Annotated in this window: 54 protein-coding genes and 1 pseudogene (1 of these 55 only partly in view); 34 read left to right on the forward strand and 21 right to left on the reverse strand. The window is 62.2% G+C overall.

Annotated elements, in window-relative coordinates:
* Positions 1–311: 311 nt before the first annotated feature.
* Positions 312–1,550 (reverse strand): polyhydroxyalkanoate depolymerase, encoded by a 1,239-nt coding sequence (locus tag ACSMXM_RS03265; protein ID WP_460313912.1) that lies wholly within the window; start codon positions 1,548–1,550, stop codon positions 312–314.
* A 331-nt stretch (positions 1,551–1,881) separates the two neighbouring features.
* Between ACSMXM_RS03265 and ACSMXM_RS03270 the strand changes: the two genes are divergently transcribed.
* The 6 genes from ACSMXM_RS03270 (at position 1,882) to ACSMXM_RS03295 (ending at position 5,709) form a co-directional block, all read left to right on the forward strand.
* Complete coding sequence (locus ACSMXM_RS03270; protein ID WP_460313914.1) at positions 1,882–2,235, forward strand: AtpZ/AtpI family protein; 354 nt, start codon at positions 1,882–1,884, stop codon at positions 2,233–2,235.
* Entirely contained in the window at positions 2,207–2,983 is a 777-nt protein-coding gene (locus tag ACSMXM_RS03275) for a F0F1 ATP synthase subunit A (RefSeq protein ID WP_460316346.1), read from the forward strand. Before ACSMXM_RS03270 ends, ACSMXM_RS03275 begins: the two co-directional genes overlap by 29 nt.
* A gap of 22 nt (positions 2,984–3,005) precedes the next feature.
* A complete protein-coding gene (locus ACSMXM_RS03280; RefSeq protein ID WP_460313916.1) occupies positions 3,006–3,233 on the forward strand; it encodes a F0F1 ATP synthase subunit C in 228 nt (75 codons plus the stop codon).
* Positions 3,234–3,259: 26 nt separating this feature from the next.
* Entirely contained in the window at positions 3,260–3,742 is a 483-nt protein-coding gene (locus ACSMXM_RS03285; RefSeq protein WP_460313918.1) for a F0F1 ATP synthase subunit B family protein, read from the forward strand.
* A gap of 4 nt (positions 3,743–3,746) precedes the next feature.
* Complete coding sequence (locus ACSMXM_RS03290) at positions 3,747–4,391, forward strand: F0F1 ATP synthase subunit B family protein (protein WP_460313920.1); 645 nt, start codon at positions 3,747–3,749, stop codon at positions 4,389–4,391.
* Between the two features lie 121 nt (positions 4,392–4,512).
* Positions 4,513–5,709, forward strand: coding sequence for a serine hydrolase domain-containing protein (locus ACSMXM_RS03295; RefSeq protein ID WP_460313922.1), 1,197 nt, complete (start codon positions 4,513–4,515; stop codon positions 5,707–5,709).
* Between the two features lie 18 nt (positions 5,710–5,727).
* Here ACSMXM_RS03295 and ACSMXM_RS03300 read toward each other — a convergent pair whose 3' ends face one another.
* From ACSMXM_RS03300 to ACSMXM_RS03320, 5 genes are all read right to left on the reverse strand, one after another.
* On the reverse strand, positions 5,728–6,369 hold the full coding sequence (locus ACSMXM_RS03300) for a glutathione S-transferase family protein (protein WP_460313924.1): 642 nt from the start codon (positions 6,367–6,369) through the stop codon (positions 5,728–5,730).
* A gap of 76 nt (positions 6,370–6,445) precedes the next feature.
* The gene (locus ACSMXM_RS03305; RefSeq protein ID WP_460313926.1) at positions 6,446–8,452 is read right to left on the reverse strand and encodes a hypothetical protein; all 2,007 of its coding nucleotides are present in this window, start codon (positions 8,450–8,452) and stop codon (positions 6,446–6,448) included.
* Positions 8,449–11,019: a DUF4159 domain-containing protein gene (locus tag ACSMXM_RS03310; protein WP_460313927.1), complete on the reverse strand. Its 2,571-nt coding sequence runs from the start codon at positions 11,017–11,019 to the stop codon at positions 8,449–8,451. Before ACSMXM_RS03310 ends, ACSMXM_RS03305 begins: the two co-directional genes overlap by 4 nt.
* The gene (locus ACSMXM_RS03315) at positions 11,007–11,867 is read right to left on the reverse strand and encodes a DUF58 domain-containing protein (RefSeq protein ID WP_460313929.1); all 861 of its coding nucleotides are present in this window, start codon (positions 11,865–11,867) and stop codon (positions 11,007–11,009) included. The genes ACSMXM_RS03310 and ACSMXM_RS03315 overlap by 13 nt, the downstream gene beginning before the upstream one ends.
* Positions 11,864–12,850, reverse strand: a complete 987-nt coding sequence (locus ACSMXM_RS03320) for an AAA family ATPase (protein ID WP_460313931.1) — start codon at positions 12,848–12,850, stop codon at positions 11,864–11,866. The genes ACSMXM_RS03315 and ACSMXM_RS03320 overlap by 4 nt, the downstream gene beginning before the upstream one ends.
* Positions 12,851–12,913: 63 nt before the next feature.
* On the opposite strand from ACSMXM_RS03320, the gene ACSMXM_RS03325 reads away from it, so the two are divergent.
* The 11 genes from ACSMXM_RS03325 to ACSMXM_RS03375 all read left to right on the forward strand — a co-directional run bounded on the left by ACSMXM_RS03325 (position 12,914) and on the right by ACSMXM_RS03375 (position 23,691).
* The gene (locus ACSMXM_RS03325; RefSeq protein WP_460313933.1) at positions 12,914–13,453 is read left to right on the forward strand and encodes a DUF1285 domain-containing protein; all 540 of its coding nucleotides are present in this window, start codon (positions 12,914–12,916) and stop codon (positions 13,451–13,453) included.
* Positions 13,450–14,052 (forward strand): CoA pyrophosphatase, encoded by a 603-nt coding sequence (locus ACSMXM_RS03330; protein ID WP_460313934.1) that lies wholly within the window; start codon positions 13,450–13,452, stop codon positions 14,050–14,052. The genes ACSMXM_RS03325 and ACSMXM_RS03330 overlap by 4 nt, the downstream gene beginning before the upstream one ends.
* Positions 14,049–15,242: a CCA tRNA nucleotidyltransferase gene (locus tag ACSMXM_RS03335; RefSeq protein ID WP_460313936.1), complete on the forward strand. Its 1,194-nt coding sequence runs from the start codon at positions 14,049–14,051 to the stop codon at positions 15,240–15,242. The genes ACSMXM_RS03330 and ACSMXM_RS03335 overlap by 4 nt, the downstream gene beginning before the upstream one ends.
* Before the next feature lie 32 nt (positions 15,243–15,274).
* Positions 15,275–15,592 (forward strand): hypothetical protein, encoded by a 318-nt coding sequence (locus ACSMXM_RS03340; protein WP_460313938.1) that lies wholly within the window; start codon positions 15,275–15,277, stop codon positions 15,590–15,592.
* A complete protein-coding gene (gene ribD / locus ACSMXM_RS03345) occupies positions 15,589–16,590 on the forward strand; it encodes a bifunctional diaminohydroxyphosphoribosylaminopyrimidine deaminase/5-amino-6-(5-phosphoribosylamino)uracil reductase RibD (protein WP_460313939.1) in 1,002 nt (333 codons plus the stop codon). The genes ACSMXM_RS03340 and ribD overlap by 4 nt, the downstream gene beginning before the upstream one ends.
* An 18-nt stretch (positions 16,591–16,608) precedes the next feature.
* Positions 16,609–17,235 carry a riboflavin synthase gene (locus tag ACSMXM_RS03350; RefSeq protein WP_460313941.1) on the forward strand — a complete coding sequence of 209 codons (627 nt, stop codon included), beginning with the start codon at positions 16,609–16,611 and terminating at the stop codon, positions 17,233–17,235.
* Positions 17,235–17,657, forward strand: coding sequence for a 6,7-dimethyl-8-ribityllumazine synthase (gene ribH, locus ACSMXM_RS03355; protein ID WP_460313943.1), 423 nt, complete (start codon positions 17,235–17,237; stop codon positions 17,655–17,657). Before ACSMXM_RS03350 ends, ribH begins: the two co-directional genes overlap by 1 nt.
* A gap of 88 nt (positions 17,658–17,745) precedes the next feature.
* Complete coding sequence (gene nusB, locus ACSMXM_RS03360) at positions 17,746–18,216, forward strand: transcription antitermination factor NusB (RefSeq protein ID WP_460313945.1); 471 nt, start codon at positions 17,746–17,748, stop codon at positions 18,214–18,216.
* Between the two features lie 19 nt (positions 18,217–18,235).
* Entirely contained in the window at positions 18,236–19,198 is a 963-nt protein-coding gene (gene thiL, locus ACSMXM_RS03365; protein WP_460313947.1) for a thiamine-phosphate kinase, read from the forward strand.
* A 103-nt stretch (positions 19,199–19,301) separates the two neighbouring features.
* On the forward strand, positions 19,302–21,482 hold the full coding sequence (locus ACSMXM_RS03370; RefSeq protein WP_460313949.1) for a sodium-translocating pyrophosphatase: 2,181 nt from the start codon (positions 19,302–19,304) through the stop codon (positions 21,480–21,482).
* 130 nt (positions 21,483–21,612) lie between these two features.
* A complete protein-coding gene (locus tag ACSMXM_RS03375; RefSeq protein ID WP_460313951.1) occupies positions 21,613–23,691 on the forward strand; it encodes a transglycosylase domain-containing protein in 2,079 nt (692 codons plus the stop codon).
* Positions 23,692–23,706: 15 nt separating this feature from the next.
* Here ACSMXM_RS03375 and ACSMXM_RS03380 read toward each other — a convergent pair whose 3' ends face one another.
* Positions 23,707–24,183 carry an outer membrane protein assembly factor BamE gene (locus ACSMXM_RS03380; RefSeq protein ID WP_460313952.1) on the reverse strand — a complete coding sequence of 159 codons (477 nt, stop codon included), beginning with the start codon at positions 24,181–24,183 and terminating at the stop codon, positions 23,707–23,709.
* Positions 24,184–24,258: 75 nt separating this feature from the next.
* Between ACSMXM_RS03380 and ACSMXM_RS03385 the strand changes: the two genes are divergently transcribed.
* Both ACSMXM_RS03385 and ACSMXM_RS03390 read left to right on the forward strand, forming a co-directional pair.
* Positions 24,259–24,759 (forward strand): ubiquinol-cytochrome C chaperone family protein, encoded by a 501-nt coding sequence (locus tag ACSMXM_RS03385; RefSeq protein ID WP_460313954.1) that lies wholly within the window; start codon positions 24,259–24,261, stop codon positions 24,757–24,759.
* Entirely contained in the window at positions 24,756–25,292 is a 537-nt protein-coding gene (locus ACSMXM_RS03390) for a YceD family protein (RefSeq protein WP_460313956.1), read from the forward strand. Before ACSMXM_RS03385 ends, ACSMXM_RS03390 begins: the two co-directional genes overlap by 4 nt.
* An 88-nt stretch (positions 25,293–25,380) precedes the next feature.
* Here ACSMXM_RS03390 and ssb read toward each other — a convergent pair whose 3' ends face one another.
* The 7 genes from ssb to ACSMXM_RS03425 form a co-directional block, all read right to left on the reverse strand.
* The gene (ssb, locus tag ACSMXM_RS03395; protein WP_460313958.1) at positions 25,381–25,914 is read right to left on the reverse strand and encodes a single-stranded DNA-binding protein; all 534 of its coding nucleotides are present in this window, start codon (positions 25,912–25,914) and stop codon (positions 25,381–25,383) included.
* A gap of 104 nt (positions 25,915–26,018) precedes the next feature.
* Positions 26,019–27,872, reverse strand: a complete 1,854-nt coding sequence (gene feoB, locus ACSMXM_RS03400) for a ferrous iron transporter B (RefSeq protein ID WP_460313960.1) — start codon at positions 27,870–27,872, stop codon at positions 26,019–26,021.
* On the reverse strand, positions 27,869–28,129 hold the full coding sequence (locus ACSMXM_RS03405) for a FeoA family protein (protein WP_460313962.1): 261 nt from the start codon (positions 28,127–28,129) through the stop codon (positions 27,869–27,871). The genes feoB and ACSMXM_RS03405 overlap by 4 nt, the downstream gene beginning before the upstream one ends.
* Positions 28,130–28,216: 87 nt before the next feature.
* On the reverse strand, positions 28,217–28,564 hold the full coding sequence (locus ACSMXM_RS03410) for a DUF2794 domain-containing protein (protein WP_460313964.1): 348 nt from the start codon (positions 28,562–28,564) through the stop codon (positions 28,217–28,219).
* A complete protein-coding gene (epsC, locus tag ACSMXM_RS03415) occupies positions 28,565–29,257 on the reverse strand; it encodes a serine O-acetyltransferase EpsC (RefSeq protein WP_460313966.1) in 693 nt (230 codons plus the stop codon). It lies immediately after the preceding gene.
* A 78-nt stretch (positions 29,258–29,335) separates the two neighbouring features.
* Complete coding sequence (locus tag ACSMXM_RS03420; RefSeq protein ID WP_460313968.1) at positions 29,336–29,854, reverse strand: carboxymuconolactone decarboxylase family protein; 519 nt, start codon at positions 29,852–29,854, stop codon at positions 29,336–29,338.
* Positions 29,855–29,936: 82 nt separating this feature from the next.
* Positions 29,937–30,479: a peroxiredoxin gene (locus ACSMXM_RS03425; RefSeq protein ID WP_460313970.1), complete on the reverse strand. Its 543-nt coding sequence runs from the start codon at positions 30,477–30,479 to the stop codon at positions 29,937–29,939.
* Between the two features lie 181 nt (positions 30,480–30,660).
* Here ACSMXM_RS03425 and ACSMXM_RS03430 point away from each other — a divergent pair, with 181 nt between their 5' ends.
* The 3 genes from ACSMXM_RS03430 to lysM all read left to right on the forward strand — a co-directional run bounded on the left by ACSMXM_RS03430 (position 30,661) and on the right by lysM (position 33,128).
* Positions 30,661–31,566, forward strand: a complete 906-nt coding sequence (locus ACSMXM_RS03430; RefSeq protein ID WP_460316347.1) for a LysR substrate-binding domain-containing protein — start codon at positions 30,661–30,663, stop codon at positions 31,564–31,566.
* A gap of 29 nt (positions 31,567–31,595) precedes the next feature.
* Positions 31,596–32,570 (forward strand): NADPH:quinone oxidoreductase family protein, encoded by a 975-nt coding sequence (locus ACSMXM_RS03435; protein WP_460313972.1) that lies wholly within the window; start codon positions 31,596–31,598, stop codon positions 32,568–32,570.
* An 87-nt stretch (positions 32,571–32,657) separates the two neighbouring features.
* The gene (gene lysM / locus ACSMXM_RS03440; protein WP_460313974.1) at positions 32,658–33,128 is read left to right on the forward strand and encodes a peptidoglycan-binding protein LysM; all 471 of its coding nucleotides are present in this window, start codon (positions 32,658–32,660) and stop codon (positions 33,126–33,128) included.
* Positions 33,129–33,515: 387 nt separating this feature from the next.
* Here lysM and purN read toward each other — a convergent pair.
* Together purN and purM are read right to left on the reverse strand one after the other, a co-directional pair.
* Positions 33,516–34,091 (reverse strand): annotated as a pseudogene (purN, locus tag ACSMXM_RS03445) (phosphoribosylglycinamide formyltransferase); the annotation flags it as partial.
* Positions 34,084–35,175 carry a phosphoribosylformylglycinamidine cyclo-ligase gene (purM, locus tag ACSMXM_RS03450; protein ID WP_460313976.1) on the reverse strand — a complete coding sequence of 364 codons (1,092 nt, stop codon included), beginning with the start codon at positions 35,173–35,175 and terminating at the stop codon, positions 34,084–34,086. The pseudogene purN and the gene purM, both read right to left, overlap by 8 nt.
* Before the next feature lie 77 nt (positions 35,176–35,252).
* On the opposite strand from purM, the gene ACSMXM_RS03455 reads away from it, so the two are divergent.
* The 4 genes from ACSMXM_RS03455 to ACSMXM_RS03470 are packed head-to-tail and all read left to right on the forward strand — an operon-like array spanning position 35,253 to position 40,981.
* On the forward strand, positions 35,253–36,650 hold the full coding sequence (locus tag ACSMXM_RS03455) for a heavy-metal-associated domain-containing protein (RefSeq protein ID WP_460313978.1): 1,398 nt from the start codon (positions 35,253–35,255) through the stop codon (positions 36,648–36,650).
* 48 nt (positions 36,651–36,698) lie between these two features.
* A complete protein-coding gene (locus tag ACSMXM_RS03460) occupies positions 36,699–37,307 on the forward strand; it encodes an HdaA/DnaA family protein (RefSeq protein WP_460313979.1) in 609 nt (202 codons plus the stop codon).
* Between the two features lie 9 nt (positions 37,308–37,316).
* A complete protein-coding gene (locus ACSMXM_RS03465; protein WP_460316348.1) occupies positions 37,317–39,458 on the forward strand; it encodes an RNA degradosome polyphosphate kinase in 2,142 nt (713 codons plus the stop codon).
* A complete protein-coding gene (locus ACSMXM_RS03470) occupies positions 39,458–40,981 on the forward strand; it encodes a Ppx/GppA phosphatase family protein (RefSeq protein WP_460313981.1) in 1,524 nt (507 codons plus the stop codon). Before ACSMXM_RS03465 ends, ACSMXM_RS03470 begins: the two co-directional genes overlap by 1 nt.
* 42 nt (positions 40,982–41,023) lie before the next feature.
* Here the strand turns inward: ACSMXM_RS03470 and rnd are convergent, their stop codons facing one another.
* On the reverse strand, positions 41,024–42,181 hold the full coding sequence (gene rnd / locus ACSMXM_RS03475; protein ID WP_460313982.1) for a ribonuclease D: 1,158 nt from the start codon (positions 42,179–42,181) through the stop codon (positions 41,024–41,026).
* A gap of 71 nt (positions 42,182–42,252) precedes the next feature.
* On the opposite strand from rnd, the gene aspS reads away from it, so the two are divergent.
* From aspS to ACSMXM_RS03490, 3 genes are all read left to right on the forward strand, one after another.
* A complete protein-coding gene (gene aspS, locus ACSMXM_RS03480; protein WP_460313984.1) occupies positions 42,253–44,085 on the forward strand; it encodes an aspartate--tRNA ligase in 1,833 nt (610 codons plus the stop codon).
* The gene (locus ACSMXM_RS03485; protein ID WP_460313986.1) at positions 44,072–44,830 is read left to right on the forward strand and encodes a polyphosphate kinase 2 family protein; all 759 of its coding nucleotides are present in this window, start codon (positions 44,072–44,074) and stop codon (positions 44,828–44,830) included. The genes aspS and ACSMXM_RS03485 overlap by 14 nt, the downstream gene beginning before the upstream one ends.
* Positions 44,831–44,897: 67 nt before the next feature.
* On the forward strand, positions 44,898–45,635 hold the full coding sequence (locus ACSMXM_RS03490) for a hypothetical protein (RefSeq protein ID WP_460313988.1): 738 nt from the start codon (positions 44,898–44,900) through the stop codon (positions 45,633–45,635).
* Positions 45,636–45,686: 51 nt separating this feature from the next.
* Here ACSMXM_RS03490 and ACSMXM_RS03495 read toward each other — a convergent pair whose 3' ends face one another.
* Positions 45,687–47,720: a lytic transglycosylase domain-containing protein gene (locus ACSMXM_RS03495; RefSeq protein ID WP_460313989.1), complete on the reverse strand. Its 2,034-nt coding sequence runs from the start codon at positions 47,718–47,720 to the stop codon at positions 45,687–45,689.
* A gap of 159 nt (positions 47,721–47,879) precedes the next feature.
* Here ACSMXM_RS03495 and dapA point away from each other — a divergent pair, with 159 nt between their 5' ends.
* From dapA to ACSMXM_RS03515, 4 genes are all read left to right on the forward strand, one after another.
* A complete protein-coding gene (dapA, locus tag ACSMXM_RS03500; protein WP_460316349.1) occupies positions 47,880–48,740 on the forward strand; it encodes a 4-hydroxy-tetrahydrodipicolinate synthase in 861 nt (286 codons plus the stop codon).
* The gene (gene smpB, locus ACSMXM_RS03505) at positions 48,740–49,210 is read left to right on the forward strand and encodes an SsrA-binding protein SmpB (protein WP_460313991.1); all 471 of its coding nucleotides are present in this window, start codon (positions 48,740–48,742) and stop codon (positions 49,208–49,210) included. The genes dapA and smpB overlap by 1 nt, the downstream gene beginning before the upstream one ends.
* A 122-nt stretch (positions 49,211–49,332) precedes the next feature.
* Positions 49,333–49,863 (forward strand): DUF2062 domain-containing protein, encoded by a 531-nt coding sequence (locus ACSMXM_RS03510; protein ID WP_460313993.1) that lies wholly within the window; start codon positions 49,333–49,335, stop codon positions 49,861–49,863.
* A 10-nt stretch (positions 49,864–49,873) separates the two neighbouring features.
* On the forward strand, positions 49,874–50,533 hold the full coding sequence (locus tag ACSMXM_RS03515) for a sulfite oxidase-like oxidoreductase (RefSeq protein ID WP_460313995.1): 660 nt from the start codon (positions 49,874–49,876) through the stop codon (positions 50,531–50,533).
* 10 nt (positions 50,534–50,543) lie between these two features.
* On the opposite strand, the gene ACSMXM_RS03520 is transcribed toward ACSMXM_RS03515, so the two are convergent.
* Both ACSMXM_RS03520 and ACSMXM_RS03525 read right to left on the reverse strand, forming a co-directional pair.
* The gene (locus ACSMXM_RS03520) at positions 50,544–51,314 is read right to left on the reverse strand and encodes an anti-sigma factor (protein ID WP_460313997.1); all 771 of its coding nucleotides are present in this window, start codon (positions 51,312–51,314) and stop codon (positions 50,544–50,546) included.
* Entirely contained in the window at positions 51,307–51,867 is a 561-nt protein-coding gene (locus tag ACSMXM_RS03525; RefSeq protein WP_460313999.1) for a sigma-70 family RNA polymerase sigma factor, read from the reverse strand. Before ACSMXM_RS03525 ends, ACSMXM_RS03520 begins: the two co-directional genes overlap by 8 nt.
* 511 nt (positions 51,868–52,378) lie before the next feature.
* Here ACSMXM_RS03525 and ACSMXM_RS03530 point away from each other — a divergent pair.
* Complete coding sequence (locus ACSMXM_RS03530; RefSeq protein WP_460314001.1) at positions 52,379–54,277, forward strand: YadA-like family protein; 1,899 nt, start codon at positions 52,379–52,381, stop codon at positions 54,275–54,277.
* A 74-nt stretch (positions 54,278–54,351) separates the two neighbouring features.
* Here the strand turns inward: ACSMXM_RS03530 and ACSMXM_RS03535 are convergent, their stop codons facing one another.
* Positions 54,352–55,602, reverse strand: the 3' portion of a protein-coding gene (locus ACSMXM_RS03535; protein ID WP_460314003.1) for a TrkH family potassium uptake protein. Its footprint extends 144 nt past the window's final position; 1,251 of the gene's 1,395 nt are visible here — the last part of the coding sequence; its start codon lies beyond the right edge, outside the window; its stop codon occupies positions 54,352–54,354.

The raw sequence follows: 55,602 nt of genomic DNA on the forward strand, positions 1-55,602 counted from the left end.
CAAGAAGAGGCGGTCCTGTACGGGCCGCCTTTTGTTATGGCTGACGTTTCCGCGCGCTTCGGGAAACATCTTTCCGGGTTGCGCGCGGGCAACGGGTGCTGTCCTGCAGGCATGGCGACCGCGATGATCGCGGATTAACCTTATTACGATGCTGACCTTATGGATACCTTCACCAGGTTAGTTCCGGCGACGGCAGTCGTCTCTGGCCGCATCCGCACGGACAGCCCGACCCTTGGGGCATTACACCGGCGCGCGTGACGCGAATACCATCCAGCCGGTGATGAGGCCAATTCCGCCTAGGTCGTCATCTGCTAGCCGTCATGCTGTTTGATGAACTCTTCCAGCACCGGAGCGATGCGGCTCCTCCATTTGCTGCCGTTGAATATGCCGTAATGACCGACGCCCTTCGCCAGCAAATAGCGCTTCTTCTCGTCCGACAAGTTTGTCGCCAGCGAGAGGGCCGCCTTCGTCTGGCCAAGGCCGGAGATGTCGTCGCGCTCTCCTTCGATGGCCAGTAGGGCGACGTCGGTGATTTGCCCAGGATCCACCGGTTCACCCCGGCGCGTCATCTGGCCCGTCGGTAACAGGTGGCTTTGGAACACGGTGTCGACCGTTTGCAGGTAGAATTCGGCCGTCATGTCGCACACCGCGCGATATTCGTCATAGAAGCTCTTGGTCGATTCGGCGCTCTCGCCATCGCCCGCCACCATATGTTTGAACATCTCCCAATGGCTCATCATGTGTCCGGCCAGGTTCATCGACATGAACCCAGCCAACTGCATAAAGCCGGGATAAACCCGCCGCATTGCCCCGGGATAAAATGGCGGCACGGTAGCGATGGCGTTCTGTTCGAACCAGGCGTGCGGCTTGTTGGTCGCCATGCCGTTCACGGCGGTCGGCGCTTCGCGTGTGTCGATAGGCCCGCCCATCATCGTCAGGGTGGCGGGCAGGGCGGGGCTCTTTTCGGCGGACATCAAGGCCACGGCCGCATAGACGGGCACACTCGGTTGGCAGACGGCAAGTACGTGGCTGCCGCCCCCAATATGCTCCAGATATGCCTGAACATAATCGATATAATCGTCTAGATCGAAGGTCCCGTCGCTCATTGGCACCATCTTCGCGTCACGCCAGTCGGTGATCCAGACATCATGATTCGGGATCATGCGCTCGACCGTGCCGCGCAGCAGCGTGGCATAATGGCCGGACATGGGGGCGACAATCAACAGGCGCGGCTGGGCCTTACCGTCGGCATCCACATTCCCGCCCTCTTTGACGAAGTGCTTTAACTGGCCAAAGGCAAGCCGCTTTTCGATTTTTTCCGTTACATGATAGGCTTTGCCCTCGAGCTCGACCGTCTCCAGACCGAAATCTGGCTTCCCACGCGGCTCCACCGCGTGCGCGAAAACGTCGAGGGCTGACGCGACGACGGGGCCGGCGGGGGTATAGGCCAGCGGGTTCGTCGCGTTGGACAGCAGATTGGCGCCCGCCTGCGCGGCCGCGCCGACTCCTGCCAGCATGGCTCTCTGCATCTCATAAGCTTGGTAAAGCATAAGCACTCCCGGTTAGATGCTGTATGTTGCACTGCAGCATTAACATTTCAAGAAGGCATGTGGTTGCATGCCTCTTATCGACGGGGGCAGGGCGGGTCTTGACGGAAAAGCAACGCGACCCTGCCGGGAAGTGCGGGCGGGCGCATGGGCCGGACGAAATTTTCTGATTTGTACACCGTTCCCTACTTTCCACGTGCAGCAAACCGTTGACTCGGGGCCCATGACTTTCTAGTGCAGGCCTCGCTTCGGCAGGGGTTCTACACTTCGCGCCGGCGCTTTGCCGTATCCGTGGCGCCCATCGCATCCAGCGTGGCGCGGGAGAACTCTGGTCTTGACCGATTCCCGCTCTTCCGAGTCTCTTGAGGCCCGGCTTGCTGCTGCAAAGGCTCGCGCCAATCCGGAGGCTGATCCCCGCTCCGTTGCGGGGAATGCCTTTGCGCAAGGGACGCGGTTGGCGCTGGAGCTTGTGGCGGGCATTCTGGTCGGGGCGGCACTGGGGTATTTTCTTGATCGCTGGCTGGGCTCTTCGCCCTTCGGTATGATTGGGGGATTTCTTCTCGGGCTGGTCGCCGGGTTCATGAACCTGATGCGCGCCGTAAACCGGGAGGCTGCCAAAGTGACTGACGCTGAACTGGCGGCTTTGCCGCGTGTCGAAGATGACGACGACGAAGAAAGATTATTCTGACGTGGCCGGACCGCTCGAACAGTTTGAAATCAAGCCGCTTTATCCGATTGAGATCGGCGGCTACGACCTTAGTTTCACGAACGCTTCGGCGTGGATGATCGGCATTCTTGTCGTCATCTGGGCCTTCATGTTCTTTGGCATGCGAAAGGCTGAGCTGGTCCCTGGGCGCTGGCAGTCTGCGGTGGAGGGACTGCACGAATTCGTCGTCGGGATGGTGGACGAAAATATCGGGCCGAATGGACGCGCCTATGTGCCGTTCATTTTCAGCCTCTTTATCTTCATTCTTGTTGCGAACATGGCGGGCCTCCTGCCTTATGCCTTTACCGTGACCAGCCATATCGCGGTTACCTTCGCTTTCGCTGCGTTCATTTTCCTGATGTGCATCCTGATCGGTCTCGCGCGGCACGGTTTGGCATGGTTCGGCTTCTTCATGCCCCCGGGCACGCCTTGGTATCTGATGCCGCTGATCATCCCCATCGAGATTATCAGCTTCCTGGCACGTCCTATCACGCTCAGCGTTCGTCTGTTCGCGAACATGACGGCCGGGCATATCCTGCTCAAGATTTTCGCCGGCTTCGTGATCTCATTGGGTCTCGCCGGCGGTATCTGGGCCGCGGTTGGCGTGCTTCCCTTTGCGATGAACGTCGCTCTCTACGCGCTCGAACTGATCGTCGCGGTCGTACAGGCGTATGTTTTTGCCCTTCTCACCACTGTCTATCTTAACGACAGCATCAATCTCGAACATTAAGTCCCTCGAAAGGTTAAATATCATGGACGCAGTAGCAGCAAAGCTCCTCGGTGCAGGTTTCGCGGCAATGGGCCTCGGCATGGCCGCAATCGGTGTGGGCCTGATTTTCGGCCTCTTCCTCCTCGGCGCGCTTCGCAACCCGGCCGCAGCCAACTCGCAGCGCCCGAACCTGCTTTTCGGCTTCGCCGTGACCGAGGCTCTGGGCATCTTCGCCTTCCTCGTCGCGCTGATCCTGCTCTTCGTCGTCTGATTTTAAAGACGGTCCAGGAGTAAGACATGCCTCAGTTTGACATTGCCCGTGTGGCACTGCCCCAGATCGTGTGGCTGCTCATCAGTTTTGGAATCCTGTTCCTGCTGATGCGCTCCATGCTGCCAAAGGTCGTGGGCGTCGCAGAGCGGCGCTCCGGCACTATCGGTGGTGATCTGGATGCGGCGGACAAGGCGCGCCTCGATGCAGAGGCACGCCGGGAGGCCTATGAGGCGTCGATCGCAAAAACCCGCGCCGAAGCGCAGGACGTGATCAACGCCGCAAAGGCCGATGCCGCTCGCGAGAACGAGGCAAAGATGAAAGCGGCCGATGCGGCTGCTTCTGAAAAGATGACGGCGGCCGAGGCAGAGCTTCGTGCCGCCAAGGATTCCGCCCTTCAGAAACTGGAGGCGATTGCCGCCGATGCGACACAGGACATTGTCGAGCGTCTGACCGGCAACCGTCCGCCCGAAACAGAAGCAGCGACAGCAGTCGCCGCGGCGAGAGGCTGAGGCCATGCAGGATACCGTTCGCTCCGTCGATGTACCGGCAAGCAGCGCCCGCGATGCAACCGACCAGAACGAAGTCGTTTTGGACTCGGTCGGCGCTGGCACGGAAGTCGCCCAGTCGGAAGAAGTCGTCGCTGCCGAAGATGGCGAGAACCACGAATATTTCCTTGGGCTGGACAGCTATGGCTGGGTCGGGGCGAGCTTTTTCCTTTTCGTTGCGATCCTTCTTTATCTGAAGGTTCCGGCCAAGATTGCCGATGCGCTCGACTCGCGCGGAACACGAATCCGCTCGGAGCTGGACGAGGCCAAGGCCTTGCGGGCAGAGGCGGAAGCGCTTTTGGCAGAGCAACAAGCACGCGCCGCCCAGAGCGCGCAGGATGCGGAAACGATCCTCGCCAATGCGCGGGCCGAAGCCGGCACGATCATAGAAGATGCCGAAACGACAGCCACGGCGATGGTGGCACGGCGCCAGCAGGCGGCCGAAGGCAAGATCGCTGCGGCCGAACGCGCAGCAGAGGCCGATATCAAGGCGCGCGTTGCGTCCCTCGCAACCGCTGCCGCCGCCACGCTGATCGAGCGCCAAACCGACGCCGCAGCCCAGCGTGATCTGACCGACCGCGCCATTGCGGACCTCGGAACGCGTCTCAACTAATTACTCGCCTCAATAAAATTCGTTTGCGCGGGAGGGTGGCGATGCGCACCCTCTGGCCCTTCCCCTCTCGACCGGTTAGGGCGTGACCCTCACTTGCAGGCATTGATGGGGGGAACCATAAATGAATAAAGCCGACGTATTTCGTCCGAGCAGGCGCTCTGTTTTGGGGGTCGGCGCCGCCGGCCTGTTGGCCTCCGTGCTCCCAACGGCAGCACGCGCTGGCGAATGGGACCAGATCGACTCCACATTGGAAAATCTGGTGTGGGACCGCCATACGCCCAGTATCGCGGTCGCGATCGCCAAAAACGGTGTCATCGTCCATTCGCGCTATATCGGCACTGCAAATCTCGAAACCGGTACGCCCTGTAGTGCGGCGAGCATCTACCGTATCGGGTCGGTGTCGAAGCAATTCACCGCCGCCGGGCTCCTCCTGTTGCAGGAGGATGGCAAGCTTTCGCTCGACGATTCCCTGTCTCGCTACATGCCGGAGTTCCCGCGTGCGAACGAAATAACCCTGCGGCAGATGGCGACGCATACGAGCGGTCTGGGAAATTACACCGATACTGAAACGCCGCAGGAATTTCTGCAGCGCAGCCGCATGGACCTCGACGATCCGGCCCTCTTGGAGTGGCTCGGCGAATCCGATCCGCTCTACACCTCCGAGCCGGGCACGGAGTGGGCCTATAGCAATACCGCCTATGTCCTCCTTGGAATGGTCATGACGCAGGTCAGCGGCATGGAATATGGCGACTTTCTGAACAGCCGTCTGTTTGCACCGTACGATTTGCGCCAGACGAGCGTCGACAATGCGGGAATGGTCGTGCGCGATCGCGTGAACGGTTACACACCGGCCCCATCCTCGCCCACGGGCTTTGCCAACGCATCCTTCATCAGCATGATGATTCCCGGCGCTGCGGGGGCGATGACGTCGAGCGTTACCGACCTCTGCCATTGGCACCAGCTTTTGATGGCGGGAAAGATATTGAAGCCGCAAAGCTTTCAGCAGTTCACGACTCCTGGCCGCCTGTCCAACGGCGCCTTGCCCATGCGGGGCAGCGGCGCGGACGCCACGCCCATCAATTACGGCCTCGGCGTCAATGTCGGCGAGGGTGACTATGGGCGCACCATATCCCATGGCGGCGGCATTCAGGGTTTCATATCCCGCTTGGCCAGCTACCCGGATGCGGGCCTGACGATTGCGATGACGACGAATTGCGACCCAGGCATCGTAGACCCCAATCTTCGCCTGCCAGAGGGAATGTCCGCTGCGCAAACCAGCTTCGAGGAACGGGTGAAAGCGATCCGCTCAGCCGCCTAGGGCTGCGTCTGCATTAGTTCAGGCCTTTGCGCTGGGGCGTTGCATCATGGCGGCGTTCCAGCGCTGCAGGTTCGGCGCGTCATCTGGAATGCCTACCTCGACCCAGCGGGCGAAACCGATTGTACAAAACAGCGTGATATCGGCGACGGAATAATTCCCGCCGGCGACATATTCCTGATCTGCCAATTGCGATTCGACCATCTGGAAGAAACCGGGCAGCAGCGCTCTGCTTCGTTCCGCCAATTCGGGTATCTGCTTCATGTCCGGGGCGGCGCCGGGGGCGGCACGTTCCGCAAGGTGCGGAGCGGTATTCCTGAAAACCCCGGCGACATTATAGAGGCCGTCCAATTCGATACGGCGCTGCCATTGTTCCACCCTTGCCTGCTCCAGCGGGTTGCGGCCGAACAAGGGCGGATCCGGATGACGGGCTTCGAAATACCGGCAAATGGCGATCGATTCGTCGATCAGCGTGCCATCATCCAGTTGCAGCACCGGCAGGGTGCCTCTGGGGTTCGTCGCCAGAAACTCAGGCGCGCGGTTTTCACCGCTAACGATGTCGACCTCGACCATCGGCACCTCGATGCCCTTTTCGGCCAGAAAGATTCGCACGCGGCGCGGGTTCGGCGCCCGCTTCATATCGTAAAGTTTCATGGCGGCCATGGTGCCCCGTTATCGTGGCCGCTGCAATGCCTGTCGCGGCAATCCCCCTTCTGAAAGGGGGGAGGAGCCCGTGGGATCATCTGCGCTCCCGCCACCAGCTAAACGCCAGAAGCGAAGCAAGCGCGATCAAGGCTGCCCATGCCGGGATCAATGATCTGGTTTCGACGGCGACCAATGCGCCGCCTCCGCGCCTGACGACCCCGGCCCAATCGTTGCCGGCGGCATCGTCCCCCGCATCGACACGGCGAATGCCCGGCAGGCCTTCGTCAAGCCAGTAGACGCCGCCGCCGCTTGCGGTCGCGCTGGCCTCCAGCGGTTTGGCGCGTGGGCGGATCTCTGCCAGTTCCTCGACACCGCCGACCAGGGCAAAGCGCCGCCGCTCGCCGCTAATGACTTCGTAAAGACCGGGCTGTGCGGCGGGAACGGTGGTGCTGCTGCCCGATTGCCCCGCGTTCAGGGGCACACTATCCTCTCCGCCATCCGGTCCGCGCACGACTGCCTCGGAAATATTGCCCATGCTTTGGCTATCGATCGTCAGGCTTTGTTCGCCGCCGCTTACGGCCAGTTGTTCTTCCTCCAGATCAGGTTCCTGCATCAACCAATGCGCTGTGCGGCGCAGCAGTTCGTCACGCGGCCCAGCGCCATCGACGGCGCGCGCCCACCACCATATGTCGGTGGAGCCGATCAAGCCCACGCGGCCATCGCCGACGCGGTTCAAAATCAGGAGGGGGCGCTCCTCCGGCCCCTCCATCAGCACGTTGCCCTCGACCGACGCCAGTTCGGCAATCATACTCCAGCGGCCCCAATCTGTGCCGCCCCAGCTTTCCGGCAGGGAGCGCGTGACCGGGTGACGCCGTCCCGTTTCCGTCAGGGCTGGCCGGAAGGGCGTGCGGTTGCCGGCACCGGCAGGCACCGCCGGCAGGATACGGCGCAAATCCGTGAACGCGACGCTCGACCGCTCGGCATATTCAGGTCCTGCGACCACCAGCAGTCCGCCGCCCTGTCGCACACGATCCGCCAGATTCTGGAAATATAGCGGCGACATTAATTGGGTCAGCGTGAACCGATCAAAGATGATCAGGTCGAAATCACCCAACCGCTCCTGAAACAGTTCTTCCACCGGAAAGGGAATAAGCGCCAGTTGGTCCGGCGGCGTCTGATCGAAGCTGGAGGGAAGGCGCAGAATGGTGAAATGCACCAGATCGACATTCGGGTCCGACTTGAACAGGTCGCGCCACACCCGCCCGCCCGGATAGGGGACGCCGGAAACCAGCAGAACGGACAGACGGTCGGTGACGCCGTTCAGACGTGCCAGCGCGCGGTTGTTGACCAGGTTCGTCTCGCCCTCTGCGGCGCCGACGGACAGCGCGACGTCCAGCGGCCCGCGTCGTTCGATGGGGATATTTACCGTCACCGATTCGTTGGTGGCGACGATCCGCTGCTGATCCGTGCCCGCACTCGTCCTGATATCGACCTCGACCCGCTCCGCCGAGGAATCCTCGATGCGAATGGTCAGCTCGGCGGTTTCGCCGGTGACGGAGTAGGGCGGAACACGCTCGACGATCAGGCGCCGGTCGATCAGGTCGCGGTCGCCCGCCAGCAACAGATGCAGCGGTACGTCGGCGGGCAGCAGTCCGGCGGGCGGTTCGTCCGAACTAATGCCATCGCTGACGACGAACACCGCGCCCAGCCGTCCCGACGGAATGCTCGCCATGGCGTCGTTCAGGGCAGCACCGAGGGCGGTTGCCTCGCCCGCTTCTCCGGGTACGTCCACGACCTGCCATTCAATGCCTTCCCGTTCCGCCTGCAGGGCCGTGACGGCGCGCTCCGCCACCTCTTGGCGGTCGTCGACCGACATGCTGTCCGTTCGATCTCTCAACAGCAGGGCGACATCGTCGCTCGCTTCCCTGACTTCTTCTCTCGTCACGGGATTCAGGGCGACAACCGACAGGATTAGTGCCACCACCAGACGCGGCCACAATGTGCGCGCCGACCGAAACGCTGTGAAGAGAAGCGCGAGGAGGATGGCCCCGCCACCCAGCAACAGCGCCCATCCCGGCAGTAGCGGCGCAAATCCGATCACTCGCCAATGCGCCCCAGCAGGGTCTTGGTATGCACCTGGTCCGCCTTATAGGTGCCCGTCAGGGCGTACATGACGGCATTGATGCCAAAGCGCAGGGCCGATTCGCGCTGGGAGGGAGAAGCACCCGCCGTGCCCGCCCACAGCGCGGCCCAGTCGCCGCCGCCGATCAGGGTGCCGGACACGCGACCGCTCTGGCCGTCGGTTCCGGATTCGACCCACAGTGCGCCGCCGCCCGCCTCGCGCAGCAGATAGTAACTGCGAAACAGCACATGTTCGTCATCGGCCTGCTGCAGCGATGGCAGGCCCAGCGGCGACAGCAGCGCGCGCGCACCGCTGCCCGAACCCAGGGGCGCGCCAAAATCGAACAGGATCATGCCGCCCCGGGCCAGATAGCCACGCAGGTTGGCCGCCTCTGCCGCCGACATGCGCGGTTTGCTGGCGGCGGGCCAATAAACCAGGGGGTAGCGGCCAATGCCCTCTGCTGCCGGATCGACACGCGCGACCGGCCCGGGATCGACGGAGGTCCGCCGCCGCAGGGCGAGGGACAGGCTTTCCAGACCGCGCGCGATCTCGGTATCGGCAGAGGTGCCGCCGACATAGGCGAGCTGTAATTTGCCCTGTTCCTCCGCCTGGGCGTGGCCCGGGGATGCCAGGAACAGGGTCGCCATTACTGCAACCGCTGCGGTCGCGGTCGGAGCGCCGACGGTAAAGCGTCGCAAATTGCCGCGCAGGGCGAGCGCGACCAGAATATCCACCGCGAACAACAGCCCCGCCGCCAGCAACAGCCAGCGGCCTAGTTCGACCGGCGGCACTGCCTTGCTCGCGGGGCGCAGGCCCTCGGTTGCTAGCGGTTCAAAGGTATAACGTGGCCCAATCAGGCTGGTCAGGTTCAGTGCGCGGCGCACGTCGCCGCTCCGCCATATGCCGGGTGGGGTTTCCGGGCCAGCCACGGCCTCTTCCCACGCGTCCGCCTCGATGGTCGCGGGCGATGGCGCCGGTGCCAACGTGCCTGCGGCGGACAGACCTCGCTCCAGCCGCCAGGGTTCCTGCGCGGCAATGTCGATCGCGGCGGGATTTCCGGCCAGCGGCAGCATCCGCACCAGCATGGCCTCGAACAGTCCGGACAATGGCAGGTCCGACCAGCCGGGGTCCGCGCTCGTGTGAACCAGAATCAGCAATCCGGCGCCATGACGACGGGCACTCACCAGCGGCGTACCGTCGGCCAGCGTCGCCCATGCCTGCACCTCGTCATCGACTCCGCGCGCCAGCAATTGCTTCGCTATGGTTGCGTCCTCCGGCGTGGGCAGGCCTGCCAGCGGTGTTCCCTCGCTAAAATCGGCCACTTGCTGCGGCTCCTGCCAGGACATGACGCCGCCCAGGGCGCGGGCGCCGCTGCGCAGGGCGACGGGTGACAGGGCAGAGCCGTTTTCTGCCAGGCGGGGCCCAGCGAAACTTATCGCAACAGCGCCCTTTTCCACCCTGTCCAGCAGGGGTTCTGCCGCCGTGCCGCTAATGCCGACATCGGGCAGGAAGAACATGTTCGCCTCCGCCTCTGCCGCATCGGCCAGACTTGCCGATATGATCTTTGCATGGGGGTCCAGCGCGCGCCTCAGGTAGAATGAACCCGATTCCAGCGGCGGCGCATTGCCGCCCGGATCGACGATCACCACCTGCGGCCTCGCTCCGCTGCCATCGGCAAGGAACAGCGACGCCGGACCGCGACCCACGCGCAGCCGTGACACGGAGTCCCGCCGCGCAGGAGGGACGTTCAGGCGTACCGACGTCGCCTCGGAATCGAACAGGGCGAGGTCGCTGGCCAGCGTTTCCCCGTTCTCCGCGACGACGTCCACGCGGGCGCGCTCGATGTCCTCGGATGGGCGAACCACCTGGACTGCCCATCCGGACGCTGTCCGTCCCGCGACACGGATAACTGGCTCCGGTGATGGAAAGGTGGCAATTTCCGCGCCCGCAATACGCGCGCGCATCTCATCGCTGCCCTCATCTGCAACGCCATCGGCAATCCACAGCATGTCGCTGCCGGCGGGGATGCGACGTGCGGCGGCGGCGCGGTCCAGATCCCAGGGCATGGGCTCCAGCGCGTCGAGGGCGCTCTGCGCGGTACCGCCATCCATGAACCGAACATTGTCGCCGGGCGGCTCTGCGGTCGCGGCGGTGGGGGTGATTGCAAAGCGGGTTCCGGAACCCTGCAATTCCGCAATGCGGTCCTGCGCCGCCTCCCTCATTTCCGGCCAGCGCGTCGCGGCGGCCCAGCCATTGTCGATAATGATGGTCAGGCGCGCCGGCGCATCGTCCAGAATGCGCGCCTGCCAGCGCGGGCCCGCCAGCGCGCCGATCAACAGTGCGACGATAAGCAATCTCAGCAATAGCAGCCACCAGGGTGGCCGCGCAGCTTGTGGCGGCGGAATATCTTCCGGGTCCAGCAGTTTCAGACTGGGCAGCCGTACCCTTGCAGGTGCCGGCGGCGACTGACGCAGGATGAACCATAAAGCCGGCAATGCCACCAGCGCCGCCAGAAGGAAGGGGGCGGCGAAGCTCAGGCCGCCCACGGTTCCCGCCCGTCTCTAAGAAAGCCAGCAATCGTCTCGAGCGCAGCGGCCGCAGCGATATCGGTGCGGTGCATCACTTGCGTCCAGCCCGCCCTGCCGCCCGCAGCTTTCAGGCGTTCGCGATGCGCCGCCCATGCGGCGCTGTACCGGTCGGCGATCATCTCCGCGCGTCCGACATCCGTCTCTGGGTCGTGCGGCTCGCTCCGCTCGAAGCGGACATGTCCCCTGAATGGAAAGTCGTCCTCTGCAGGATCGACGACGGTCAGAAGGACACCGCCGATTCCCTGGCCGGAAAGGCGCTCCACAAAATCGAGGCTTCCTCCGTCCAGAAAGTCGCTGGCGATGACCAGCATGTCGCCCGGCCGCACCCGCGCCGGATCGAACCGCTGGTCCAGCCCGATCAGCGCCTGCGCGATTGCGGGCACGGTGCGCGCGTCCGGCGAGCCAGCGACGCGCACATGCTCCTCCGCCTCCTTCGCCGCGATGGCGAGGGCGACCAGGATCTCATGGGCTCTGTGGAATTTTTCCGGGACCTGTTCCCCTGAACGGAACCTCATCGAGCCCGACCCGTCGACCCACAATAGCAGCCGGCCCGGCTCTTCCCGTTCGCGTTCGCGCACATAGAAATCGTCGCTGCGCGCGGACCGGCGCCAGTCGACGCGCGCATGTGCTTCCCCGGCGGCGAGGGGCCGATATTGCCAAAATTCCGTGCCGCTGCCCGCGCGCCGTTGCGCATGCTGCCCCGCCTGGATGGAAAGCCGCGCATGCTGGCGGCCCAGGCGCAGCGGGCCAATCGCGGCGGCCAGCCGCTCCGCCTCCGCCAGGCTATCGCTCCCTCTACCGCTCACAGCCGTTCGGCAGCCTCCGCGATCACGGTCTCGACGCTCAGGCCATCCGCGCGCGCGCCATAATCCAGCGCCATGCGGTGGCGCAGTACCGGCGCCAGCAGCGCGGCGACGTCATCCAAAATTGGCGCGCTGCGTCCCTTCAGAAAGGCGCGCGCACGTGCCGCACCGATCAGCGCCTGGCCCGCGCGCGGTCCCGGTCCCCAGATCAACGGCACGTCGGTTTCCTGCGGCCGCAGGCGGCGAACCACACGCAGGATACCCGTCATCACATCCTCGGACAGGGGCATGTGCGTCAGCAGTTTTTGCGTTTCCATCAGTTCATCCGGCGTCAGGACCTTCTTCGCCACGGCGTCCTCTGCGCCCGTCGTCATCATCAGCATGCGGCGTTCATCCGCCTCGGAAGGGAAGCCGACATTGATCTGCAGAAGAAAGCGGTCCAGCTGCGCCTCTGGCAGCGGGTAGGTGCCGTCCTGCTCAATGGGGTTTTGCGTTGCCAGCACGTGGAAGGGGCGCGGCAGGCTTCGCGCGGCGCCGGCCGCCGTGACCTGCCGCTCCTGCATCGCCTCCAACAGGGCGGACTGAGTACGCGGGCTGGCGCGATTGATTTCGTCCGCCATCAGCAATTGCGCGAAAACAGGCCCTTCGATGAAACGAAACATGCGCGATCCGTCGGCGCCGGTTTCCAGCACCTCGGCACCCAGAATATCCGACGGCACCAGGTCGGGCGTGAACTGTACCCGCTTCGTATCCATGCCCAGCGCGGTGCCGACCGTGTTCACCAGCCGCGTCTTTGCAAGTCCCGGCAGGCCCACCAGCAGGGCGTGGCCACCGGCCAGCAGCGTGATGATAACCTGCTCGACGACCTCTGTCTGCCCGACCACCACGCGTTCGATATCTTCGACGACCGTACCGAATCGTATCGCCAGGGCGTCCAGACGTGCGACCGCTTCGGCTGCAGAGGGTTCTGGTTCGTGCCGGTTCATAAAAATCCTCTGAGGAAACTGTCGGATTGCCGTCAAACACCGCACCCCATAGGGATGTTACGCATGACCTCGGACGAAGCCCTTACCGCGCCCGACACCGGGACGCCAATCTCCCTCTCGGAGGTTCTGAAGCTTGCTGCGGCAGAAAAGTTGCCGCCCGTTGACACTTGGCACCCGGACCGTACGGGCGACAGCGAGATGCGGATTGCGTCGGACGGCACCTGGTATCACCAGGGTGATCCGATCCGTCGCAAGCGTCTTGTTCGCCTGTTCTCGCGCATCCTGCGCCGAGACGGCGACGAATATGTGCTGGTGACGCCTGCGGAAAAATTGTCGATCATTGTGGAGGATGTTCCCTTCGTCGCGGTGGAGGTCGCCATGGACGAGGGCCGCGTGGTTTTCCGGCTGAACACTGGTGACTTCGTAGAGGTCGATGCGGAGCATCCGCTCACCATGCGCGGCGACGTGCCCTATGTGCATGTGCGTTCGGGGCTGGACGCGCGCGTGGCGCGGGCGCCATGGTACCGCCTTGCAGAGGCGGTGGTGGAGCGTGGCGGCAGCACCGGCATTGTCGCGAACGGTCACTTCTTCCCGCTGGCATGATCACACCTGACGAAGTCCGCAGGCGGCTGGCCGATTACACGCCGGGCGCGTTTTCCGACCGGCTCTCCGCCGATGATTATGGACAGGACCGCCCGCTAGAGGCGCTAAAGCCCGCAGCCGTGCTGATCCCCATCATTGCGCACCCGGATGGCGCTACGCTGCTGATGACTGTGCGAAACGAGCGCATGAACCGCCATGCGGGGCAGGTGGCCTTCCCCGGCGGCCGCGCGGATGCGGGCGAGACGGCGGTGCAAACCGCCTTGCGAGAGGCCGAGGAGGAGGTCGGCCTGTCCCCCCGCTCCGTAGAGGTCGTCGGACGCATCGACGATTATACGACAGGAACCGGCTATCTGATCACCCCCATCGTCGGCATCGTCGCGCCGGGTCAGCATCTGACGCCGCACGAGGCCGAAGTCAGCGATATGTTCGAACTGCCGCTGGAACGCGCGCTGAACGGCGATTACCATATCGAAAACAGCGCCGAATGGCGGGGCAGGGTTCGCACCTATTACAGCGTGGATTGGGAGCCGCAGAACGTATGGGGCGCCACCGCCGGCATCATCGTCAATCTGTCGCGCATCCTGGCTGCGCGCGCATGATTCTGCCGCCGCAGCAATGGACGCGCGGCTTGTCTGCGACGACCCTGCTTCAGGCGCTGGATGCGAACAGCGGCAGAACGCGGCTGGTGGGCGGCGCGGTCAGGGATGCACTCCTGGGCCTGCCGGTCAGCGATATCGACCTTGCCACCGAACTTCCCCCGCATGAGGTTATGGAGCGCCTGCAGGCCGCAGGATTAAAGGCGGTACCGACCGGCATCGCGCATGGAACCATCACCGCCGTCGCGGGCGATCTGGTCGCAGAGGTCACGACCCTGCGCCGCGATGTCGCCACTGACGGCCGCCACGCGGAAATCGCCTATACCGATGATTGGCAGGAGGATGCGGCACGTCGCGACTTCACTATCAACGCGCTGAATGCAACGCTGCCGGCGGGACAAGTCACCGACTTTTTCGGCGGGATCGACGATCTGGCCGCGCGGCACGTACGCTTTATCGGCGATCCGCTGATTCGCATTGCGGAGGATCATCTCAGGATCCTGCGCTTCTTCCGCTTCCACGCGCGCTTTGCTGAGGGGGAGCCCGATGCAGCCGGACTTTCCGCCTGCATCGCCCGCGCCCGCGACCTTATGGCACTCAGCCGGGAGCGGATCGCCATGGAGCTGCTGAAGCTGCTGGAATTAGAGAATCCGCTGCCAACGATACGCCTGATGGTGGAAAATGGCATCCTTGCATCGGTCCTTCCCGAAATTGGCAGTGCGGGCGTCGATTCGCTCTCGCACTTGATCGAGCGGGAGGGTCGCTACGGCATTCCCCCTGACGCCATTCGCCGCCTCTCCGCGCTTCTCCCGCGCGATACGGAGATGGCGGAAAGCGTGGCCCAACGCCTGCGTCTTTCGCGGGCGCAGCGCAGCCGCATGATCGCCGCCGCGTCGCCGCCGCCTTCACCGGACGAAGATATACGCGCCCTCGCATTCCGGCAGGGTCATGTGACGGCGACGGACCGCCTGCTGCTGGGCGACGGAGAGGCACGCGCCGCGCTTGCTACCCTGGCGGAGTGGCACAAGCCGCAATTGCCGATCAGCGGCAAGCACCTGATTGCACGCGGCCTGACGCCCGGCCCCGTGGTCAGCGAACGGCTGCAGGCGTTCCAGGACCTCTGGATCAGCGAGGGTTTCCCTACCGATCAGGAAATCATCGACGCGCTGATCGACCGCATATTGGCGGGCTAGCATCGTTGCGGGGCGCCGCTTACATTCGCGCCATGCTAAAGTCGCTTCGCTTAACCCTCTCCGCCATCGAACCGCGTCAGTGGATCGGGGCGGGAATCGCCATTGGTGCGGTGGGCATCATCGGTTCGCTGTTCTTTCTCGAATATCTCTATGGATATTGGAAGCCTGAGCCAGAGATCGTCTATTTCCAAAGCTGGGAGGCTGACCGCTCCGTCGAGGATGCGCGCGGCGTCCAGATGGAGGAACGTCGCATACGCGAACAGACGGAGGCGCTGGCCGACCAGCTGGCGGCTGAGGCGAGGGAGGGGCTGGACACATCGCCCGCCGCCACAGAGGCGCCGCCCGAATGACCCGATTGGGTGCCCCGGACCCTCGCCGCATGCGCGCAGCCGTCGCGCTGGCAGCACGCGGCAGGGGCCTGACGGCGCCCAATCCTTCCGTCGGATGTGTCATCGTACGGGATGGTGTCGTCGTCGGCGCGGGCTGGACCCAACCGGGCGGTCGCCCCCATGCGGAGGCCGTTGCGCTTCAACAGGCTGGTGACCGGGCGGAGGGGGCCGACGTCTATGTGACGTTGGAACCCTGCGCGCATGACAGCGACCGTGGCCCTGCATGCGCCGACCTTCTCGCCGCCGCCCGGCCGAAACGGGTCGTGCTTGCCATGCAGGATCCCGACGCCCGCACGTCCGGGCGCGGCATCGCCAGGCTGCGGCAGGCGGGGATAGAGGTGATCAGCGGACTGTGCGGTGATCTCGCAGCGCGCGAAATGAACGGCTACCTCGTTCGGCAACAAAAGGGGCGGCCGCGTATCACGCTGAAAATAGCCGTCTCCATCGACGGCCGCGTGGCCCTTCCTTCTGGTGAAAGCCAATGGATAACGGGGCGGGAGGCGCGCGCGCATGTCCACCTCGTTCGGGCGGAGGCGGATTTGATCGTGGTCGGCCGCGGTACGCTGGAGGCCGATGATCCTTCCCTCGATGTGCGCCTGCCGGGGCTTGAGGGACGCAGCCCGAACATTGCCGTCATGTCGGCTACCCTTGCCGAAATTCCACAGGCGACGAGAATCGCCGCCCGCGACCCGGTTCTGCTGCGTACCTTCGCGGATTTCGACGGGCTGCCCTATAATGACATCCTTATCGAAGGCGGTGCCGGAATGGCTGGCTCGTTGCTGGCGGAGGACAGGATCGACCGGCTCCTTGTCTATCGTGCGCCCATCCTGCTGGGCGACCAGGCACCGGGCATCGGCCAACTCGGTCTGAAGAATCTGGCGGAGGCGCACGACCGGTGGCAGCTTTATGCGACGCGGCCTCTTGGCAAGGACCGGCTGGAAATCTACGCCCGGCTTTAGAAGGCAAAAGGGAATCTCATGTTCACCGGCATCATCACCGACATTGGCACCGTCACGCGCGTCGAACAGCGCGGCGACCTGCGGCTGTGGATCAGCAGCCGCTATGACCCCGATGGCATCGACATCGGCGCGTCCATCGCATGTTCCGGCGTATGCCTGACCGTTGTCGAAAAGCGCGATGACCAGTTTGCCGTCGATATTTCCGCTGAGACAATCGCCAGAACCGCACGGCACCGCTGGCAGCAGGGTGCGCGCATAAATCTGGAGCGCGCGCTGAAACTCGGCGACGAACTGGGCGGGCATATCGTCACGGGCCATGTCGACGCGGTCGGCAAGATCGTCGGCATAGAGCCTGTCGGCGACAGCCGGGAGTTTCGGATAGAAGGGCCTGCCTCGGTCGCCGCCTTCATTGCGCCAAAGGGGTCCGTGTGCCTGGACGGCGCATCGCTGACGGTTAACGAGGTTGAGGATGTGGCGGACGGGGTGCGCTTCAGCATTAATTTGATCCCCCACAGCGCCGAACAAACGACATTCGGGTCGCAGAACGAACATCGCGGCGCCCAGGTCGGCGACGACATCAATATCGAGATAGACACATTGGCCCGTTATCTGGGCCGCATGAAGCAAGTGATGGAGAAACGCTGATGGCCCATATCCTGTTGGTAGAGGCGCGTTTCTATACGGGCTTTGCAGACGCACTCCTTGATGGCGCGCGCCATGCGCTTGAGGCTGAGGGGCATACGCATGAGACGATCACCGTTCCCGGCGCGCTTGAAATTCCTGCGGCCATCGCGCTTGCCGACGGATCGAGCCGCTATGACGGCTATGTCGCGCTCGGCACGGTCATTCGCGGCGAAACCTATCATTTCGAAATCGTGGCGGGGGAAAGCGCCCGGGCGATCATGGCGATGACGCTCGACGGCCTCGCCATCGGCAATGGGATCATCACGGTAGAAAACGAGATTCAGGCACGCGTCCGCGCCGAACGCGGGCAAAAGGACAAGGGCGGGGAGGCTGCAAAGGCGGCGCTCGCGCTTCTCGCCCTGCGGGAACAATTCGGAGAGTAGCCCGCTTCGTCGTGGGGCGGGCGGAAAACTGTGGACCGCGCACGAAAGCCGCTTGGGTTCGCAGGTCCGCTTCCCTACATAGCGCGGCATGCCAGCAGTAAAGCTCTCACGACCGCCCCGTCCCTCACGCGCTGCTGCCAGGCTGGCCGCCGTCCAGGCACTATACCAGCGTGACATGTCGGGCGCGCGCGTTCCCGATCTGCTGCGGGAATTTCACGAACATCGTCTGGGCCGCGAGATAGAGGGCAATGAATTTGCCGATGCGGACGTCGATCTGTTCGACGAAATCGTTTCCGGCGTCGCCTTGAAGGAGGCGGATTGCGACGCGGTTATCGCCGCTGCGCTCGTTACCGGTTGGACCATCGACCGGCTCGATCGTCCCTTGCGACAGATTCTCCGCTGCGGCGCATTCGAACTGGCGGAACGTAAGTCGACGCCGACTCCCGCCATCATTTCTGAATATGTTGAGGTGGCAAAGGCTTTTTACGATTCGCCGGAGCCTGGCTTTGCCAATGGCGTTCTCGATACGATCGCCAAACGCGTCCGTTCGAAGAGCTGAGGCGAACGCAGGAGGCCTGATGGCGGACCAGCGCCTCCCCGCCGAATCCGATATCATCGCACGCCTGCGCAGGATCGCACCGCACCCCGCCGCCCGCAGCCTTTCCGATGATGCGGCAGTCTGGCTGCCGCCACTTGGGCGCGAACTCGTCCTCACCCATGACGCCATTGCGGCGAATGTTCATTATCTTCCCGACGACGATCCCAGCGACATCGCCTGGAAACTAGTGGCGACGAATCTGTCCGACCTCGCCGCAAAGGGCGCCACGCCCCGCGGCGTTCTTCTCGGTCTAACCTTCTCGCAAGAGGATGATCGCTGGACGGAACGGTTCTGCGATGGCCTGGCGCGCGTCCTTGGCGAATATGACACGGCTCTCTTTGGCGGGGACACCATTCGCGCGGATTCAACGACCCTCGGTTGCACGGCGATCGGCGATGTACAACCGGGAACGAGCCTGGCGCGAGGTGGGGCGAGGGTGGGCGATGACCTGTATGTCACCGGCAGCATTGGCGATGCGGGCCTCGGTCTTGCGGCGCAAAGGGGCGATGCGCCGGCGGACAAGTATCTCCAGCGGCGCTACCGCCTGCCCATGCCACGGCTTGCCATGGGGCAGGGCCTTTTCCGGGCCGGCGCGACTGCCGCCATGGATGTCAGCGACGGTCTGCTGATCGACGCGCGGCGGCTGGCGGAGGCGAGCGGCATTGCGATCCGGCTGCATTTGTCGGACGTGCCCCTGTCGACCGAGGCTGCTGCAAGGCTACCGTCCGGTACGGAGGGAAGGCTGCTCGCCGCGACCGCGGGTGACGATTACGAGCTCCTTTTTTCGGCGCCGCCGTCTGCTGCCGACACTCTCCACTCCCTCGGCAAAGCGACTCGCACCACGCTGACCCGCATTGGCGGCATCGTGGCAGGTGCGGGGCTTTCCATCGTCTCGGACGATGGCAGCGAAATTCGTCCGGAACGTCTCGGTTTCGAACATTAACAGCGCTACTTGACGCGTTCCCAATTCGGCTTAGCAATACGCAAATAAACGTCGGGGAGGGATATCTCGGCGACATAAGGGAACTTGGGGGGACGAAACAGACATGACCATTGTCGTTGCTGCGCTGCTTTGCGGACTTGCCGCCGTACTTTACGGCATCATCACATCCCGATCACTATTATCTGCCGACGCTGGTAATGCGAAGATGCAGGAAATCGCTGGTGCCATTCAGGAGGGCGCGCGCGCCTATCTGGGGCGGCAATATACTGCCATCGCAATCGTCGGCGTCATCGTCGCCGTCCTTGTCTTCGTTTTTCTTGGCACTGTTCCCGCCATAGGCTTTCTGGTCGGCGCCATCCTTTCCGGTCTCACCGGCTTCATCGGCATGAATATTTCGGTGAAGAGCAATGTGCGCACCGCACAGGCCGCCAGTGTGTCGCTGCAATCCGGACTCAGCGTCGCTTTCCGCGCCGGTGCCGTCACCGGCATGCTTGTCGCTGGTCTCGCCCTGCTGGCGGTCGCCGGACTCTTCTACGTGCTCGTCACCCTCAGTGGCCTTGCACCCGATGATCGCACCGTGATTGACGGCCTCGTCGCCCTCGCATTCGGCGCATCGCTGATTTCGATCTTCGCCCGTCTTGGCGGCGGTATCTTCACAAAGGCCGCTGATGTCGGCGCCGACCTGGTCGGCAAGGTAGAGGCGGGCATCCCCGAGGATGACCCCCGCAATCCAGCGGTGATTGCGGACAATGTCGGCGACAATGTGGGTGACTGCGCGGGTATGGCCGCCGACCTTTTCGAGACCTACGTCGTGACTGTCGGCGCCACCATGGTGCTGACCGCGCTGCAACTGGGATTCGGTGTCGGTGACGAGACGCTGGGCGCCCTGATGGCCCTGCCGCTGATCGTCGGCGGCGTCTGCATCCTGACGTCGATCGTCGGCACCTTCTTCGTGCGGCTGGGCAAGTCGCAGAACGTCATGGGCGCGCTCTACAAGGGCTTCCTCGTTTCTGCGCTGCTCGCGGTGCCCGCACTCTGGTTCGTCACTCAATGGGCCATTCCTGAAATGGGCACCAATATCGGCGAATATGCGGAGGCGAAGGAGGCGATCCTGGATCTCGGCGCGGCAGAATCCGACGCCAGCCAGTCTTTCCTGGCGGCTGCGAACTTCTCGGGCACCGATATTTTCTGGTCGATGATGGTGGGGCTGGTCGTGACCGGCCTGATCGTCTGGATCACGGAATATTATACTTCGGTCGCCTACCGTCCGGTCAGATCGATCGCGGCGGCCTCCGTAACCGGCCATGGCACCAATGTCATTCAGGGCCTCGCGATCAGCCTGGAGGCGACCGCCCTGCCGACTCTGGTCATCTGCGCCGGCATCATCGTCTCCTACAGCCTTGCCGGCATTATCGGCATCGCCTTTGCCGCGACCGCGATGCTGGCGCTTGCCGGCATGATCGTCGCGCTCGATGCCTATGGCCCCGTAACCGACAATGCCGGCGGCATCGCCGAAATGGCGGGTCTGGACGAAAGCGTCAGGGGGAGGACCGATGCCCTCGACGCCGTCGGCAATACGACAAAGGCCGTGACCAAGGGCTACGCCATCGGCTCCGCTGCCCTTGCCGCCCTCGTTCTGTTCGGCGCCTATACCGAGGATCTGAAATATTTCGGCGAAGCGCTCGGTCTGACCGGACCCGTCAATTTCAGCCTGTCCAATCCCTATGTGATCGTCGGATTGCTGCTGGGTGCCTTGCTGCCCTATTTGTTCGGCGCCTTCGGCATGACGGCCGTGGGCCGCGCGGCGGGGGAGGTCGTCAAGGATGTACGCCAGCAGTTCAAATCCAACCCCGGCATCATGGCGGGCACCAGCCGTCCCAATTACGCCTCAACCGTTGATCTGGTAACGAAGGCGGCGATCAAGGAAATGATCATTCCGTCGCTGCTGCCGGTACTGGCGCCGATCGTGGTCTATTTTCTCATCGCCTGGATCGCCGATCCCGCGCAGGGCTTCGCCGCTCTCGGCGCGCTGCTTCTCGGTGTTATCGTTTCCGGCCTTTTCGTCGCCATCTCCATGACGTCGGGCGGCGGCGCGTGGGACAATGCCAAGAAATATATCGAGGATGGCAATCATGGCGGCAAGGGGTCGGAGGCGCACAAGGCAGCCGTCACCGGCGACACCGTCGGCGACCCCTATAAGGACACCGCAGGCCCTGCCGTGAACCCGATGATCAAGATAACCAACATCGTGGCGATCCTGCTGCTGGCGGCGCTCGCGCACTGATTTCGGGAAATCCGGTGCGGTGATCCATCCTTTTGGATCTCCGCACCGGAGCCCCCTTGCGGTTTCAACTGTCTTGCGCGAATAGGACAGCATGGCGTTGTTCCGGCGAGACAAAAAAGCAAGTGCGGCTGTGGACGACGATCCCTGGCCGGCGGCGGACCCCCATGCCGATGCCCCGCCGGAGCATATACCCTTCCGGCAGCGTAAATGGCCGCGCCGACTGTCCAGAGCGTCCGCCGTTTTCCTGCTGCTGTTCGTCATTACCGTCGCCTGGCTGGCGTGGACCGCCCCGCTCGGCAAGGCGCTGGAGCCGCTGGAAAGCCCGGCCATCGTCATCGAGGCAGCCGACGGCACCCCCATTGCGCGCCGTGGCCAATATAAGGATGAGCCTGTCGATATAACGGCCTTGCCCGATTATGTCGGAGAGGCGTTCATCGCCATTGAGGACAGGCGGTTCTATGAGCATTGGGGGATCGACCCGCGTGGCATTGCCCGCGCCTTCTTCGCGAATATGCAGGCAGGCGGCGTCGTTCAGGGCGGATCCACGCTGACGCAGCAACTGGCAAAGACCAGCTTCCTGTCGCTCGACCGTTCCTACAAGCGCAAGGCGCAGGAGGTCCTGATCGCCCTGTGGCTTGAGGCGTGGCTGACGAAGGAGGAAATCCTCTCCCGCTATGTCTCCAGCGTCTATTATGGCGACGGGGCCTATGGCTTGCGCGCTGCCTCCCGCCAGTATTTTTCAAAGACACCTGAGGAATTGACGCTGGGCGAGGCCGCCATGCTGGCGGGTCTGATGAAGGCGCCCTCGCGTCTGGCACCAACAAAAAATTACGAGGCGGCGCGCGCACGCGGCAAGCTGGTCATAGCCGCCCTTAGGGAACAGGGCCTGATCACCGAGGCAGAGTGGCAAGCCGCCGAGCGCGCCCGCCTGAACCCCGGCCGCTCCACCCTTCCCACTGGCTCCTATTTCGCCGACTGGGTCTATCCTGCCGCTGCCGACAGGGTAGGGGTTGCCTATGGCGAGGCGCGTGTACGGACGACGCTTGATCCCGCCATGCAGAAAAGCGCGGAGCGCATCCTGCGACAGCGGCTCGCAAGTTCTTCGGCCACGCAGGGCGCGTTGATCGCCATGCGTCCCGACGGGCGCATCGTCGCCATGGTGGGCGGCGTCGACTATTCGCAATCATCGTTCAACCGCGCCGTCCAGGCGAAGCGCCAGTCCGGCAGCGCGTTCAAGCTGTTCGTATACGACGCCGCGCTGCGCCAGGGCATGTCGCCCCACACCATGATCGAGGATACGCCTGTCACCATCGGTGACTGGAGCCCGGAAAACCATGATGGCCGCTACGCCGGCTCCATAACGCTTGCCGATGCCTTCGCCCGCTCCAGCAATGTGGCCGCCGCACGGCTGACGGAAAAGGTGGGTGCCCGGGCGGTGCGCGGAGCTGCCCGCGATCTGGGGATCGAAAGCGACCTGACCGACGATCTCACCATTGCTCTTGGAACGTCCGAAACGTCACTCTTGGAAATGACGGCTGCCTATGCCGCCTTTGCCGCCGGCGTCCGCCCCATCCAGCCCTATGGCGTAGAGCGCGGGCCAGAGGGCTGGACTGACCGCCTGAGCGGTATATTTGGAAGGCTGCAGGGAATACCCGAACGCCGCAAGATGCTCACCCTCCTGCAAGGCGTCGTCGATCGCGGCACGGGCAGCCGCGTGCGCCTGCCGATCCCCGCTTATGGCAAGACCGGCACCACATCGGATTACCGCGATGCGCTGTTCATCGGCTTTGTCGAGGATCTGGTCGTCGGTGTCTGGGTCGGAAATGACGACAACAGCCCGATGAATGGCGTCACCGGCTCGAACGTACCGGCCGACATTTGGCACAGCTTCATGCTTGCAAATTCAGACGCTGTAAGGGCAGCTCAATCCCGCCTCGCGCGGGCAAACGCCCAGGCCGAACGGCAGCAGCAGGAGGAATCGGAGGCTCTGGATATTGGCGAGCTGATCGGCATCCTCGATGAGGATCTCGGCGAACTTGCCGCTGGCGATGCCGAGGCGGCTGACCGGCTTGCGCAGCGTGTCGAAGACGGAGACTTCACCGCAGAGCAGATCGAACGGCGTATCGAAGAGGCCGTCGGCGATTCGCCGCAACGGATTGAGGAACTGGACGCCGCCCTGGAAGAAGCTCTGGAAGAGCCGGCCCCCTAAGCGACAATTCCGGTTTTATGGGCCCGTCGGGGCGCCACCGCCGCCCGGAACGCTCGACACGCGGCCGATATTTCCAAATATATCTTCGAACAGGCTGTTGTCGCGTCCGAATACCGGTGTCTTGTCGCCTGACACGTCAACATTGGCAATCTGTTCAAGTCCGGTCTGGCGATCAACTGCGGCCACATTGCCATTCGCATCGAAACGTATGGTGACGACCTCCTGGTCTGTCGGCTGCGGCATCAGAAATGCCAATTGTTCGGTGCTGCGGGCGACATAATACCAGGTGTTCTCGTCCCACCTCGATACGAAGGTCGCACGTCCCAGCGTCTTTTCCACCGATTCCCGGTTGTCGACCCCTGGGGAGATCGCGGCCACCAGTTCCTCATCCTCAACATAGCCCTGATGATCGCGCAGCCTCGTGCAGCCGGTCGTCAGAATTAGTGCCGCGGTCAGCGCGATGGCGCTCGCATATGTCTTGCCGTTTGTCATGCCTGTCTCAATATGGGGTTCACTGCTACGCGGCAATCCCTGCCGCTCCCCCATTTTGCTTCACTGCGGAGGCCCATGTTCTTTCGAAAACGCAAAGCCGATCCTTTCGATGTAAAGGCGAAACACCTCTACGATGGTGTAACGGCACGCGCACGGCAGCCTGACTGGTATCTGGCGGGGCAGGTGCCGGACAGCGTCAATGGCCGTTTCGACATGGTGGTCTTGATGCTCTCCTTGCTGTCGGTTCGTCTGGAGCGGGTCGACACTGCGGCGTCGCGTCGCCTGATCGTCCAGATGCACGAATTGTTTGTGGAAGATATGGATATTTCGCTGCGCCAGGTCGGCATCGGCGACATGGTTATCGGCAAGAATGTCGGAAAGGCCATGTCCGCATTTGGCGGCCGTCTCGGCGCCTATCGCGATGCGTGGAACGATAGGGATGCGATGCGGGCCGCGCTCGCCCGCAATCTTTACCGCGGCGAGGAGCAGCCGGAGGCTCTCCGCTGGGCCACGGAGCGGGCGGTGGAGGAGATTGCCCGGCTCGATGGCATGACGGAGCAGGAGCTGTTGCCATGACGGAATTTTCGCGGCCACTTCGTCTCGACGAGATCGGGCAGGGTGCCCGGCGCGACATCGCGGCAACTGAGCAGGAATGCGCGGCCCTGGCCGATCGCTTCGGCCTGGTCTCGATCAAGGGTCTCGCCGCCTCTCTCAACATCGTGCCTGACGACGCCGGTTTTCGTGTCCACGGCACGCTTTCGGGGCATGCGGTGGCAGCTTGCTCCATATCGGCCGAGGATGTTCCGCAGGAGGTTCGGGAGGAACTGGATTTGCTCGTCACGCGGGATAAACCGGCCGTTGGGCCTGATGAGGAAATAGAACTCGACGTCTCTGCCCTCGACGTCATTCATATCGAGGGGGGAAAGATCGATCTCGGGGAAATCGCCGCGGACAGCTTTGCGCTGGCGCTGGACCCGTTCCCTCGCGCCGACGAGGAGACGATCGCTGCCGCGCGTGAGCATCTCAAGAGCGAAGAGGAAGCACGAGCAGCTTCCGAAGCCCTGAAGCAGCAAAATTCGCCTTTCGCTGCACTGAAGGAGGGCAAATAGGTCGGGCCAGACTGATCGCCCCAGCACCACCGGCCTTTAAAGGCAGGCCGATGGTGCTTGAAAAATCCGGGACTGGGAGGCGCGGACGTTAAAACGGAACGTCGTCGTCCAGATCCTGGTCATATGACGGACGCTGCCCGCCACCGCCGCCACCGCCGCGGTCGTCGCCTCGGTCGCCGCCATAGGATGAACCGCCAGCGCCGCCATAATTGCTACCGCCGCCGCCGCCGCCATAGGAGGAGCCGCCCCCTCCTCCGCCGCCGCCGTCGCTGCGGCCGCCCAGCATCACCAGCTCGCCGTTGAAGCGTTGCAGGACGACTTCGGTGGTATATTTGTCCTGGCCATTCTGATCCTGCCATTTGCGCGTCTGCAGGGATCCTTCCAGATAGACCTTGTCGCCCTTTTTCAGATATTCACGGGCGACGCGGACCAGATTCTCGTTGAAGATGGCAACCCGGTGCCATTCCGTTTTCTCGCGCCGTTCGCCCGACTGCTTGTCGCGCCACGTCTCGGACGTCGCGACGGACAGGTTGCAGACCTCTCCGCCGTTGGAAAAGGATTTGAATTCTGGCTCATTGCCCAGATTTCCGACCAGAATGACCTTGTTGACACTGCCCGCCATGGCGCGCTCCTGCTGATTTCAATTGCCGCCATTCAGCATAGCGAGGCGGACGCGTCGAGGGGTGACACAGGACGGACCGTGACTTTCCCCGGTCTTCCCCCGGCTCAGCCGCCCATCAGCCATACTGCCGTCCAATATGTCAGGCCGGCGCCCACATAGGCCATGACGAACAGATAACCGAACATGAACGCCGGCCATTTCCAACCATTTGTCTCCCGCCGGGTAACGGCGAAGGTGGAAATGCACTGCGGGGCGAAAACGAACCACGCCAGAAAGGCCAGTGCGGTCGGCAGGGGCCATGCCGCCCGCAGGCGATCCGCCAGTTCCGTCTCCAGAACCTCTTCATCGTCGGCATCGATGGCGTACACCGTGCCCAGCGCAGCGACAGCGACTTCACGCGCCGCCATCCCCGGAACCAGCGCGATGGAGATTTCGCGGTTGAAGCCGATAGGGGAAAATACATGTTCTAGCGCACCGCCGATACGGCCCGCCACACTATAATCGACCTGACTTTCACCCGGCGGCGCTTTCGGATAGCTGGCGAAAACCCACAACACCATCGTTGAAACCAGAATGATGGTGCCGGCCCGGCGCAGGAACGCCCATGCGCGTTGCCACAGCCCGATGGCGAGATCGCGGATCACCGGAAGCTGATATTTCGGCATTTCCATAAGGAATCCGCCATGCGCGCCCTTCGTTACCGTCATGCGCAATGCCCATGCGGCGACCAGCGCACCGATCACGCCAAAGGCATATAGCCCGAATAGAACGAGTCCCTGCAGATTGGCGAAGCCGCCGACACTGCGATTTGGAATGAAGGCGGCGATGATCACGGCATAGACGGGCAGCCGCGCCGAACAGGTCATCAGCGGCGCGATCAGGATGGTTGTCAGCCTGTCCTTTGGATCGGCGATCGTCCGCGTCGCCATTATGCCCGGAATGGCGCATGCAAAGCTGGACAGCAGCGGGATGAAAGCCCGGCCGGAAAGCCCCACGCTCGCCATCAGCCGGTCCATCAGGAACGCGGCACGGGTCATATAGCCGGACTGCTCCAATAGCAGGATGAACGCGAACAGGATGACGATCTGCGGCAGGAAGATGACCACCGCGCCAACGCCCGCCAGCAGGCCTTCGATCAGAAATGCCCTTATGGGGCCGGGGGGCAGACCCTCGGCGACGACACCCTGCAACCAGCCTATGCCGTTCTCGATCATGTTCATCGGCAGTTCTGCCCAGGCGAACACCGACTGGAACATCAGGAACAGGATCGCCGCCAGCAACAGCGGCCCGATCAGCGGATGCAGCGCGATTCTGTCCACCCGCCGGGTAAAGCCCCCGGCCGTGCCACCGCCGCTGACCGCCGCATCGGCGATCCTGCGTGCCTCCCGCTGCAGCGCGGGCAGGTCCAGCGAGGTGGACGGGGCCACCGCGCGAATGTCCAGCATCTTGCGGGCAGCCGCGTTCAGTTCATCGAGGCCGCGGCGCCTGACGGCGACCGTCGGTATCACGGGTACGCCCAGTTCCTCCTCCAGACGCTCCGCATCGACGGTCAGGCCGTCGCGCGCAGCCAGGTCCATCATGTTCAGCGCGACGATCAAGGGACGCCCCAGCGCCTTCAGTTCCAGCACGAAGCGCAACTGGCTGCGCAGATTGGTTGAATCGACGACGGCGACGATGGCATCGGGCAGCCGCTCCCCCGCCTGCTCGCCCAGCAGAACGTTGCGCGTGACCGCTTCGTCGGGGGAACGCGGGTCCAGGCTGTAGGCACCCGGCAAATCGATCAGGTCAGCGCTCGATCCGTCGGGCAGGCGCAATATGCCGGCCTTCCGCTCCACAGTGACGCCGGGATAATTAGCGACTTTTTGACGGGCACCCGTCAGGGCATTGAAAAGACTGGTCTTGCCGGCATTGGGATTGCCGACCAGTGCCAGCATTGGCGCCACGGCGGCATCGCTCATTCCGCGGCTTCTTTCGGGGCGTCCGCGAACTCGGTCAGTCTGACACGAACGGATGCCGCCTGTGCGCGGCGCATGGCGATGCAGGCATTGCCGACGCGAACGGCAATCGGGTCAGCGCCAAAGGCAGCCCTGTGCAGTAACTCCACCTCAACGCCCTGGTCCAGCCCATGTTCGCGCAGCCGTCGCTCATCGACGCCATTGGCATCGATGCTGTCGATATAGGCGCGGACGCCAGGGGTTAAATCGTTGATATACATGTAAATCGATAAACTCGCAAAATGTTATTGCGAGTGATTATCAGACAAGTGTGCCGCTGGCTAGCGGGCAGGTGGGGGGAAGGGGCGTCAGGCCTCGACCAGTTTCACCAACCGTCGTTCAATTGGCGCCAAAAGGGCGCTCAGGTCGCCGCCGCGTTTCAGCACCTGGCCATGTTCGCCCATCAGCGCGTACATACCCTGCTTTCGCGCCAGCGCTGGGCGCTTGACGACGGTGATCTCGGGCCGGTCGGCGGCGCGGCGAAAGGCGGCAAACCGCGCCTCCTCCTTTTCCATGGATAGGGCATAGTCACGCCATTCACCCGCGGCGACCATGCGTCCGTACAGGTCCATCAGGCGCATCAGTTCCTGTCGATCCCACGGCGTTTGCCGACTCTGTGGACGCGCCGGGTCGAACAGCGGCGTTACGCTCGCCATTCAGGCACGCCGTTCCTGCTGAGCCTCCGGGCCCCTGCGTTCTGCCTCCAAACTATCGAGGCGCTTCTGCAGCGTCGCCAATTCGCAGCGCAGGATTTCCACCTGCTGCGTCTGGGGGTCGAACTTTTCGGAACAGGGCGTGCCATAGGGCACGAAATCCTGGCTGTAATTTTCTGCCGCGACAGGCACCGGCCTGCCGGGAATGCCAACCATGGTGGCCCCTTCGGGAACTTCGCGCGTCACGACTGCATTGGCACCGATCCGGGCGCGCTGTCCCACATCGATCGGTCCCAGGATCTGGGCGCCCGATCCGACGATCACGCCGTCGTGCAGCGTCGGGTGCCGTTTGCCGGGAACACCGTTCGCGGGGTTCGTGCCGCCCAGGGTGACGCACTGATAGATGGTGACGTCATCGCCAATATGCGCCGTCTCGCCGATCACTGTAAAGCCGTGATCTATGAACAGGTTGCGGCCGATCGTTGCGCCGGGGTGTATGTCGATCGCCGTAAACATGCGTGAAATATGGTTGACCAGCCGCGCAAGCAGGAACAGCTCCCCGCGATACAGGAAGTGCGCTATGCGGTGCATGCCCAGCGCCCAGACGCCGGGGTACAGCAGCACCTCCCAGCGCGACCGGGCGGCGGGGTCCCTGTCTTTAACGCTGTCCAGGTAGCGAATGAACGATGCGAACATGGGCGGGGGCACTCCTAGCGCTTCAAGCTTGAGTGAAACCTAGTATGCCCGCCGCCCCGGTGCAAATCCGCGTCAGGTTCAGGCGGCGGCGAGTGTGCGGCCCAGCGCAAAGACCACAGCAGCCATACGCACGGCATATTGAATGGTTTCACCGTTGACGCCGGCCTTCAGCAGGACTTTTTCATGGCTGTCGATGCACATGCCACAGCCATTGATGGCGCTGACGGCCAGCGACCATAGTTCGAAGTCGACCTTCTCGACGCCGGGATTGGCCATTGCATTCATGCGCAGCTTCGCCGGCATTTTCGCATAATCGTCATTACCGGCCAGATGGGTAAACCGGTAATAAATGTTGTTCATCGCCATCAGGGACGCTGCCGACTTCGCGGCGTTCAGCGCCTCTGGCGTCATGTTTTCCGCGGCTTCTTCTTCGGCGGCGTCGATCAGCGGGCCATATGATGTGGCATGGGCGCAGGCGACCAGCAGGCCGTATTTCTTCTGATCGTCGATCATCTGATCGTCGAGCAGGGACGAGATGTTCAGTTTCGTGTCCTTCGCATAATCGGGAAGGGTGCGTGCGAGATCCTTGACGGACATAGGGAATTCCTTTCTTTGGATATAAAAAGGGCGGCGACGGCCGAGGCCAGCGCCGCCCTTATCGTGAAGCAGACGCCAGAATTTAGGCGGCGGGCTTCAGCGTTTCCTCGCCCTGATCCCAGTTGCACGGGCACAGTTCATCGGTCTGCAGTGCGTCCAGGATACGGAGCGTTTCCTTCGGGTTACGACCGACGTTCAGGCCATTGACCGTGATGTGCTGGATGACATTGTCCGGGTCGATGATGAACGTGGCGCGCAGGGCGACGCCAGCTTCGCTGTGAACGATGCCGAGAGCGTTCGCCAGTTCCTTCTTATTGTCGGCGATCCACGGGAAATCGCAGGCTGCCAGACGCTCGTCCGACTTGCGCCATGCGAAGTGGACGAAGTCCGTGTCGGTGGAGGCACCGATCAGGACGGCATCACGATCTTCGAAATCGGCCTTCAGATCGCCATAACCCATGATCTCGGTCGGGCAGACAAAGGTGAAGTCCTTCGGCCACCAGAACAGGATCTTCCACTTGCCGTCGAAATCCTTGTCGGACAGCGTCTCGTCGGCGGGCAGAGCAGAAACGCCCTGCTGGACGGGAACGGTGAATTCGGGAAGTTTGTCGCCAATAGTAAGCATTATAAAAGTCTCCTTTATCGTGGTGGATGATTTGCTACCGAACCGACGCGGCATGCGCCGTTGGGGGGAGTGGCGAATGTGCGCCGGCCCGGCATTTGCTTAACCAAGGCTTTCCATGTGGTCTTGGTTCCGTTATCGTGCCAATGAATTTTATTTTACGGTATGATCGACTGAAGCGATGATGCACCTCCCGACTCTGAAGCAGCTTCAATATCTGGTTGCCTTGCAGGATCACGGCCATTTCGGCCGCGCTGCGGAGGCAAGTTTTGTTACGCAATCCACTCTGTCTGCCGGTCTGCGCGAACTCGAAACGCAATTGGACGCGAAGCTGGTCGAACGCACACGGCGCGTGGTGCGCTTCACGCCCCTGGGCGAACGTATCGCGGCCAAGGCGCGCCTGATCCTGTCGGGCGCGGAGGAATTGACGCATCTAGCCCATGCGGAATCGAAACCGCTGACGGGCGAACTGCGTATGGGCGTCATTCCGACCATCGCGCCGTTCCTGCTGCCACGCATCTTGCCAACCCTGCGAGAGAAATTCCCCTCCCTTCGCCTTTTCCTGCGGGAGGAGCCGAGCGCACAAATCTGCGAGGCACTGCACAAGGGGCAGGTGGATTGCGTCCTTCTTGCGCTGCCATGGCATTGCGGCGACGTGGCGGTCGAACATCTGTTCAACGACCGTTTCTTCGTCGCCGCCCATGTCGACGACCAGCCGGGCGCGCGGGAGAGCGTCGAGGCGGGGGAGATCGATCCGCACCGGCTGCTATTGCTGGAGGACGGGCACTGCCTGAAGGAACATGCCCTCGCCGCCTGCCGAAGGCCGGAATTCCGTTCGGAGGCAAGCGTCATCGGTACATCGCTTCACACGCTGATACAGATGGTGGACAACCGGCTCGGCCTGACGTTGGTGCCGGAAATGGCTATCGAGGCGGGCCTCCTCGATCGCACCGATGTTCAGGCGCGCCCCCTTGCGGGAGATTCGGCGACGCGCGACATTTCCCTGGTCTGGCGCAACTCCAGCCCTCGGGAAGACGAATTTCGAATGCTGGCCAAAGCGCTAATCGACGCCCGCGACGGCGTCGCTTAGGCCTGACCGAAACTGAAGGAGACGGATTCATGAAAGCCCTGCTCTGTGTCGAACACGGCCCCCCCGAAAACCTGGTGGTGAAGGACGTCGACCTGCCCCAGCCTGGTAAGGGCGAGGTACGGCTGAAAGTGAACGTCGCTGGCGTCAATTTCCCCGACACGCTCATCATTCGCGACCTCTATCAGTTCAAACCGGATCTGCCGTTCAGTCCGGGCGGGGAAGCTGCCGGTGTTGTCGATGCGGTGGGCGAGGGGGTGACCGGCCTTCAGGTGGGGCAGCGGGCACTCGCCATGACCGGACATGGCGCATTCGCGGAACATGTCGTGACGCAGGAATCGCGCGTCGTACCGATTCCCGACAGCATGCCGGATGATATCGCCGCCGGTTTCACCATGACCTATGCGACCTCGCACCACGCGTTGAAACAGCGTGCCGAATTGCAGCCGGGTGAAACGCTGCTCGTGCTTGGCGCCGCGGGCGGCGTCGGCCTTGCTGCCGTCGAAATCGGCAAGCTGATGGGCGCAAAGGTCATTGCCGCCGCCTCCACTCAGGAGAAGCTGGACCTTTGCCGCGAATATGGTGCCGACGAAACGATCAATTATGCGGAGGGAGACCTGCGCGAGGGGATCAAGCGCGCCACCGGCGGAAAGGGTGTCGACGTCATATATGATCCTGTCGGTGACAAATTCGCCGAACCCGCCTTTCGTTCGATTGCGTGGAAAGGGCGCTATCTCGTTGTCGGCTTCGCCGCCGGAGATATTCCGAAATTGCCGCTGAACCTGGCGCTTATAAAGGGCGCTGCCATTGTCGGCGTGTTCTGGGGCGCATTCACGCGGCAGGAGCCAAAGGTGCACCAGGCGAATATGGAGGAACTGCTCTCATGGCTGGCGGCAGGCAAGCTGAAGCCGCACGTCTCGAAGCGGTTTCCCCTCGCCGATGGCGGGAAGGCGATCCGCTGGATGATGGACCGAAAGGCGATGGGAAAGGTTCTGATCGAAATCTGATTTATCGGCTTTCACCGCTCCACGCGGAAGGCACAAAGCGCCCCTTCATCCGTTGGACGATCTCAGTCACATCAGCGGAGTAGCACCATGGGCATTTTCGACTTCTTCAAGCGCGACAAGGGCAAGGAACTGTTCGACGAACAGACGCCGGCAGAAAAGAAGGCGGAGAAGATCCGCGACGAAATCGAACGGATGGGTCTGAAGGGCGACATCAAGGTTCGCGTGGAAGGGAACAAAGTCAAACTCAGCGGCAAGGTGCCCGATCAGGCCACCAAGGAAAAGCTGATGGTGCTGGCTGGGAACACCAAGCATATCGAGCAGGTCGACGATGATGAAATGGATACCGAGGGCGCCCCGTCGAGCGCCCCGGCCAGCCGCTTCCACACGGTTGCAAGCGGCGACAATCTGTCGAAGATCGCCAAGGAATATTATGGGGACGCCGGGAAATATCCCGTCATCTTCGAGGCGAACAAGCCAATGCTGACCGATCCCGACAAGATTTATCCCGGCCAGGTTTTGCGCATCCCCGCCGACGGCCCCTCTGGCGCGAGCGCCTGAAATCTCGGCGCGCGGGGTAATCCAGACCCTGCGCGCCCACAAAAGGCCGAGCCAGCGCGTACGCCTAACCGGACAGCAAAACCGCACACCAAACCGCACAGTTCTGTGACCGCATGATCACAGCGTCGGAGAAATCGACCAAAGATCTTTGAAATTTTTTGAAAAATAGGATTTCAAATGAGATCGTTAGGGCTGTTCCTTCTCATCGACACAAGAGCTCAGCTACGCCGGTGGGGGCGTCAGGGCGGGTTGTCCGCCCGTAGCTCGCAGGCACGTACGCGCGCGCGCACATGCGCGCTGAGTGTGCGTTTTGTCCGGTTCGAAAATTCCGAGGGGCTGTCCGGTTTGCCTGAATCGCGCCGCTCGCCCGGCTTATTCGGCGCGTGACCGCTGCTGTGTGATCCACGCGGACAATGTCCGTGGATAAAGCTGGTGCTCGGCAAATTGAACGCGGCGGGCCAGACTGTCCGGCGTGTCTCCCGCCGTAATGCGGACTTTCGTCTGCCCCAGCACCGGGCCCTCGTCGACTCCGGCTGTCACGACGTGGATGGAGCAGCCCGCAAATTCGTCACCGGCCTCCAGCGCCCGCCGGAACGTGTCCAGCCCCTTATATTTGGGCAGCAGTGAAGGGTGGATGTTCAGCATGCGGTCCTGCCATTTCGCCACGAATTCCGGCGACAGCAGCCGCATATACCCCGCCAGGGCGACGTAATCCGCTCCTGCCTCTGTCAGTTGCTCGTCGATCAGGGCATCGAACGCGGACCGCTCCATCCCCCGATGGCTTTGTGCCCAGACCGGGATCCCTTCGGCCTTTGCGATTTGCAGACCTGCGGCGGCAGGATCGTTCGACAGGACAAGTCCGATTTCATAGGGGCAATCGTCCGCCTTCGACGCATAGAGGAGGGCGGCCATATTGCTGCCGGTGCCGGATATCAGCACGGCAACCCGCGCCCGCTCAGCCATCGTAGCGGGCCGTCCACGCTTCTGGGTTGCCCCACGATCCTTCCGCGCCAGTGACGATGGTGGCGCGTTCGCCCTCTTCAATCTGGCCGATCCGGTTCACTGTCTCTCCCGCTTCGGTCAGCATCTGGGTCAGCCTGTCGGCGTCGGCCGCGGCGCAAATCACCGCCATGCCGATGCCGCAATTGAACGTGCGGGCCAGTTCGGCGGGCGCGATGCTGCCTTGGTCGCGAATCCAGTCGATGGCCGACGGCAGCGTCCAGCTATTTGCGTCCAGTACCGCCCGGTGCGTCTTGCCCAGCACCCGGGGGATGTTCTCCAGCAGGCCGCCGCCGGTTATGTGCGCCAGCGCCTTGATCCCGCCGCTGCGCACTGCAGGCAGCAGCGATTCGATATAGATGCGGGTCGGTTCAAGCAAAGCTTCGCCAAGGCTGCGCGATGCGTCGAAGGGCGCGGGTGCGGAAAGATCGTGGCCGAAATCATCGACGATGCGGCGCACCAGTGAATAGCCGTTGGAATGAAATCCGTTCGAGGCAATGCCCAGTATGACGTCGCCAGCCGCAATCGTCTCTCCGGTCAGCTGGTCGCCCCGCTCCACCGCGCCCACGCAAAAGCCCGCAAGGTCGTAATCGCCTGCGCCATACATGCCGGGCATTTCCGCCGTCTCGCCGCCGATCAGCGCGCAGCCCGCCTGGCGGCATCCTTCGGCGATGCCCGCGACCACGGCTTCCGCAACGCCGGCCTCCAGCTTGCCGGTTGCAAAATAGTCCAGAAAGAACAGCGGCTCGGCACCCTGAACGATCAGGTCGTTGACGCACATCGCCACCAGGTCGATGCCGACGCTCTCGTGCCGGTTCATGTCGATGGCCAGCTTCAGCTTCGTACCGACGCCATCGGTCGCCGCGACCAGCAGGGGGTCGTTGAAACCCGCCGCCTTTGGATCGAAGAACGCGCCAAAGCCGCCAATATCGGCATCGCTGCCGGGCCGCTTGGTCGCCGCCACAAGAGGCGCGATGGCGCGAACAAGGGCGTTTCCGGCGGCGATCGAAACGCCCGCCTGCTCATATGTATAGCCGGTCTTTGTCATATGACCCGCGCGCTTAACGCCTCGCCGGTCAGAATCCGACTCCCAAATAGCCTCTTGGGTGCGCTAGGGGCGAGCGCATGATGTTTCGAGGTTTCCTTGTCCTGGCCGCGCTGCTTCTTGGCGCGCTGATGTTGAACGCTGCCGACGCGCAGCAGGATGTGGAGGGCAGGGGATCTGCGAGAGAGGCAGAGGCAGACTCCGCCGCCGCGGGGGCAGGCGTCGCCTTTGCCGTGGACGGCATCCAACTCGATGTGCGGGCCGCAACCGTAGAGCAGGCGCGCGACGCCGCCTTTCGGGAGGCACCCCGACGGGCCTGGCCGCGGCTCTGGGCGCGCATGACCGGCAATGAGATCGACGAGGCCCCTGCCATGACCGACGCGGCGCTGGATGCGATGATCGAGTCGATCGAGGTGGAGGCGGAGCGGTTTGGCGATGGTCGCTATATCGCGACCCTCGGCGTCATATTCGAACGAACCCGCGCAGGGCGCCGGTTGCCGGCCGGGGCGCGGGTGTTGCAGTCCGGTCCCCTGCTGTTGATTCCCTTGCTGACGGATGCGGGCGCTGCTTCGACACTGGATCCTGACAGTGCCTGGTTCGCGGCGTGGCAGGAATTTTCCACCGGCGCCAGCGTCATCGACTATGTCCGGCCACAAGCGACGGTCGCCGACAGGATCCTGCTGGGCAGTTGGCAGGCGCTTCGGGATGACCGCGCGCTATGGCGTGCTGCGCTAACCAAATATGATGCGGACAATGTTTTGGTGGCAGAGGCGCGGCTGATCCGCTCATACCCTGGCGGTCCTGTCACGGGCCAGTTCGTGGCCCGCTACGGTCCCGACAGTACCGTGTTGCAGACATTCACGCTCAGTGCGAACGGCACCGCTGGCATTTCCGACATGCTGGCGGATGCGATCAAGCGCATCGATGGTATTTATTCCCGCGCATTGCAGGACGGAACGATAGTGGCCGACGATTCGCTTAGCGTCGCCCTCGCTCCGATCGAGGCCCCCGCCGGGCAATTGGACGACGGATTCACGGCCGAGCAGGCGTTGACGGCGACCGTGGTGACGCCGGAAGCCGACGACTGGACCCGCATCAGGGCGGTGCTCGATCAGGTGCCACAGGTGGCGGGCTTTACTTTGGAAACCTTGAATATCGGGGGTACCTCAATCGTCCGCATTGCCTATGCCGGGGAGCTTGCCAACCTTCGTTATTCCCTCGACAGTCGCGGCCTTCGGCTGGAACCGGGCGAGGTCGGATATCGCTTGCGCCCAAGGATTGAGGGCGAGGCACCTTTGCCGCCCCCCGCCATCCCCAGCCCATCGGCATCGCCCATCCCTGACCCTGCCAACACGCCGCCGGGTTCTGGTCCGGCGCCGCCGCCCGGATCTCCGCCATCGCCGGCCACTCCTGACGCTCCTGACGCTCCTGACGCCGAGAACGCACCGGAACCGCTGCTACCTGACATTGATGGATGATCTCGCATTCCCCGGCAGGTCGATCTCCCTATCGGAACCGGCGTTCGAATGACTGGGCAGATGCCCTTGCCGCTCTCCTATCGGGGCGGTCCCGGACAGAGCAGGTTCTTCGTTTCCGATGCCAATCGAAGCGCAGTCGCCCAGATCGATCAGTGGAGGGAGTGGCCTGAAGGCGGGGCGGTCCTCCTTGGTCCGGAGGGATCGGGGAAATCCCACCTCGCCCGCCTGACGAGCCAGCGTGCCGGTAAATGCCTCGTCGTTGTAGAGGATGCCGATCAAGACCGGGATGAGGCAGGACTTTTTCATCTCGCAAATCGTGCCAGGAATGGCGGTGCCGCCTTGTTGATCACGGCGCGTACGCCGCCTGCATCCTGGACCATTACGCTAGCCGATCTCGGCTCCCGGGTGCGGTCTTTGCCGATTCTACGGATAGAAGAACCGGACGAGGCGTTGATGCCCGAACTGCTGGCAAAAGCGCTAAGGGCGCGGGGCGTCGTCGCTCCGCCGGACGTGCTGTCCTATGTCGCGCTAAGGCTGGAAAGGCGTTATGCGGCAATACACGATGCCGCCGCTCGGCTGGATGCCGCTGCGCTTGCCATGGGTAGAAATCTGTCCGTTCCCCTCGCCAGGAGGACGTTGTTCGACCAGGAGGATTGAGTGGAATTGATGTCGACTGGAGCCGGGGATGCCAGCGAGCGCTATTTCAACCGGGAGCTTTCCTGGCTGAAGTTTAACGAGCGAGTTCTCGAAGAGGCGGTGAACACCGCGCATCCGCTGTTGGAGCGTCTGAAATTCCTGGCGATATCAGGCGATAATCTCGACGAATTTTACATGGTTCGCGTCGCCGGCCTGCGGGGGCAGGTGGAAGAGGGGGTTGAAAGCCGCTCGCCCGATGGGATGTCACCCAAGGAAGCCTTGGCCGCTGTTCTGGTGGAAGCAGAAAAGCTGATGCAGGATCAGCAGGACATCTGGTCCAGTCTCAGACGCGACCTTGAGGCGAGCGGCGTGGAAGTGTTGTCTCCCTCGACAATCGATTCGGCGGAACGCGAATGGCTGTCGGATTATTATCTGGCGCAGATTTTTCCGGTGCTCACCCCCCAGACGATCGATCCCGCGCACCCCTTTCCGTTCATCGGCAATAAGGGCCTTGGCCTCGTCATGGCGCTCGAACATCCGGAGACAGACGAGGACCTGATGGCGCTGGTGATGATGCCGCCGGCTCTGCCCCGATTTGTGCGACTGCCGGGTGCGGATGCGCGTTACATCGCCATCGAGGATATCATCCGGCTGAACGTGAACGAGTTGTTCCCCGGTTATGCCATCGAGGGCGACGGCGTATTCCGGATCCTGCGAGACAGCGATATCGAGGTAGAGGAAGAAGCGGAGGATCTGGTCCGCTATTTCCAGACCGCGATAAAGCGGCGGCGGCGCGGGGAGGTCATTCGTCTGAAGGTCGAAACCGCCATGCCGGGCCGGGTTTGCCGCGTCGTGCGAAAAGCGTTCCAGATCGGTGAACAGGACGTCGCGACTGTGGAAGGCATCATAGGCATTGGCGATTTGATGCAATTGTACGACGAGCCGCGGCCGGACCTGAAATTCCCCCCCTATACGGCGCGTTTTCCTGAAAGAATCCGAGAGCATGGCGGAGATTGCTTCTCCGCCATAGGAGAGAAGGACATTGTTGTTCATCATCCCTATGAAAGTTTTGAGGTGGTGATTGCATTCCTGCGGCAGGCGGCAGCCGATCCCGATGTCGTCGCGATCAAGCAGACCCTCTATCGCGCCGGCAAGCAGTCCTCCGTCATTCGCGCCCTGATCGATGCTGCCGAGGCAGGAAAATCGGTGACCGCCGTAGTGGAGTTGAAAGCAAGGTTCGATGAGGAGCAGAATCTCGCCTGGGCGGCGGAGCTTGAGCGCGCGGGCGTTCAGGTGGTTTACGGTTTCATCGAATGGAAAACGCACGCCAAAATATCGCTGGTTGTGCGGCGGGAGGGGCAGGGACTGCGCACCTACTGTCATTTCGGTACCGGCAACTATCATCCCGTCACAGCGAAAATTTACACCGACCTCAGCCTGTTCAGTGCGGATCCCGTGCTGGGCAGGGACGCTGCGCAGATTTTCAACTATATTACTTCATATGTTGAGCCGAAGCGCTTGGAAGCGATGGCAATTTCACCGCACAGCCTGCGCCAGCGTCTGTCTGGCCTTATTCAGCGCGAGATAGAGAATAAGCAGGCCGGCAAACCGTCTGGCATCTGGATGAAGATGAACGCACTGGTCGATGCGGAACTGATCGAGCGGCTTTACGACGCGAGTGCCGAGGGGGTGTCGATTGACCTGGTCGTGCGCGGTATTTGCTGTCTGCGTCCCGGTGTGCCGGGCATGTCCGAAAACATCCGCGTTCGCTCAATCGTCGGGCGCTTCCTGGAGCATAGCCGCATCTACGCCTTTGCCAACGGAGCGGAGCTGCCGTCGGATAAGGCGGATTTGTTCATTGCCTCGGCTGATCTGATGCCGCGCAATCTGGACCGCCGTGTCGAGGTGCTGGTGCCGGTTCGCAATTCGACGGTGCACGATCAGATCATCGATCAGGTCATGCTGGCGAATCTGAAGGATACCGAGCAAAGCTGGGAATTGGCGCCTGATGGCACGTATCACCGCATCCAGGCCACCGGGGAGCCGTTCAACGTGCACCATTATTTCATGAACAACCCCTCGCTTAGCGGACGTGGTACGGTAATCGAGGATGCGCCCGACGTGCCCAGCCTCAACCTCACAAGCTCCAAAAACTCAGCAGGTGCATCTTGATGGCGGATCGGATCGCCGAAACGCCAGTTCTGCAAAGCGCCATGACGGTCGAACCCGGCGACCGGATTCGTGCGGTCATCGACATTGGATCGAACTCGATCCGCCTTGTCGCCTTTCACAAGGACCGGCGCACTCCATTCACCCTGTTTAACGAGAAGGTGATGGCTGGTTTAGGGACAGGAGTCGCCGAAACAGGGGCGATGGACGAGGCCCGCCTGGCAGAAGCTTACGCAACTCTCGAGCGGTTCGCGGTCCTTTGCAGCGATATGCGGGTGGGAAGTATTGAGGCTTTTGCGACCGCCGCCGTGCGCGAAGCCTCCAATGGGCCTGAATTCGTCGCAACCGTCAAGAAGCGCACCGGCATCGACATTCGCATCATCGACGGCAAGGAAGAGGGCGAATATGCCGCCCTCGGCGTTCTTGCCGGTATCCCGGATGCTGACGGGATCGTCGGCGACCTTGGTGGCGGCAGCCTGGAGCTGGTGCGGCTGAAACGGGGGGAGCCGCGCAAGGTGATGTCACTCCCGATCGGTAGTTTGAAGCTGGCCGAAGCCCGCAAGGGCGGCACCGACAAGATGCGCCGCATCGTCAAGAAGGCGCTCGACAAGGTTGAGTGGGCCGTCGAAGGTGAGGGGTTGCCGTTTTACATGGTGGGCGGTTCGTGGCGCGCTCTGGCGCAGCTAGAAATGCATCTGACCAGTTACCCGCTCCATATCGTTCACCAATATGAATTGTCGACGAAGGCGGTGGATCGCCTTGCCCGGGCCGTTCCGAATCTTCGTCAGAAGCGGATGCGGTCCATCACCAATGTGTCGTCCTCCCGCACGCCGCACTTGCCGGGTGCGGCGCTGCTGTTGCGCGCGGTCATGAAGCGGCTGGGGTCGAGCCATGCAGTCGTCAGTGCCTACGGCACCCGCGAAGGCGTATTCTTCGATACCTTGCCACAGGAGATCGCGCGCCGTGATCCCCTCATTTCCGCAGCGCGCGAGGAGGGGGCGGCCATGGGGCGCTTTCCCCAGCATGCCGGTGCCCTGATGAGCTGGATGGAGGGGATGTTCGAAGGCGAAGATGCGGAGTCGACCCGTCTGCGCCGGGCTGCGGCGGAATTGAGTGACATCGCCTGGCGGGCGCACCCGGATTTCCGGGCGGAGCGGGCACTCGACCTCGCTCTGCACGGTAATTGGGCAGGGATTGATCAGCGGGGCCGGGCCATTCTGGGCGCGGCGCTCTACGCGCTTTATGGCGGCAATTTCAACGAACAACTGCCTGCACCGTTGAGCCTGCTTGCGGGCTACGAGGCAGTGGAAAGGGCGACGTCCTGGGGGCTCGCTCTGCGTCTCGGCCAGCGCCTTACTGGCGGCACTGCGGAACCGTTGTCGCAAAGCGCGCTGAAACGGGAGGAGGGCAAGGTCGTGCTCGAATTGTCGAGCAAATATGCCTGTCTGTGGTCAGGCGCCGTGGAACGCCGCCTCAGTCTTCTGGCGGCTCACCTCGCCATGCCTTATGAACTACGGGTGATGTAGGTATGCGTAAGCTCGACTTCCGTGTGAGAAGATTCGGCGCGGCTAGATTTCCGTCATCACCATCTTGCCGTCCTTCACGGCGAAGCTGAGCCGTCCTTCGACCAAGGCCAGGGCATCCCTGCCAAAGACTTCATAGCGCCAGCCTTCCAGCAGCGGAATATCGTCGCGTTCGCCTGCTGCAAGTTGCTCCAAATCCTGCGCACGTCCGATCAATTTTGCTGCAACATCAGCTTCCTTTGATCGAACCTTTAGAAGAAGTTTTAACAGATCGGCGATCAGCGAAGAGTCGGCGCCAAGGCGCGGCCGGCCGCGCGGCTTCTCCGGCATTTCGGACTTGGCCATCGGCTTCGCCCTTTCCAGCGCATCCATCAGCCGCGCGCCAATATCATTGTCCGCCCAGGTGCGGGAAAGGCCGCGTACACGCGCCAGTCCCGCCTGCTCGGTGGGGGGGTGGCCGGCAAGGTCAGCCAAGGTTTCGTCCTTGATGATGCGTCCACGCGGCAAATCCTTGTTCTGCGCTTCACGTTCGCGCCACGCTGCAAGCGCCTTAAGGCGCCCCAGCGCCTCAGGATTTCGTCCCTGGAATTTTACCCGGGACCAGGCCTTTTCCGGATCGTTCGCATATGTCTCCGGATCGGTCAGGCGGGTCATATCGGCATCCAGCCATGCCCCCCGGCCCAGCCGCTTCAGTTCAGACAGCATCTTTGGAAAGAGGTCTGCCAGATGGGTTACGTCCGCAATCGCATAATCCAGCTGACGCTTGTCGAGGGGACGGCGTGCCCAGTCGGTAAACCGCGCACCTTTATCCAGCGCGATTCCCAGCATCTGCTGAACCAACCCGGCATAGCCAAGCTGCTCCCCCATCCCCAGTGCCATTGCGGCGATCTGGGTATCGAACAGCGGCCACGGCGTCTTTCCGGTCAGGTGATACACGATTTCCACATCTTGTCCGGCGGCGTGCATAACCTTCAGCACATCCTCATCGATCAGCAGATCCAATAGCGGGGCGAGATCGATATCGGCCTTTGGGTCGACGGCGGCAGCCCTGCCATTGCCTGCCAGCTGGATAAGGCAGAGTTCGGGGTAATAGGTACTCTCGCGCATGAACTCCGTATCGACGGTGACGAAATCGGCGGTACGCAGATGCTCGACGAAGCTTTGAAGGGTGGCGGTATCTGTGATCAGTTGGTAATCGCTCATTACGAATTCATAGGGTGCGTGCGCCGCTCGCGCCAGCGTCCTTTCCTTATACCTTCTGGAGTTTCGACCCGATGCACGCCTATCGTACGCATGACTGTTCCGCGCTTCGAAAGGCCGATGTCGGCACAGAGGTGCGCCTGAGTGGCTGGATCCACCGCAAGCGCGATCATGGCGGCCTGCTGTTCGTCGACCTGCGTGACCATTACGGCATTACGCAGATCGTCGCGGAGGAAGGCGAGGGCGATTTCGCTACGCTCGACGGCCTTCGTGTGGAAAGCGTCGTCACGATTACCGGCAAGGTGATCGCCCGCTCCGACGAGACGGTGAATGTCGACCTCCCTACCGGCGAGATAGAGGTGCGGGCAGAGGAGGTCGAGGTCCAGTCGGCTGCCGCAGAACTGCCGATGCCGGTATTCGGCGATGCCGAATATCCTGAGGATATCCGTCTAAAGTACCGTTATCTGGATCTGCGTCGCGAAAAAATGCATGCGAACATCATGCTGCGATCCAACGTGATCTCCTCGATCCGCCAGCGCATGATCGGTCAGGGATTTCAGGAATTGCAGACGCCGATCCTGACTGCGTCCAGCCCCGAGGGCGCACGCGATTATCTGGTTCCCAGCCGCGTGCACCCAGGGAAATTCTATGCGCTGCCGCAGGCGCCGCAGATGTTCAAGCAGCTGTTGATGGTGGCCGGATTCGACCGCTATTTCCAGATTGCCCCCTGTTTCCGGGATGAGGATGCGCGGGCGGACCGCAGTCCCGGTGAGTTCTACCAGCTCGACTTCGAGATGAGCTTTGTGACGCAAGACGATGTTTTTGCAGCGATTGAGCCTGTTCTTGAGGAGGTTTTCAAGGAGTTTTCCGACAAGAAGGTGACGGCGGCCCCGTTCCCACGCATTCCCTATCGCGAAGCCATGCTGAAATATGGCAGCGACAAGCCCGACCTGCGGAACCCCATCGAAATCAGCGATGTGTCGGGTCATTTCACCGATTCAGGGTTTGGCCTTTTTGCAAAGCTAGTCGCCACAGGTAATGTCGTCCGTGCAATTCCCGCGCCGGGGGCGGGGTCGAAAAGCCGCAAATTCTTTGATGAGATGAACGACTGGGCACGCAGCGAGGGGCATGCGGGTCTGGGCTACATAAAGATCACCGATGGAGAGCCTGGCGGCCCAATTGCCAAGAACCACGGAGCTGAGGCCACCGCCAAGCTCGTCGAGGCGCTCGGCCTGGGCGACAATGACGGTGTTTTCTTTGCGGCCGGTAAGGCCGATGAAGCGGCGAAGCTGGCGGGGCTGGCGCGCACGCGGGTGGGAACGCAGCTTGACCTGATTGCGGAAGACCGTTTCGATTTCTGCTGGATCGTCGATTTCCCCATGTTCGAGCGAGACGAGGAAACCGGCCAGACTGTCTTTTCGCACAATCCCTTCTCAATGCCGCAGGGAGAGCTGGAGGCACTGGAAACGAAGGACCCGCTCGACATCCTCGCGTGGCAATATGACATCGTCTGCAATGGTGTCGAACTCTCGTCTGGCGCCATTCGTAACCACCGACCGGACATCATGTACAAGGCATTTGAAATTGCCGGATATTCCCGGGAAGACGTGGACCGCGACTTTGCTGGCATGATTGGCGCTTTCAAGTATGGCGCGCCGCCGCATGGCGGGTCCGCGCCTGGTATCGACCGCATCGTCATGCTGCTGGCGAACGAACCCAATATTCGCGAAGTCGTGCTATTTCCCATGAATCAACGCGCCGAAGACCTGATGATGAACGCTCCCTCGCCTGTTTCTGAGCGGCAGTTGAAGGAACTGCATCTGAAGCTCGACCTGCCAAAGGCGAAAACCGCGCCCAAAGCTGCGGAGACGATGATCAAGCCACGGGATGACGGTGGGATACAATAAGGATCTAAAAGCTTTACAAGAACGTCTTGTTGCCGTTCAGTCCGCCTATATGCGGACCGGGCGGCGCGCGATCATCGTGTTCGAAGGTCACGACGCCGCAGGGAAGGGTGGCACGATCCGCCGCCTGACGGCTTCATTGGACCCACGCTTTTATAAGGTCTGGCCGGTGGCGGCGCCGGACGAAGAAGAACGCAGCCACCATTATCTGTGGCGTTTCTGGCGGCGCATGCCCCCGGACGGCACCATGTGCGTCTTCGACCGCAGTTGGTACGGCCGCGTCCTGGTCGAGCGAGTCGAGGGTCTCGCCAGCGAAACGGAATGGTCGCGCGCTTATGGGGAAATAAATCATTTCGAGGCCTTGTTGGCGAGCGATGGCGCCCGCGTCGTAAAGTTGTTCATGGATGTGGACGCCGAAACCCAGGACAAGCGTTTCCTTGCGCGCTTTGCCAATCCTGCAAAGCACTGGAAGCTGTCGCAGGACGATTTCCGCAACAGGTCGCGTCGCGCCGACTATGAGGCAGCGATCGACGATATGTTGGCGAAGACGGGCTGTTCGCAAGCTCCTTGGGTCAGGGTGGATGGCCGCAAAAAGAAGAAGGCGCGGCTGGCCGCCATCGGCGCTATCCTTCACCACCTTGAAGATGATGTGTCACTGGAACCGCCGCCGCTCGACCAGGAAATTGTCCGATTGGCGACCGAGGCGTTCGGTACCTCGCCCCTCAAGAATGTGAGGCGCGAGCCTTAACGGGCGGTTCAAACGGGATGGTTAGAGCTTTCCAGAGGACAGTGGGACGCTGTCGAGGAGAAATCACATGACACGAACCTATGTGAGGTGGCTTGGGGCCGGTGCAGCGCTGATGCTGCTGGCCGGATTACCCACCGGGGCCAATGCTCAAGAAGGGGGCGACCGCTCACGTTCCGAACGTTCGGCCGAGCGTGGAAACTGGGGCGATAGTCGCGATAGAGGACCCCGGGCCGATGGCGACCGCCGGGATAGGGGCCGCTTCGAGGGCGGGCGCGAGCGGTCCTGGCGCGACGCTCGCGGGGGAGACCACCGCGATGACAGGGATCGCTACCAGAGCGGACGTCATGACAAGCGCGGCGATCGCAACGATAACTGGCGCGGCAAACATTACGATCGCGGCCCGCAACGGCAATATTTGCCCCCCAGGGTCATCGTGCGCCCGCGCCCCAGTTACATCTATCGGCCGCATTTTTGGGGATCGGATGTTTTCCGCTGGGACGACCGCTACCGCGATTATGGCTATGTGCGCGATTATCGTCCGGGATATGGCTATTTCGGACCCACGTCCGCCAACGGCTGGCGCGTGCTGCATCCCTGGCTGAAGGACGACCCCGCTGGCAGACACTGGGTCATGTGGCAGTTCGACAATAATCGCGATGGGCGTCTGACCGAGGCTGAGGCTGGCCGGGCGAACCGGGCCTTCGAAAGATTAGCCGACTATGATCGCGACCGCCAATTGTCGCGTCGGGAGATCGATGAGGGGCTTTATGAACTACGAGACGAATACCGCTATGCATTCCGCTGACGCGTGAGCGCAAAGCGTCGCCTTGGCTGAAAGCCGTTTTTCGATTGTCCGCTATCCCCTGTCATTCTTCCCCAGATACCAGCTCAATCTCGCCTCCTGTGGGCCGCCTCGGCGCATCTGGGGCTGGATCTGGTCATAGATTACCGCGTTTTCCAACACGTTCCGAACATATGTCTTGGTTTCATAGAAGGGGATTTCCTCGATCCATTCCAGAACGTCGACGCCAGACATGCGGGGGTCTCCATGCTCCCCAATCCACTTACGGACATTGCCTGGCCCAGCATTGTAGCTGGCAATCGCGAGTACGTGGCTGCCTGCCCAATAATCCACCAAATTGGCGAAATAGGCGCTACCCAGCTGAATATTATAGGCCCCATCACTGGTAAGCGCTTCGGGGCGATAGGGCAGTCCGATCTTCCCCGCCGTTTCCTGCGCTGTGGGCCGCATCAGCTGCATCAGGCCGCGTGCGCCTGCCGGACTTACAGCGTCGACTTCGAACTGGCTTTCCTGACGGGTGATAGCGTGAATCATCGTCCACTGTCCCTCGGTCTGGCGCGGCAGGTCGATTGTCCGCCAGCTAATGTCGACCACGGCGTCGGGCCCGGTCGAATCGGCGCCGCGGGAATTCAGGATGGCATATCTTCCATGTCCCCATTGCCGTGCAAGCTGTGCATATAGCGGCAGCTGTTCCCGGGTGAGCGTTCCCGCCAGGGCGCTAAGAAATTGCTGTTGTTTGCCGGATTCGTTTTGTTGGCCGTAGATTTGTACCGCCCGAACGCGCGGATCGGCATTCCAGGCGCTGACCGTCTGTGGCGACGGCGTCGGTGTATCTCCCGCTGCGATCTGAAGGGGCCGGCCCAATTTCTCGTGGGCTAATTGGCCGTAAAAGGTCAGCTCGTACTTAGCCGCTTCTTCAAAGAAGGCGTTGGCATCGGCGCGTCCCGCCGCTTCCGCCGCACGTCCCGCCCAATATAACCCACGCGAACGGGTTGCCGCAAAATTGGCGGCGTTGGAAAAATTCTGAAAGTGACGAATGGCGTCCGCCGGCCGGTTGAGGTCGTGCAGTGCAGTCCAGCCGGCAAGCCATTCCAGACTGGTGAACGTGTCTCGTTCCGCGCCATTATTGTCGAGGAGCGGGGTGGCGAAACTGAGGCCGCCATGATGCGCAGAGATTTCATAGGCCAATTGATACTGTCGATCCGCGACGGCGGACTGCGCGGCGCTGAGGTGCGCCTTCATCCAGCGGTCCGGGTCGGCGGCACTGCCGGGGGCGATACGGGTCTTTGCAAGCAGCGCTCTGGCTTGCCCGCTTTGGCTGTTCGCGCGGTAGAATTGATAAAGATCCTCAATGAACCCGGGATGCTGTTTCAGCCCCTCGGGAACATTTGCGATGGCGGCATAGGCGGCCTCGACATTGCCGTCCGATTTTGCGCCGCGTTGCAAAGCGATACGGGCGGAGGTCAGAACACGGTCATCGGTGCCCAGCAAGGAGATCATGTTCGCCGCGCCATCAAGATCCTCTCGCCACAACATCATGTCGACGCGCTGCGCATGATCTTCCGGACGCATATCGCTGCCAAACCGAGCGAGGAACTCGCTGCGGGTGTCGCGATCCAGATAGCCTGATCGCCAAGCCTCTCTGGCCATGGCGATCGCCTCTTCGCCGCGGCCGCTTTGGCGCAGCGCTTCGGCGTAGCGGAAACGGCCGGCCGCTGTCGACGGTTCGGAAACGGCAAAAAATGCAAGCCTTTCCGCTATGGGTGTGGAAGCTGTCATGGCGGTTTCGGCGCGCTGGCGGACGCCAAGTTCGTCGGGGAAATTTGGATAGTCGCGCAGAAAGGCGGTGTATTCACCCAGCGATGGCGTCGCTCGTGCGTCGAGCAGCCGCTCCCAACGCGCAACGATCAGCTCGGCGGGCAAAGCGGCCGCGGCGGCGGCAGCCTGCGGCGGCGGCGTTTGATTGGTTTCGGCCGTTGTCGCCGCTACAGGCGTCGGCTCTTCGTTCTGGGATGTGGCGGCAAGGGATCCGGAGGCCAGCATGGCGCCAATTCCGGCAGTCGTGAGCAGACGGGCAGGGGTGGACATGCGGTTCCTCGTGTTCATAGAGCCATTCATATAGTATCTTGCGTAACGGCGCGGTGGTTTCACCTGCGTGAACGCATGAGCAGTTTAAAAAGTTGGTCTGTTGAAAAAAGAGGCCAAAAAAATTGGAGCATATTCTTGGCACACAGGTTTACCGGCTCGATGCCCGCGCTGGTCACGCCGTTCAAGGGCGGCAAAGTCGATTTTCCAGCGCTGGAGCGCCTCGTGGAATGGCAGATTGCAGAAGGGTCGCGCGGACTGGTTCCCTGCGGCACCACGGGTGAATCTCCCACTCTAACCATCGACGAGCATCACAAAATAGTCGGGCGCGTCGTGGAGGTTGCAGCAGGGCGCGTACCCGTCATCGCAGGCGCAGGGTCGAACGACACGGCGACCGCATGCCTGCACGTGCAGGAGGCAAAGAAGTCCGGCGCCGATGCAGCGTTGGTGATCGCCCCCTATTACAACAAGCCCAATCAGGAGGGGCTGTATCAGCATTTCCGCACGGTTGCGGAGGCCAGCGACCTGCCTATCTTCCTGTACAATGTGCCGGGGCGCACGGTGGCAGATATATTGCCGGATACGGTCCGGCGACTTGCGCAACTGCCGAACATCGTCGGGATAAAGGACGCGTCGGGCGATGTCTCCCGTACCGTGCAGGCGGGTATAGATTGCCCAGACGATTTCTGCGTTCTGTCGGGTTCAGATGAGTTGACATTGGGTATGATGGTGTCGGGCGCCCGGGGCGTCATTTCCGTTACCGCCAACGTGGCGCCACGCCTCTGCGCTGAATTCGTTGCCGCCTGCGAGAGGGGCGACTGGGGCGAAGGTCTGGTGCTTGCGAAGCGCCTTCACACCCTGCACCTGGCCATGTTCGCCGCACCAAGCCCCGCGCCTGCGAAATATGCGATGGCGAAGATGGGAAATCTGGCGGATTCCGAGGTTCGCCTGCCGATCGTTCCGTGCACCGATGCGGAAAAGGCTCTTGTGGATGCGGCGCTGGAATTGGCCGGTCTTTCCTGATGGCCCCCGCTGCCGACAAGCAGAAGATGATCGCTGAAAACCGCAAGGCGCGGTTCGAGTTTAGCATCGAAGATGTCATGGAGGCAGGCATCGTCCTGCATGGCACCGAAGTGAAGTCTCTGCGAAGCGGCAAATCGACCATCGGCGAGAGTTATGCCGAGGTGCGCAACGGCGAGGCGTGGCTGGTGAACGCCAATATTCCCGAATATTCCCACGGAAATCGGCAAAATCACGAGCCGAAACGGCCGCGAAAGCTGTTATTGAAGCGCCGCCAGATCGACCGTCTCGGCGGAGCGATCCAGCGCGAGGGGATGACGTTGGTGCCGCTGAGTATGTATTTTGATTCTTCCGGCAGGGCGAAAGTCGAGCTTGCGCTAGCCAAGGGCAAGCAATTGCATGACAAGCGCGCAACGCAGAAGGAGCGCGACTGGAAACGCGATAAGGCGCGCCTGCTGCGAGAGAAGGGATGAGCGCGCGCGAGTGATATCACTCTCGTCAGCCGCCCTGTAAGGCCTTGCTTTTCTTCGGCCGCGTTCACAAATTGGTTATAGTTGGGTGAGATAGCCTCATCCGGCAGACGGGAGGCCAAAGAATGTCGGTGAAGCGCATGGGGCGCTGTCTGAGACGATACGCGCCTTCGAAGGAGACGCTGGGTGGCAGCCGCCTGCTGCAGCCAGTGGCTCGCTATATCGGAGACCCGAACGTCTGGCACTTCAACCGCCGCAGTATTGCGCGGGGGGTCGCGCTCGGTCTTTTTCTGGGCTTTGCGATCCCCATGGGTTTCCAGATTTTCCTCGCGGCGCTCATCGCCGTTTCGGCACGCGCGAATATCGCGGTCGCCGCCCTCTTCACATCGGTTTCAAATCCGGTCACGATCGTCGTGCTTTACCCAGCCACGGTGATGACAGGCGATTGGCTGCTGGGTAGAGATACCAACCTGCTGCCCGCAAATGCAGATGTCCTGCACGCTATAAAGGATATGCCAATCCCCTGGTTCATCGGGGGTATCTTCCTTGGTACGATCAGCGCCACGGTGGGCTTTCTGACCATTCATTTCCTGTGGCGGTTCTGGGTATCTCGCCGCTGGAGGGCGCGACTTGCGAGGCGGCGGGAGTGCGCCTAATCCTGACATCATGACCGAAGAATACACCGAAGGGTACAAGGCGAAGCTCGTCGAAACGAAACAGGCCTGGGCGCGGGCCGGTCGATTGCTGACCGGAAAGACTGGAGAACATGGCGTCGACCGTTTGCCACCGGGTCAAAGGCTGGTCGAAAACTGGCCTGTTCTGGATCTCGGCATACAGCCGGATGTGGCGCCAGCCGATTGGCGGCTGAAAATCGACGGCATGGTGGCCCAGGATCTGACCTGGGACTGGAACAGTTTTCTTGCGCAGCCGCAGATCGAGATCGTTTCTGACATTCACTGCGTTACCCAGTGGTCGCGCTACGATAATCGATGGACCGGCGTTTCAACCAGGCATCTGTTCGAAGCTGCCGACGTGGCAAAGGACGCTACCCACGTGCTGCTGGCCAGCTACGACGGCTATACGACTAATCTGCGCCTCGAAGACTTCCTTGATGAGGACTGCGTGCTCGCCCACAGGCATGACGGGCAGGCGATCAGCCGGGAACATGGGGGACCGGTACGGCTCGTCGTGCCCCGCTATTATTTCTGGAAAAGCCCGAAATGGCTGAAGCGCATAACCTTCAGCGCTGAGGACAAACCCGGCTTTTGGGAGGAGCGCGGCTACCACAATGTGGGCGACCCCTGGCTAGAACAGCGCTACGAATAATTTCCTGAATTCATAGGCTAGACAGACTGCCTGTTCCCACAATCGGCCCGGTAGGCGCTCCTGTAGGCGAGCCCCCCTCAGGTTCGATGGAGATAGCCAGCGTTGCGGCGTCATCGAAATCTTCCGCCAGTTGCAACGTTACAGTCTGGCCTGCCTCTATTGTGCCGAGGGACCGCGGGACGCCATCGCCGGGGATAAACCACAGTTGCGGCACCGTGTCCGCATCTGAGGGAATTCCTACGGGCGAGACAAAAAGACGCTTATTGGCCGGATCATAGGTGAGGACCGCGACTGGTACGCCTTCCTCTGGCGCCAGCGTTGCCGATTCGAGCGTCACGGGTTCGATGCCGGTCAGTTCAGGTTCCGCGGGGGCCGAAACATCCGGCGCAACTGCCGGACGTTCCGGGATTGTCTGCCGCTCGGTCAGAAGGGCGGCGACCAACACTGCCGCCGCCGCAGTCATCGCGCTGCCGTACAGCCGCCAGAAGCGTAGTTTGCCCGGACTATTCATGACGTCCCCCGGATCTGAGTTTGCGGCACGGCGACCTTGTAATTCGGTTGCGATGCGAGCCCACATATCATCTGGGGCGTCCACAGGAGCGGCCTCGTCCAGCAGGGGGGCGAAGCGCTGCTCCCACAGATCGACTGCGCGCGCAAAGGCAGGGTCGCTTGCCCGCCGCGCTGCAAGCTGCGCAATCTCGGCGGCGTCCGGCAGCCCGAGCACGAATTCGGCAGCGGCGAGACCGTCGCCATCAAGGGGGATGGGGGCATCCTCACTCATGGACAAGGCAATCGCGAAGCCGGGCGAGGGCGCGCCGCATGCGGCTTTTCATCGTGGATAAGGGCACGTCGACTTTTTCGGCCAGCATTCTGTAACTAATGCCGCCCCAGAAAGCACTTCTTATGGCCGCCGCTGCCGCCTGGTCGAGCGTATCGAGACATTTTTCTAAGAGTTGGGCCTCTTCCTTGCGCTCCAGAGATTGCAGCGCCCCCGGCGACGGGTCTGCGCTTTCGAGCGCGACGGCGGGGACGGAGCCGGAAGGGACGATCCGGTCGGACCGCCTTTGCCGAAGGCGATCAAGCGCGCGGTTACGCGCGATTGTGCCTAACCAAGTGATAGGACTTGCCTTTGCGGAGTCGAACTGACCCGCCCGGTCCCATACGGTGATATATACTTTTTGCAGGACGTCCTCGGCTTCGCTGTGCTCGTTCAAAATACGCAGCACGATACCAAATAGCTTCGCCTGGGTTCGCCGATAGACTTCTGCCATGGCTTCGGAATTGCCAGTGGCGACGTCGTGAAGCAGTGAACTGAGTTCTTCCCGTGCGTTCACAAGCTCTCCGACAAGTTACTTCGCTACATATCGTTCAATTTGCTTGACCATCGGCGAAGGAACAGACTGCGTCAAGCGTATCTCCGCCATAGCGCGGAACCCGTGGGGTCCCTGCCATTGCGGTGCCGGCACGCACCCATAAAAAAATTTTGTCGCGCATCCGCGCATAATGGCGGCTCGTAGCTGTCACGACAGCTAGCCTTGCAATAGCGAGCCACTTGACGGCTGCTAACTCTCTAAACCGTCGATTTACAACGGGAACTAACAGACTCGGGGTCTTGTTGGGGCCTCGTTCGGGAGGATGCGTGAGAACGCGATGGCCGGACGAGCCTAGGGAAGGACAATCAATGCATCAGCCATTTTCATGGGCTCTGGATGTTCAGCGAAAATGCCTTCGATCTCCCGAAACCGACCGATTCGGTCACCCGGGGGTCGGAGCCGGCATATCGTTTGCGTTGAACTTGCCCTTCCACGTTTTTTTCGAATGAAGTTAAAAAAGAGGGAAGACGACATGACCAGAATACAGAAAAACAGCCTGATGCTAGCCGCAACAAGCGGCTTCGCGCTCATGCTCGCGCAGCCCGCGCTGGCCGACGAAACGGCGCCGTGTAACGAGGCCGCCGACGCGAATTCCACAGAATGCGGCGTCGACAGCGCGGCAGATGCCGAGGGTGCGACGGCCGTCGGCGCGGGTGCAGTGGCATCTGGTACGGACGCAGTGGCAGTCGGCGGCGACGATGCCGGGGCGGAACCCGCCACCGCCTCCGCTGCGTCGACGGTCGCGGTGGGCGGCGAGAGCGATGCGACGACGCCCGGCGCAACCGCCCTTGGGTGGCAGGCTCAGGCAACAGGGGCCATGGGAACCGCAGTCGGTCACCAGACGGTAGCATCCGGCGATCAGAGCTTTGCTGGTGGTGAGGATGCCGTGGCGTCCGGTTCCAATGCCGTTGCCATCGGCAATAAATCGGTTGCGGAGGGCGGCGACGCCATTGCCATTGGCGGCAATCGCGACTTTGTCGACTCAGACGGAAACGGAATTGCCGACGTCAACGAAGATGCCGACCCCGACAATGATGTCCGATCAACCACGGCTACTGGCCCATCGACGACGGCCGTAGGCGGCCAGGCCAATGCTGAGGGACCGGGAGCCACCTCCTATGGCTGGCGTGCCGACGCCGCTGCAGAGCGCGCCACGGCGCTCGGGCATCTGACCACAGCCCAGGGTGTTCGTTCCACTGCGGTCGGCGAGAATGCGGATGCACAGACCGACCTCTCCACGGCGATTGGCAATGAATCGATCGCGAACGGCGAAGATGCTCTTGCGATTGGTGATTCTGCCAATGCGCAGGGGGCATCGACAACGGCAGTTGGCGGCGAGAGCGTAGCCTCCACACCCGGTTCCACGGCACTTGGCTGGCAGGCCGAAGCAACCGGCGCAATGGCCACCGCGGTCGGCCACCAGACCGAAGCATCCGGAGACCAGAGCTTTGCAGGTGCCGAGGATGCGGTCGCATCCGGCAGCAACGCGATTGCGATTGGCAATAAGTCGGTAGCCTCTGGTGGAGACTCAATCGCCATTGGCGGCAATCGTGACTTCGTTGACGCGGACGGGGACGGCGTCGACGATAATGGAAATCAGGCCGCCGTCGCCACGGGGGCATCCACCACTGCCGTCGGTGGTCAATCCAATGCAAATGGCCCCGGCGCTACTGCTTATGGGTGGCGGTCCAATGCCAGTGCCGGGATGAGCACCTCGCTGGGCCATTTGTCAGAAGCATCCGGGACGGCATCGACCGCTGTCGGCGAAGGTGCGACCGCGTCTGGCGAAAATAGCGTCGCCATGGGTAATCAGGCGTCCGCTTCTGGCACGAATTCGATTGCCATCGGCAATGGCGCCACGGCAACGATGAACGAGCAGGTGGTTATCGGCAGTCTGGACGGTTCCACCAACAGCCAGACCGGCAGTATCAACTTCGTCACGGCGGATTCCAACGGTACGCTCGGCCTGTCGAACGTCGGTACGCCCGGCGGGCTTGCCAGTGCCAATGACGTAATGGCGAACACCACTGCCATCGCCAATAACAGTCAGGCCATTGGCGCCAACTCTGCAGCGATCAACACTCTGCAGGGGCAGACCGCCACGCTGTTCGACATGTCCGAAGAGAACCGCCGGGGCGTCGACCGGGCGACGGAAGGCGTCGCGCTGGCGATGTCGATGGAGACACCCGCCATCCCTGCTGGTGCCAAGTTCGCGCTGTCCGGCGGTGTCGGCTATTATGACGACAAGGCCGCCATCTCCTCCGCGATCAGCGCGGCCGTTGGACAGATGTCGTCCGTGTCCGCCGGCGTGGGCGTTGGGTTCGACAGCGGCAAGGTAGGCGCTCGCGCCGGGTTCCAGGTAGCTTTCTAAGCCCGGTTGGACAAAGCGATTGAATGGAAAAGGGCGGTCCTGTGCGGGGCCACCCTTTTTGTTTGCAGATCCCGTTATTTTTTCCAGAAACTCGGCAGAAACAGCATCAAGACGGTGAAAAGCTCCAACCGGCCCAGCAGCATTGAAAATGAGAGGAGCCACTTCGCTGCCGCTGGCAGGCCGGAGAAATTGCCGGCCGGGCCGATTTGGTCACCCAATCCCGGGCCGACATTCGCAAGAGCACTTACAGCGCCGCTCGCGCTGGTCAGAAAGTCCAGGCCCATCGCCATCAGCGCGATGGTAACCATCGAATAGCATACGAAGAAAATAGCGAAGAACACGATTACGGAAACGGCAACGTCCTCCCCCAGGGGCCGGCCCGCATAGCTTCTTGGAAAAACGCCGCGTGGGTAAAGCAAGCTGCGAAAATGACTTTGCAGTAGCTTCCAGAGAACTTCGAAGCGAAAAATCTTTATGCCGCCAGTTGTGGAGCCGGTGCAGCCCCCAACGAAAGCAAGGCCGAAGAAAACACCAACAGCCGCGCCGCCCCACAGCGTGTAATCCGTCGTCGCATATCCCGTCGTTGTGACGACCGAAACGATGTTGAAAGCAGACAGGCGTAAGGCATCCCATAATCCGAACCTGCCGGAGAGGAACAGATAAAGGGTCGCGCACACTATAGTGACGGCAAGGAAGCCCAGAAACGTTTTGACCTGTGTGTCCCAAAGCGATTTCCGATCGCCTGCGATCAGACGGACGTAGAGAACGAACGGCACGGAACCGGAGAGCATGAAAAGGATGGCGATCCACTGGATCCCATTATCGCTCCAGGCGCCAAACGACCTGTCGGATGTCGAAAAGCCGCCTGTAGCGACGGTCGTAAGCGCATGAACGATAGCATCGAACGGCGCCATCGCCGCGAGCCAATATGCAATCGCCGCCAGCGCCGTGAGGACAATATAAACCGAGCCGACTGCTGACGCGATGTGGCGAACGCGCGGCATTACCTTTTCCGAGCGATCCGAGGATTCCGTACGAAACAGCTGCATGCCGCCAATGCCGAGCGCGGGAAGCACCGCGATCGCCGTGGCGATGATCCCGATCCCTCCTACCCATTGCAGGAGCGCCCGCCATAAAAGAAAGCCAGGAGGCGCGGAATCGAGGTTGGTGACGACGGTAGCTCCGGTCGTCGTGAGCCCGGACATGGATTCGAAAAAGGCGTTCGTGATGTTGCCGCTCGTCTCGCCAAAATCGGTCATGAAGAACGGCAGGGCGCCGAACGTGACGGCTGTTAGCCAGGCCAGAGGGGTCAGAAGGAATGACTG

It is taken from the genome of Pacificimonas sp. ICDLI1SI03 (assembly GCF_054740865.1).

What these genes read in the sequence shown, in the direction of transcription:
- ACSMXM_RS03265 (WP_460313912.1), bottom strand. Translation starts at nt 1,550, where the DNA reads ATGCTTTACCAAGCTTATGAGATGCAGAGAGCCATGCTGGCAGGAGTC.
- ACSMXM_RS03275 (WP_460316346.1), top strand. Translation starts at nt 2,207, where the DNA reads ATGACGACGACGAAGAAAGATTATTCTGACGTGGCCGGACCGCTCGAA.
- ACSMXM_RS03280 (WP_460313916.1), top strand. Translation starts at nt 3,006, where the DNA reads ATGGACGCAGTAGCAGCAAAGCTCCTCGGTGCAGGTTTCGCGGCAATG.
- ACSMXM_RS03285 (WP_460313918.1), top strand. Translation starts at nt 3,260, where the DNA reads ATGCCTCAGTTTGACATTGCCCGTGTGGCACTGCCCCAGATCGTGTGG.
- ACSMXM_RS03290 (WP_460313920.1), top strand. Translation starts at nt 3,747, where the DNA reads ATGCAGGATACCGTTCGCTCCGTCGATGTACCGGCAAGCAGCGCCCGC.
- ACSMXM_RS03295 (WP_460313922.1), top strand. Translation starts at nt 4,513, where the DNA reads ATGAATAAAGCCGACGTATTTCGTCCGAGCAGGCGCTCTGTTTTGGGG.
- ACSMXM_RS03300 (WP_460313924.1), bottom strand. Translation starts at nt 6,369, where the DNA reads ATGGCCGCCATGAAACTTTACGATATGAAGCGGGCGCCGAACCCGCGC.
- ACSMXM_RS03320 (WP_460313931.1), bottom strand. Translation starts at nt 12,850, where the DNA reads ATGAACCGGCACGAACCAGAACCCTCTGCAGCCGAAGCGGTCGCACGT.
- ACSMXM_RS03325 (WP_460313933.1), top strand. Translation starts at nt 12,914, where the DNA reads ATGACCTCGGACGAAGCCCTTACCGCGCCCGACACCGGGACGCCAATC.
- ACSMXM_RS03330 (WP_460313934.1), top strand. Translation starts at nt 13,450, where the DNA reads ATGATCACACCTGACGAAGTCCGCAGGCGGCTGGCCGATTACACGCCG.
- ACSMXM_RS03335 (WP_460313936.1), top strand. Translation starts at nt 14,049, where the DNA reads ATGATTCTGCCGCCGCAGCAATGGACGCGCGGCTTGTCTGCGACGACC.
- ACSMXM_RS03340 (WP_460313938.1), top strand. Translation starts at nt 15,275, where the DNA reads ATGCTAAAGTCGCTTCGCTTAACCCTCTCCGCCATCGAACCGCGTCAG.
- ribD (WP_460313939.1), top strand. Translation starts at nt 15,589, where the DNA reads ATGACCCGATTGGGTGCCCCGGACCCTCGCCGCATGCGCGCAGCCGTC.
- ACSMXM_RS03350 (WP_460313941.1), top strand. Translation starts at nt 16,609, where the DNA reads ATGTTCACCGGCATCATCACCGACATTGGCACCGTCACGCGCGTCGAA.
- ribH (WP_460313943.1), top strand. Translation starts at nt 17,235, where the DNA reads ATGGCCCATATCCTGTTGGTAGAGGCGCGTTTCTATACGGGCTTTGCA.
- nusB (WP_460313945.1), top strand. Translation starts at nt 17,746, where the DNA reads ATGCCAGCAGTAAAGCTCTCACGACCGCCCCGTCCCTCACGCGCTGCT.
- thiL (WP_460313947.1), top strand. Translation starts at nt 18,236, where the DNA reads ATGGCGGACCAGCGCCTCCCCGCCGAATCCGATATCATCGCACGCCTG.
- ACSMXM_RS03370 (WP_460313949.1), top strand. Translation starts at nt 19,302, where the DNA reads ATGACCATTGTCGTTGCTGCGCTGCTTTGCGGACTTGCCGCCGTACTT.
- ACSMXM_RS03380 (WP_460313952.1), bottom strand. Translation starts at nt 24,183, where the DNA reads ATGACAAACGGCAAGACATATGCGAGCGCCATCGCGCTGACCGCGGCA.
- ACSMXM_RS03385 (WP_460313954.1), top strand. Translation starts at nt 24,259, where the DNA reads ATGTTCTTTCGAAAACGCAAAGCCGATCCTTTCGATGTAAAGGCGAAA.
- ACSMXM_RS03390 (WP_460313956.1), top strand. Translation starts at nt 24,756, where the DNA reads ATGACGGAATTTTCGCGGCCACTTCGTCTCGACGAGATCGGGCAGGGT.
- ssb (WP_460313958.1), bottom strand. Translation starts at nt 25,914, where the DNA reads ATGGCGGGCAGTGTCAACAAGGTCATTCTGGTCGGAAATCTGGGCAAT.
- feoB (WP_460313960.1), bottom strand. Translation starts at nt 27,872, where the DNA reads ATGAGCGATGCCGCCGTGGCGCCAATGCTGGCACTGGTCGGCAATCCC.
- ACSMXM_RS03405 (WP_460313962.1), bottom strand. Translation starts at nt 28,129, where the DNA reads ATGTATATCAACGATTTAACCCCTGGCGTCCGCGCCTATATCGACAGC.
- ACSMXM_RS03410 (WP_460313964.1), bottom strand. Translation starts at nt 28,564, where the DNA reads ATGGCGAGCGTAACGCCGCTGTTCGACCCGGCGCGTCCACAGAGTCGG.
- epsC (WP_460313966.1), bottom strand. Translation starts at nt 29,257, where the DNA reads ATGTTCGCATCGTTCATTCGCTACCTGGACAGCGTTAAAGACAGGGAC.
- ACSMXM_RS03420 (WP_460313968.1), bottom strand. Translation starts at nt 29,854, where the DNA reads ATGTCCGTCAAGGATCTCGCACGCACCCTTCCCGATTATGCGAAGGAC.
- ACSMXM_RS03425 (WP_460313970.1), bottom strand. Translation starts at nt 30,479, where the DNA reads ATGCTTACTATTGGCGACAAACTTCCCGAATTCACCGTTCCCGTCCAG.
- ACSMXM_RS03430 (WP_460316347.1), top strand. Translation starts at nt 30,661, where the DNA reads ATGCACCTCCCGACTCTGAAGCAGCTTCAATATCTGGTTGCCTTGCAG.
- ACSMXM_RS03435 (WP_460313972.1), top strand. Translation starts at nt 31,596, where the DNA reads ATGAAAGCCCTGCTCTGTGTCGAACACGGCCCCCCCGAAAACCTGGTG.
- lysM (WP_460313974.1), top strand. Translation starts at nt 32,658, where the DNA reads ATGGGCATTTTCGACTTCTTCAAGCGCGACAAGGGCAAGGAACTGTTC.
- purM (WP_460313976.1), bottom strand. Translation starts at nt 35,175, where the DNA reads ATGACAAAGACCGGCTATACATATGAGCAGGCGGGCGTTTCGATCGCC.
- ACSMXM_RS03455 (WP_460313978.1), top strand. Translation starts at nt 35,253, where the DNA reads ATGATGTTTCGAGGTTTCCTTGTCCTGGCCGCGCTGCTTCTTGGCGCG.
- ACSMXM_RS03460 (WP_460313979.1), top strand. Translation starts at nt 36,699, where the DNA reads ATGACTGGGCAGATGCCCTTGCCGCTCTCCTATCGGGGCGGTCCCGGA.
- ACSMXM_RS03465 (WP_460316348.1), top strand. Translation starts at nt 37,317, where the DNA reads ATGTCGACTGGAGCCGGGGATGCCAGCGAGCGCTATTTCAACCGGGAG.
- ACSMXM_RS03470 (WP_460313981.1), top strand. Translation starts at nt 39,458, where the DNA reads ATGGCGGATCGGATCGCCGAAACGCCAGTTCTGCAAAGCGCCATGACG.
- rnd (WP_460313982.1), bottom strand. Translation starts at nt 42,181, where the DNA reads ATGAGCGATTACCAACTGATCACAGATACCGCCACCCTTCAAAGCTTC.
- aspS (WP_460313984.1), top strand. Translation starts at nt 42,253, where the DNA reads ATGCACGCCTATCGTACGCATGACTGTTCCGCGCTTCGAAAGGCCGAT.
- ACSMXM_RS03490 (WP_460313988.1), top strand. Translation starts at nt 44,898, where the DNA reads ATGACACGAACCTATGTGAGGTGGCTTGGGGCCGGTGCAGCGCTGATG.
- ACSMXM_RS03495 (WP_460313989.1), bottom strand. Translation starts at nt 47,720, where the DNA reads ATGTCCACCCCTGCCCGTCTGCTCACGACTGCCGGAATTGGCGCCATG.
- dapA (WP_460316349.1), top strand. Translation starts at nt 47,880, where the DNA reads ATGCCCGCGCTGGTCACGCCGTTCAAGGGCGGCAAAGTCGATTTTCCA.
- smpB (WP_460313991.1), top strand. Translation starts at nt 48,740, where the DNA reads ATGGCCCCCGCTGCCGACAAGCAGAAGATGATCGCTGAAAACCGCAAG.
- ACSMXM_RS03510 (WP_460313993.1), top strand. Translation starts at nt 49,333, where the DNA reads ATGTCGGTGAAGCGCATGGGGCGCTGTCTGAGACGATACGCGCCTTCG.
- ACSMXM_RS03515 (WP_460313995.1), top strand. Translation starts at nt 49,874, where the DNA reads ATGACCGAAGAATACACCGAAGGGTACAAGGCGAAGCTCGTCGAAACG.
- ACSMXM_RS03520 (WP_460313997.1), bottom strand. Translation starts at nt 51,314, where the DNA reads ATGAGTGAGGATGCCCCCATCCCCCTTGATGGCGACGGTCTCGCCGCT.
- ACSMXM_RS03530 (WP_460314001.1), top strand. Translation starts at nt 52,379, where the DNA reads ATGACCAGAATACAGAAAAACAGCCTGATGCTAGCCGCAACAAGCGGC.